The sequence below is a fragment of the Pseudoneobacillus rhizolycopersici genome (genome assembly GCF_054786815.1).
In genome coordinates, this window is the sequence record NZ_JBTOOE010000023.1 from 1 (window position 1) to 57,255 (window position 57,255).

The window sequence follows — 57,255 nt, forward strand, 5'->3', positions numbered from 1 at the left end:
AAGACTCTCTCTTGGCGACCGATTCCTCTACTCAAACCCAATATCGGGCGACAAGACTCTCTCTTGGCGACCGATTCCTCTACTCAAACCCAATATCGGGCGACAAGACTCTCTCTTGGCGACCGATTCCTCGGCTCAAATCGATAATCAGACTCCAAGAATAGCCTTATTAGTTTTAACCACCAACGCGGCAGTCTCCCCTTTTTACATTCTGCGGTTTTTACCTAATATAAATATTGGCTCAAGTTCCCCGTTCTCGTATGCGAAGGATAATGCTGTAATTGGCACCTTACCGCTTGCAAAAAAGGACATGGCCATTTGAGCCATTACATCGTAACCGGTATTGTTTTGGATATCGGCTATAATTAAGACATCCTGATGGGGGACTGCTAACACCATATCACCTGTAATCTGACTCTGCATTTGTTTTAAGAACGAATCATTCAAAATTCGACTGGCATCATAACCATCATTTGTCGATAAAAAATAAAACGTATTACCCGCAACTACATCCTTTTTTACATTCGTAGACAAGGATCGCATATTAAACAAGGCCGCTTCTTTAATTTGTGTCGCCTGTAATCCATCGTCTGTTAACATTTTTTCATCGATTAATCGATACGACTGACCTAAATCTAATGCATAATAAATGCGGGTTTCTGCGGTATGATCTTCTGTTAAAAAACGGACACCTTCCCCCGTTTCTTTAGGGAATGAGGTTGAGCGAATCACCGGAAAAATTTTTCGATCATTGCCTGCCAAACTGTTTTCTGTACCCATTACTTTGAGACCTTCCTCAATGTAATAAACAACTTCATCAATGGCCTTTTCCTTTTGTTGATGCCACTTTGCGACGATACCTGCAACAGAAATCGTAATTCCTTTTCCAGTGCGAACATTAATAATTTTTAGCTCATCTTTTTTTCGATCATATGTGATAGACCGATTCGGTCCTTTTAAGCGGGCTTCTAACTCTCTTTTCATTTTTAGACTATCCATTTTCATTTCGAATTCCTCCTTACTAAGGATTTTACATGAAAAATCCCCCGTCTCAAAGAAAGACGAAGGGATGTTAGGCATTATGATTTTAATCCTGACATGAACTGCTCGATTTCCTCTTGTGTTTTACGATCTTTGCTGACAAAACGACCTAGTTCATTGCCGTTTTCATACGCAATAAAGCTTGGTATACCGAATACATCTAGCCCAATGCAAAGGTCAATAAATTGGTCGCGGTCTATGTAAACCCATGTATATTCAGAAAATTTCGCTTCGATTTCTGGTAAAACCGGCTCAATGACACGACAATCCGGACACCAGTTAGCGGAAAATAAAAACACATGACTCCCGTTGTTGCGTAATTCCTCAAATTGTTCAGTTGACTCTAACTTTTTCAATATAGACGCCTCCCATGCTACTTCTTAGATGATTTTACCTTAACAGAATGAACGATTTCCATCATTTGAGCTGCCTCTGTTGGAAGACTGCTTGATTTTACTTCTGAGGTTAGTTTGACTCCACCTATTCCAACGATTAACTCGTTTAAATCATCTTTTTCTAGACTATCGACTAATAGGTAGCCTAAATAATCATTGTTGTTGTACTTTTTATCTATTTCAAATTTTTCGTGTTGGTTTAATGTCGATTGATAAACGACATCACTTTTCGCATTTTCATGTTGATTATAGAATAAAATATATGTCTTTGTGCCATTTTTCAAAATGAGATTATTCGGTGATTTTTCGTTAATTTCAAAACCAAATGGCAAGTAAAAGGAAATGTCTTCTACATCCTGGTTTGACTTTTTTGGTTTTTCTTTTAATTTATCTTGAACGGTTTTGATTGTATCGTCTTTTTGATCTTCCAAAGATGCCTGGCAGCCCACTAATAAGCCGATTGATAATAGAAATAATATCGCAAGTCTCATTCGTTTTCCCACCTTAAAGGAAATTATTCACCATTTCTATCATACCGTGTATATCACTGGACAGGCAACTATTAAATAACGTTTATTTCACATAATGGTATTCGTACTGGCCAACCAACAGCTTTGTTACATGAGTAAACATTTCAACGCGGTTAATTTGGCCGTTGGTAAATACCCCAACTGCCCCTTCCTTTTTTCGGATGTTTTGTTTTTTCGTGTAGTCGTCCATGACAGGTCCTAACTCTTCACCATTACGAAGTCGGTCAGCTATTTCTCTTGGTAAAATTATTCTTGCCCCACCTGCAATGATTGGTGGATGATTATTAATGGCTAATGCCCCCCAATTGCTTAAAAATAGACCGTAGGAAGTCTCTTGTACGCCACCCTCTAGTCCAATTCCGATATCCCCTTCCGCCATTTTCAGAGCATTTTGAGCACGATTAATCGCTCCCTGAATCGTTTCTTCATCGGAAAATGGCATGCTGCTTACTCCAGATGGAGCATCAACGGGGAAAAATTCTTGGGTAGCTTCAAAGGCTGCTTTGACAGCCTTAATTTTTGCAGGATTATTGGAACCAATGATGATTTTCATCTGTGCAATTCACCTCGGGTCAAATTTCAAAAGGCATAGGTTTCCCTATGCCTATAGATATTAACTATTTTGTTTAATGGTTTCAACCGTTGTTTTGTCACATGATTTCACTAACTTAACAAGTAGTTCTTTTGCTGCAGCGTAGTCATCAACATGAATGATGGAAGCTGCTGTGTGAATGTAGCGTGAGCAAATACCGATGACCGCACTTGGTACCCCATTATTAGAAATATGAACACGACCTGCATCCGTACCACCTTGAGAAATGAAGTATTGATATGGAATATTATTAGATTCAGCTGTATCTAGAACAAATTCACGCATACCGCGATGTGTAACCATGGATCTGTCAAGAATGCGAAGTAACGTTCCTTTGCCCAATTGGCCAAATTCCTTTTTATCGCCTGACATGTCGTTTGCTGGACTTGCATCTAAAGCAAAGAAAAGATCAGGATTGATCATATTAGCAGCTGTTTGGGCACCACGCAAACCAACTTCTTCTTGAACTGTTGCTCCAGAATAAAGGATATTTGGCAGCTGCTCATCCTTCAACTCTTTTAGTAGTTCAATGGAAAGTCCACAACCATAACGATTGTCCCATGCTTTTGCTAAAATTTTCTTCGGATTCGCCATCGGAGTGAATGGACAAATTGGCACAATTTGTTGGCCTGGACGGATACCGATTTTTTGGGCATCTTCACGGTCATCTGCGCCAATATCAATTAACATGTTGGAAATTTCCATAGGCTTAGCGCGCTTTGCTTCATCTAGTAAGTGCGGTGGAATAGAACCAATAACCCCAACCACAGGTCCATTGTCAGTCATAATTTGCACGCGTTGTGCTAAAAGAACTTGATTCCACCATCCACCTAATGTTTGGAACCGAATCATTCCATTGTCGGTGATGCTTGTTACCATAAAGCCAACTTCATCCATATGACCAGCTACCATAATGGTTGGCCCGTTTGCATCGCCCTTTTTCAAACCGAAAATACTACCTAATTTGTCTTGAACGATTTCATCTGAATATAATGATAATTGTTCCTTCATAAATTTTCGGACAAGGTGCTCGTTCCCTGGTGCCCCTTGAAGTTCGGTTAGTGTTTTAAAAAGTTCTAATGTTTGCTCGTTCATTCCACTCGCTCCCTTTGGATTGTTTTGAAACTCGAAATATGTATAATCTGATTTTACAAAAAGTTTGAAGATTGTACCACTATTTTCTCTCTAATTTATTATTACCTTTGTATTGATTTCGCATCAAGCTTGTCTGTAGGTTATAATAGTAACATTAAATTCCTTTTAAGGAGGAGTGGTGTTATGCGCTGGAGTTCGTTTCTATTAGGTGTAGTGGTTGGAGCCGTTAGCGGTTATGCTGCCAATAAATATATTACAGAAGAAAAGTTTATGTCCGCCGAAAAGGTATTAGAAAATGCCAAGAAACGGTTTAAAGAACAAGGGCCCATAAGCGGTTCATGGATACAAATGAAGGTCGAATCGTATGATAAAAACACATTTGTTTATCAGGTGTATCGTGGTGGCATTTCTCGAGGACGGGAACAAATAGAATTTATTGCTGATGCGAAGACTGGGGCTTTGTTAGATGTATATTCTCTGTAGCGGAAATAGAAGGGCAACAATGCCCTTCACTTATTTTTCCCGATTGATAGCCTCGATGACTTTCCCCTTTTCATCGAACTTTACCGCCCGAAAAACGGAGTCGTGGTAAAAAGTGAACCATGCATTTTGATTAATACCGTACGGAATCCATTTTTGTTTAGCTTCGATCGACGTCATCGGATAATCATCGTAGGCCATCACCCAAAGTGGGTTAAAATGGGCATGGGTCGGCATGAGGTCAGCCATGTGAACGATTGTTTGGCCACCAACTTCAATGACTAAAATAGAATGACCATCGCTGTGCCCTCCAGTATGGAACATTTTAATCGGACCAAGTTCCCACTGTTGATCAAATGTTTCTACCTGAGCATGGATTGCTTGCCAATTTTCCTTCCAATAGGTATTGGCAGAACGAACATTTGGATTTTGCATTTCATCCCATTCGATAGACGAAGTCATTATTTTTGCATTAGGAAAAGTGGAAACGTATTCATCTCCTCTAAGCTTCGTTAAGCCACAGACATGATCGAAATGAAGATGCGTCATTAAGACATAGTCAATATCCTGAGGATGAAGTCCTAACGTAAGTAAATTTTCTTCTAGCTGCGATTCCTCGGTTACCCCATAATTCCGTTTTTGCTTGTCGGTAAGTTTGCCTTTTCCTATTCCTGATTCAACGAGTAAATTCTTACCTTCCCATTGTATGAGAATCGGGTCAGTCCGCAATTCAATTTGATTTCTTTCATTCGGCGTATAGCGTTTTTCCCAAAGTGGCTTCGGCACAACCCCAAACATGGCCCCACCATCTAAATTTGTTACTCCCCCAGATAACCAGGTGAGTGTTAATTGACCTAATTGAAGTGTCTCCACAGATATTCCCCTCCCTTTTTGTTCATTCTAGCATAAAATAAAAAGCCAACCCTAAGGAGTTGGCATTATTTTTTCCGATATTGAACCTCACAGCGGTAGATGCGATTGCCAATGCTAGCGAATTTCTCTTCGTATTCAGTCATGATGTTTCCTTCAAAGTCGCTACGATGCAAGTCTAAGCTTACATAGTTTAACAACATCCCGTACTTAGAAAAGCTCGTTAATGAATATTCAAACAACCCTTGGTTATCCGTTTTAAAATGGATTTCGCCCTCGTCTACGAGAATATTTTCGTAAATGCGAAGGAAACTATCAAAGGTTAGTCTGCGTTTTTCGTGGCGTTTTTTCGGCCATGGATCCGAGAAATTTAAATAAACACGGTTGACTTCACCTTTATTAAAATATTTTTCTAAGTCTTCTGCATTCACGTTCATAAGCTTTAAGTTCGGTAACTCTGCTTCAATAAGCTTGTCCAAGGCGGTTACAAGCACGTTGTTCTGAAGCTCAATGCCGATATAATTGATATCCGGATTCGCTTTTGCCATTCCTGTAATAAAGCGACCCTTCCCGGTCCCGACTTCAATGTGAAGCGGTTGTTTATTAGAAAAGATCCCGTCCCAATTGCCTTTATTTTGCTCAGGATCTGCGATTACGTATTCCGGGTATTGATTCATTTTATCTTTAGCCCAAGGCTTATTTCTTTGTCTCATTTTGACACTCCTAAATAATTCTTTTCGTTCAAACGATATCAAACATGAAAATGACTTGCAAGTGTAAATTCACTACTTTTACCGTATAAACAAGAAAAGAACTCACAACCTAAGTGTGAATTCTTATTTACCCGAGAGGTGGTAGCAAACAATGCCTTTAAATCATCAAGATCAAGTAAACCTGTTAAAAGACATCCTTAATAACCATCAAACCGATTGCTGCGGATCCGTTGCTGAATGTGAACAGCTTGAACGGCTAGTAAAATCATTAATGGTGAATCAGAACATTCATGATAATGTTAAGAACGTACTGCAAGAGGTCTATACCTACAGTCAAGCTGGAGTTTATACCAGTGACCTTGATAGTCATATCACGAATAATCAAGATCAACTAGCCCAGTGGGTTAACGATATTGACCAATTTTCCTAAAAAATAACGTCTAAGTAATTAATCCACTTATTCATTTCATCAAAACGGTCTTTACTTTTGTACCACTGAATCGAGTTTAAGGTTTGTGCGTAAAGATACCAGCGCATTCTCAGCTTTAGTTGATCGGTCAGTTTGATCCCATATAAATCAAGCCAATTAGTCCATTCTTCCTTTGGAATATACCAATATAGAAGTTGGCCTAAGTCAATGGCTGGGTCGGCAATCATTGCTTCGTCCCAATCAATTAGGTAAAGTTGGTTTTGTTCCGTCAATAACCAATTATTATGGTTTACGTCGCTATGACAAACCACGGCTTCCTCATAGTGAACTTGTTCAACATGTTTATTTAAAAATTCCAATGCCCGTATGACGGCTGGAATCGTTAATAAATCAATATCGAGCCCTTCTTCAATGTTGTGAAGGAGGGTTTCCGGTTGTAAAGGTGATTTTCCCAGGCGCTTCAGCATCCCAAGGAGCGGCTTGGACCGATGAATTTTTCGTAAAAGCTTCGCCACTTGCACACCGTTCATATCTGACGGCTTTAATTCCCTTCCGTCCATCCATTGTTGGGCGGTAATGACGTCGCCATTTTCTAATCTTTTTGTCCAAACGAGCTTCGGAACAATGCCTTCTGCTGATAATACGGCTAAGAATGGCGATGAATTTCTTTTTAAAAATAGCTTTTGCTCTTCAAATTGAGCAAAAAAAGCTTCACCCGTTGCGCCGCCGGCAGGAACAATTGCCCACTCAGTCCCCAGTAAATAATCCAAGATGGTTCACCTTCAATTTAAGCTTTTTCCTAATAATAAGGTCAAAAAAGAAAAAAAGACAGCTACCAAAAGACAATTACACCAATAGCCATCTTATAAATTTTATCTTGAACTGACAAAATTCGTCAAGACCCAAATGAGGACATTATTTCCCAAATACTAAAATACTAACTGGTTCAACATGGATTTCATTCAATTGAAGTCGGGATATTGGTCTACTACCTGCCTGTTGATGATTGGCCAACACGAACCAGTCCCCCTTTATGTCTAAGTTTATTGTTTGCCTTATTTCCAATGGATTAAACACAACAATGAGCTCTGACCATTCGCCGTAACCCTTTACGTTTTTTAAGCGGTAGCCTAACAGTGGCTCCTGAATGGGGAGCCATTCAAAATGGGTTTGAATTTGGCGGTTTGTACGTAGACGAAATGCTTGATGTGACTTGCGTAATTCGATGATTCCTTTAATATAAGAGACATCCGTGTCGTAGGCTTGTTTTCGATTCCAATCTAACCAATTGATGGAGTCGGGGGCATTATAGCTATTGCCGTTTCCTTGTTTAGTTCGAAAAAATTCTTGACCACTATGCAAAAACGGAATTCCTTGAGAGAGTAACAGAATTGACGTCGCTAATCGATGGTAACGGCGAATGAGTTCCTCTTGATCAGTACCGAAGATTTTAACAAATTTATCCCACATTGTATGATTATCATGAGATTCCAAATAGTTTACTGTTTGACTTGGCTCTAAAAATAATCCATCAGAAACGCTTCCTGAAATCACTTGTTTCGCTTGAACGAGCTTCCCCTGATTCCCCAAAACGTATCCCTTATCGTAGAGGTTAAAGGTACTTCCTTTAATGACATCCCGGAATAAATCGTTAAATTGAGCAATTCTAGGTAACTTGGCTTGATTTCTTAAATTCGCTTTTTGGTTTTGTGGAAGAGGTGTATTTAGATCCCAGCCTTCTCCGATAATGAGTAAGCTTGGATCTAGTCTGTCGGCCAGCTCTCTTACAGCATTCATTGTATGAATATCCAAAATCCCCATTAAATCAAATCTCAAGCCATCGATATCATATTCCTCCAGCCAAAATTGGACGGAATCATGAATAAACTTCCGGACCATTTTCCGCTCCGAGGCAATATCATTTCCAACCCCCGTTCCATTTGACGCCATTCCATATTCATCATGGCGAAAATAGTAGCCTGGGACAATTTTTTCAAACGAGGAGGTTTCACGATCGTAGACATGATTATAGACGACATCTAAGATGACGCGAATCCCTTGTTTTTGAATGGTATGGATTAACTGCTTCAACTCGATAATCCTTTTATATGGGTCCGAAGGGTCGGTCGAATAACTTCCATCGGGGGCATTGAAATGAAGTGGGTTATAGCCCCAGTTATAGTCCTTGTTTGGTTTGGATTCATTTACACCGGCAAAATCATTTACTGGCATTAATTCTAAATGAGTAATCCCTAATTCCTTTAAATAGGCTAATCCCGTTGCGCCGAGACACGATGAATTTATTTCTGCCGCTCCAAGATAGGTTCCTTTTTGTTTGGTACCGCTTTCAGGGTGAATGGTGAAATCTCTTATATGTGTTTCATATATGATTGCATCTACTGGATGTTCAAATGGTGGAAGTGGCGGCTTTTGTGTTCGAGTTTTTTCCAGATTAATAATAACGCCCTTTTCACCGTTAGCCGTTAGAGCTTTGGCATAAGGGTCTACCGCTTCCCGCCATCTTAAATTAACACAGATTAAATAAGTATAGTGATAGCCATCGAGGTCTGCTTCTTTTGTCACCGCCCAGACTCCGTTTGACTCACGGACCATTTCGATCATGTCTCGAGTTCCATCTGGTGAACTAATTTTCAGACGGACATCAGTGGCTGTAGGTGCCCAAATTTTAAATATAGTATGGTTTGTTTCGTATGTTACCCCTAAATCATGACCTTCGTAATAGAAAATCTGATCAAATTGTGGTGTTCGAATCACTGCCCCGATTTGTAAATCGGTTCTTCCATTATGTTCATCGTTAATCCAATATGTCTGTCCGAAAACCAACGACTCATTCAACGTACAAACATATTTTATTGAATCTTTCAGTTCAACCATATCCTTTATAAAAAGCGGCTTTTGCTGATTACCATCGATAAGGTAAAAGGAATTGGACCGCCCCTTATGATACGAAAAAGGTAGCAAAATGGTAACAAGGCTTAGTTCATCTAGGTAAGCAAAAAAATCCCGCTTAATCGAAATCACTTCGGTTCATCTCCTTTATTAGCCTTTTTGCGTTAAGATTGAAATCGGCTTAGATTTGACTGTGATTTGAAGCGGTGTCGTACCGATGTGTTCACCATCTGAATGCACAAAAATCGGATGGTTTGACTGGATCGACACCGATTTGGCTAAAAATGTTTGTACCTCTTTAAACCTTATATGCGCTCCCCAAAAAACGCTTATAAAAACAAATAATAGCTTTATTTTCGATAATTGATGCACTACCGTGATATCTAATAATTGGTCATTTGGTTGTGCACTTGGAGCAATTTTCATGCCTCCTCCGTAAAATGGCTGATTGGAAACGGTAACAAACCAGGTATCAATAAAGGTATGTTTCTTCCCATCGATGGTTAATTCAATGGTCGTACATCTATAAGTAAACAAATGTTTAAGTAATATAATCACATAAACGAGATGTCCCAACTTAATGCGATTTAATAGCGCTTTCCATTTTGATTTATTGGCATCAAAGGAGATTAAAGCATCAAACCCCGCTCCGGTACTATTGATAAAAAAATGCTCTCGATCAACTAGATTAATTTGCCCAAAATCAAATTGCGGTATCGGTCCATCTTGAAGTATTAGGATAGACTGCAGTGCCTGTGCGGGATCAAGGGGCGTTCCAAACCCTCGGGAAAAATCATTGCCAGATCCACATGGGATTAAACCAAGTCTAATTCTCTCGGAGTGATGGCTAATGCCATTGACAACTTCGTTCATTGTCCCGTCTCCCCCTACGACGATGACAGTAATTGGTCCTACGGTAGCAGAATCAAGCAGTTGTTTGGCTAATTCCTTAGCATGCCCACGTTTTTTTGTAAACGAAGCTTCATAAGATTGCTTGCGTATTGAAAGTTTTTCCTCAATCATTCTCCAAGTTGTCTTGGCTTTTCCATTCCCTGCTTTTGGGTTCACAATAAAGTGTAGTTTTGTCATCTCTTTGTTCCCATTCTCCTCTTATTTAAAGCTGTCTATGTGTATGTATCATTAATTTATTACAAATGAAGTGAAAAGGTAATCAAATTTTCATATTTTGGTGTTTGTAAAAGATTGGTTTTATATAAAACGACTTCTTTAACTTGAAAGTTTATCGGCGATTCGATAAAAATATTGTTTTGTTCTAGTGCCTTTTGATGGAACGGTCGCTCATTAGACCATTTTCTTGCAAGGGTAATATGGGGATGGAAAGGTCGCTTTTCTAATTGAAAGCCTGCTCTTTCACAAGCTAAATATACCTGATTTCGAAGGCTTTGTAGCTCCCCACTTTCATTTAATCCTGCCCAAAATATCCGTGGTTCCTCCTTTCTCCCAAAGGTTCCTAGATGGGAAATGGTTAAAGAAAATGACCTTTCATTTTCAATGAATTTTGGGACGGAATTTTGGACGGCTACAAGGTCGCTTTCATTGGCAAAACCTAAAAAAGCAAGTGTAATGTGAAGATCTTCTGGATGAACCCAACGACCAAAGGAAAGTGTTTTTTGGAAGCTTTCACTTGCCTTTTTTAATAAAACTTTTGTAGCATCTGGCAACCGAACTGCTAGAAAATAATGTGTTTTATCAGTCATACAAATCACCTCTCTTGATGATAAAAGGCTCTATAAAAAAAGTAGTGCATATAAACTTGCACTACTTTTATTGATAAAATGGACTCGGTATTTTGCCAAATTTTCGTTTATGATAAAGAAGTGGCTCTTTGTTAACATTTTGAATTTCGATGACTTCCCCTATTAAGATGGTATGGTCTCCAGCATCTATTGCTTGATAGGTTTTGCATTGAAGGACACCAATAGTTCCAGAGAGAATAGGAAGTTTGTGTGGAGATAACTCCCATTCACAGTTATTAAACCGGTCTGTCCCTTTTGTAGCAAACAGGATGCAAATGTCTCCTTGATCCGCGGCAAGTATGTTTACTGCGAATTTCCCACTATTTACAAATGGTTCATATGATGAGACATTTTTATCAATCGACCAAAGAATTAATAATGGATTAATCGAAACAGAAGCAAAGGAGTTAACCGTTAATCCAAGCGGCGTGCCTTTTTCGTCTGTCGTTGTAACAACGGTTACCCCAGTTGGATAATTCCCCAACAATTCTTTATACTTCGATACATTATCCATTCTATTACACACCTTTCACAGTAAAATGCCCACCTAATATATCTTACTTTGGCGAATCCATTTTGTTGCTACCCATTTCTCCCCTTGTCTAACTGGTACACTACTATGCATTGACAATCGATCTAATTGGCCGTTTTCATTACCATAATGAAAGTAAACTGCAGAACCTTTTTTGGGAACCACCGAAAGTCCAATTTTCGGAAAAACAGTTTCACCACCATCAACCACCTCGTTTAAATAGATTAAAAAGGTGGCAATTCGTTGCCCACCATGACTGGGGTTGACCATGTTGTTTGAAAAAAAATCAAAATGTAATTTATACTCTTCCCCGTTTCCATAATTTAAAACCTGTAAACCCTCACCATTTTCAATTGGAAAGCTTGTTAATTCTACAATTCTATTTTCTATTTTTTCAACAAGTTGATTTTCTCTAATTCTATAGTACATCCCTTTACTAGTTCTTCCTCGTGCCTGCCGTTTCTCCCCTGTGACAGGGTCAATTATTCGTGAAGGCTCCAAACGGTTTCTAGATAACTCAATAAGTTCGTCACATTCTTCATGACTAAGCACATTATCTAAATGGATGACAAATGGTCTTTCCATTCGGGATAGCACTTTGATTTCGCGGTCATTGGTATAAAGAATATTTCCCTTGTGCCCGATAGCTGGAATGTAGGTATCGTAGGTGTCTTGTTCAAACTCCGTAGTTTTAATCGATTCATTGCCCACAATTTTAAAAAGAGTTTCATAGGCATATCGAGCTTCAAACCCCTTATTCACCAATGAATTAGCAAGTACAACCGGGCTAACCCCACTTTTTAAAGTCGCTAATAGCCAATCCTGCAGTTCCTTCGATATTTGCTGAGTCATCATTAGGTAACCTCCAAAAATAGCTTACTCCTTCATTATAGTAAAATTATTTAAAAATTTCACACAAACTGGCTGAGGTACCTTACTATTTGATTGTAAAAGAGTTAGCCTGCCAGTCTCCCCATCTCTAGAGAAGAGCACAAGATTCCCAGACTCTTGATTGGCAACAATAAGAAATTTTTCAGTTGGATCTAAACTAAAATCCCTTGGCCAATCACCTTCAGATGAAGTAAATTCGATGAATGTCAATTCTCCGGATACCTCGTTAACACGGAAGGATGCAATGCTATTGTGACCTCGGTTCGATACATAAACAAAACGGCCATCAGAAGTAATATGAATCGCACTCCCCTGGTTGTTTCCGTTATATTCGGTTGGGATAGTTGTTATGTATTGAATCTCAGAGAAATGACCATTTTCTTTGTTATAGGCTAGCGTAACGACTTCAGAACTCAGCTCGGTCATTACATAAGCGAATTTTCCATTTGGGTGGAATACTAGATGCCTTGGGCCACTCCCCGGTTTGAATGTCAAACTAGTTATCTTCTTTAATTCTCGGTTGTTTATTACATAGGTAATCAGTTGATCAGTACCGAGGTCGATTGCCACTACATACTTTTCATCTGGAGTAAATCCGGCATAATGGGCATGTGGCTTTTCTTGTCTATCTTTATTTGGACCTGAACCATGGTGTACGGCAGATGATAATTTTTCAAGAATGGCACCATTTTTTAATTCGAATAATTCAATCATGCCTTTATGATAATTGGCAGAGACAATGTATTGATTATCTTGGTTAACAGTGACATGACATGGGGGAGCCCCTTCAGTTACTTGGCTATTAAGAAGAAACAATTCGTTCGTCTGATTATGGATGGAATATGCCGCTACACCACCTGATTCCCCCTCTTTAATGACTGAGTATAAGATTTGATTTTTCTGATCGATGGATACGTATGTCGGATTTCCTAATTCCGCGGCAACATTTATATCAATGATTTTTTGGGTTTCTATATCAAGGATAAAGGTATAGATCCCCTGGCTGCCTTCCTTTGTATAGGTTCCGATATAGCCTGTATAATGACTCATTTCATAACTCCTTTCAACAAAATGAGGGATGACCTCTGCCACCCCCATTATCTTCTATTTTAATGTAATAAAATTAAAAAGAATACCCTTATTTACTGGTGAAAGCCTTTACCGCTTCAAGCACCTCATTCGTTGTTCTCATTTGCATAGACCGCTTTGCCAAAGATTGCATTTCTGATTGGGAAAGTCGCAGGATTTGGGAGCGCGCTTTCAAAATAGAAGTCGCACTCATTGAAAACTCATCGAGACCGAGCCCTAATAAAAGTGGAATTGCCGTTTCGTCCCCAGCCATCTCTCCGCACATACCGGCCCATTTTCCTTCTTTATGGGCGGCATCGATGACCATTTTTACCAATCGTAAAATGGCTGGAGAATACGGTTGATATAAATAGGAAACTCTTTCATTCATTCGGTCTGCTGCCATCGTATACTGGATCAAATCATTTGTCCCGATACTAAAGAAATCCACTTCTTTCGCAAAAAGATCAGCCATAATGGCGGTTGATGGAATCTCTACCATAATTCCAAGTTCAATGTTTTCTGCTACAACCAAACCTTCAGCTATAAGTTTCGATTTTTCTTCTTCTAAAATGGCCTTCGCCTCTCGGAATTCATCTAAGGTCGCTATCATAGGGAACATGATTTTTAAATTTCCATAGGTACTTGCTCGTAACAATGCACGCAGTTGAGTGCGGAATATCCCTTGTTCCTCTAGACAGAGGCGTATAGCCCGGAATCCTAGAAACGGATTCATTTCTTTTGGAAGGTCTAGATACGGTAACTCTTTGTCTCCACCTATATCAAGTGTTCGTACCACTACGGGTCTTCCCTTCATTCCTTCTAAGACGGCTTTATATGATTCGAATTGCTCCTGTTCAGATGGAAGCTCATTTCGCCCCATGTATAGAAACTCCGTTCGGTATAGGCCAATACCTTCACCACCGTTAGTAATAACACCTTCTAAATCATTGGGAGTTCCTATATTAGCAGCTAATTCAACATGATGACCATCGGCCGAAACCGTTTTTTCATGGATTAATTTTGCCCACTCAGCTTTTTGCTCCTCATACCGAAGTTGTTCTTGCTTATAATGATTGAGAATAGCATCAGTCGGATTCACATGGACTTCACCATTCAAACCATCAATGATAATATAATCGCCATTTTTTATTTCTAGAGTTGCTTTTTTTGTGCCAACAACTGCTGGAATTTCCAAAGAGCGTGCCATAATCGCCGAATGAGAAGTGCGCCCACCGATATTTGTCGTGAACCCTTTCACATATTGACGGTTTAATTGGGCGGTATCGGAAGGAGTTAAATCTTCCGCCACAATGATGACTTCTTCTGAGATCATGCTTGGAGAAACCAATTGAACACCGAGAAGATGGGAAAGGATACGTTTTGCTACATCACGAATGTCTGCTGCACGCTCCTTCATATACTCATTATCCATTTGTTCGAACATGTTAATAAACATATCAGCAACTTCTTTTAAGGCTAACTCTGCATTCACTTTTTCTGTGTTAATTTTGTCTTCAATTGGTGAGAGAAGTTCTGGATCACTTAAAACCAAGAGATGGGCTTCGAATATTGCCGCTTTATCTCCACCAAGGTCAAGTCTTGCTTGATCTCGAATAGACTCAAGTTCCTTTTTGGAGGTTTCAAGAGCTAACTTAAAACGCTCTACTTCTTGCTTAGGACTACCTATCGTCTTCCTTTCAAAAGACAAATTTGGTTCGGTTAGATGAAAGGCTTTAGCAATTGCAATGCCACTAGATGCAGCTATTCCTTTTAGTAACGTCATTATTGCGCCAGCCCTTCCTTCGTGAAAGTATCCTGTAAAGCATGAATGGCCTCCTGTTCATCAGAACCTTCGGCAATAATTTTTATTTCTGCTCCTTTACCGATCCCTAACGACATAACTCCCATGATGGATTTTAAGTTAACGGTTTTCCCATTATAGATTAATTGGATTTCCGCATTAAATTTGCTGGCTGTTTGTACTAAAATGGTTGCTGGTCTGGCATGAATTCCTGTTGAGTCAATGACCGTAAACGTTTTTTCTACCATTTTTTATCAAACTCCTTTTTCACTTTTATTCTCCATTGTATTATTTGATTTTGCTAGTAAAAGTATCCTTATCATAAATAACCCCTCAACAAGAATGATTCTTGTTAGGGGTTTAGTTTCTTAGCCTTTTGTCAGTTCATAAATGGCTTGGGCATAAATTGCCGTTGCCTTCAGTAAATCCTCAATGTACATATACTCATCCTTTTGATGGGCGATGTCCTCACGTCCCGGAAAAAGTGGTCCGAATGCCACACCAGATTTAAGGGAACGTGCATAAGTTCCACCACCGATTGAAAGTAGTTCAGCCTTTTCACCTGTTTGTTCCTCATATACCTTCTTAAGCGTTTGAATCAGTACATCATTTTCATCGACATGATGCGGTTTTAAGTCTGAGAAGTTTTCAAGTGTAAAGCCTTTTTCCTGCAGGACTTTTTCAAGCTTTCCTTTGGTTTGGTCCATATCATTTGTTACTGGGTAACGAAGGTTGATTCCTAATCGACCACCCTCATGAATTTTGTAACCGAGCTTCCCGACATTAATCGTTAATTCGCCGGTAATATCGTCGCAGTAGTTAATCCCCAGACTTTGGCCTCTAGAATCTTCAAATAAATATTCTGATATAAATTCGAAAAATGGCTTTGCCGCAACATCAACCTCCTGATTTGCTAAGAACCTAGCTAGATAGAGCCCAGCATTTTTGCCGCTTTTTGGTTCCATTCCATGCGCCGATATTCCTTCTACTTCTATAACAAAAATGCCATTTTCAACGTATGATTGGCCTTTTAATCTGTGCTCCTGTAAAAAGCTATTAAAATCTTGAACTATTTTTGTCTGTTCTTCGTCGATGTGTAATTCTGCTTGGGCAAAATCTGGTACCATATTATACCTTCTGCCCGATTGGAACCTTATGACTCTAATGACAGCATCTGATGAGGACGTTTGAGATTCATTTTTTTGTACAATGTCAAAACCAGAAATTCCCTTTTCAGCAAAAATAATCGGAAAATCTGCATCTGGCGCAAAGCCTAATGTCGGCATTTCTTCATGCTTAAAATAGTGGTCCACGCAGCGCCAATTACTTTCCTCATCCGTTCCAATAATCATTCGGATACGCTTGGTAACCGGTAAATTTAACTCCTTCACAATCTTCATGGCATAGTAGGCAGCCATCGTTGGCCCCTTATCGTCTAGAGCCCCTCGCGCATAAATTTTACCATCGCGGATTTCAGCAGCAAACGGGTCGCTTGACCAGCCATCTCCTTCCGGAACAACGTCGACATGGCAAAGGATACCGAGAAGTTCATCCCCTTGACCAAATTCTAGATGCCCTGCTAAATTGCCAACGTTTTTACTTACGAAACCGTCCTTATCTCCTAATTGTAGCATGAATTCCAGAGCATCCTTTACCCCCTGGCCAAGCGGAGCATCAACGGTCGCATTCTCATCGTCTAAAATACTTTTTATATGTAATAGCTCCTGGGTGTCTTTGATTAGCTCATCTTTTCGTTTTTCCACTTCATTCATCCAATTAATCATTTTGCTACCTCCTTCATCTCTTAAAAGTTATTTTCACATTAATGGATTCCTTCGTGCAAGTTTATAGGTACAAGGTTTTATTTTTTTAAAATTCAAACAAATCGGCATATCGGTATTGTCCACTGCCATATGTATAGGTAACAAGGGTACCGAAGGGAGGTTTACATATTTTTTACAAAGTTTAGTGGAAATGTTCTGATAATATGGTTACAATAGTAATAAAGGTATAACTTCCTTGAATGTAAATTTAGTAAAGGGGTTGTCTGGAAAAAAGAAAACTACATATTGTTGAATATCCGGTCGCAGGAATTTGCCTATGGTTTGAATAAAGGATAGGGAGTGGTTTTTTGAAGCCTTCAACTAACCGAATGTTAAACCGCATCAAATCCATCTACATGTTTATTCATCAAAGGGGACAAGTGTCAACACAGGAGCTTGTAGAGGAATTTGCGATTACTCCTCGCACCATTCAACGTGATCTCAATGTCTTGGCTTATAATGATCTAGTCGAAAGCCCAAGTCGAGGAATGTGGACAACAACAGAGAAAAAAGTGAAGATTTCGTCTTAAAATAGAAGAAATCGCCTTGGAGGCGATTTCTTTTTTTGATTTATACTTGATATTCTAACAATTGCTCGATTTCCTCGTCTGTTAGTTCGCGGTATTCCCCGAGTTCGAGGGTTTCGTCTAATTTTAATGGGCCCATCGATAGTCTTTTTAAATAGACGACTCTCTTTCCTACCGCCTGGAACATTCTTTTTACTTGATGAAATTTTCCTTCAGTAATTGTTAGTTCAATATCGGACATTAAACCAGCTTTTAAAATGACCAGCTCCCCTGGTTTGGTGAAATAACCATCATCCAACGTAACCCCTTTTCGGAAGGCTTCAATATCCGTTTCCGTTACTTCCCCTTCAATAACAGCAAAATAGGTTTTAGGAACATGCTTTTTTGGCGAGAGCAGACGATGCGACAGCTGACCGTCATTGGTGATTAAAAGCAAACCCTCTGTATCCTTGTCGAGTCGACCAACCGGAAAGGGTTCGTAAATCTGATCTTCCATTTCTAATAAGTCTACAACCGTTTTATCACGGGTGTCTTCGGTTGCTGAGATGACCCCTTGAGGCTTGTTCATCATTAGGTAAATGAATTCTTTATAAATGATTTCTTCCCCATTAATCGTTACGATGTCCATATTTGGGTCAAGATGTTCCTTGGCATCCTTAACAACCGTCCCATTAATGCGAACAGATCCGTCCTTTAAAAGTTTCTTCACTTCTTTTCGGCTTCCAAAGCCAAGATTGGCCAGCATTTTATCAATTCTCATGATCTTCCTCCATTAGTAATTGGTATTTATAGGCAAATGTCTAGGCATTATTTTAACAGGAACATAGACTGATATCGTTAGCCTGAAATATATAAAGAGGAGCGAATGCTATGTATTATCATTCTAATCATCAAGGTTACTATCCAAATCAACAAGGTTACTATTTTAATCAAGAATTGCCAATGAGCGAAATTCAAGACTACAGACAATTTCCTGGTGGTGGCCACCAGGGCGGATTTCCAGGGGGTGGAGTACCCGGAGGCGGAGTACCTGGCAGCGGTTTCCCTGGGGGTGGCGGTCAAACTGAGCGACGTTTAGAGCGTCTCGAAAGAGAAGTTAACCGCCTTGACCGCCGACTTGATCGGATTGAAAGACGACTAGGAATTAGAGACGACTATTAACAAAGAAGGGTGGCTCACATTTACTGAGTCACCCTTTTAATCTAAGTTTTCCCATTAGGCGATCGACCTTTTCCCCAAATAAGAAATGCACGAGCCTAGAACGGAACCCTAGGTAAAAATAAACCGCGGCTCCTACTAGAGCACATATAGTAATGATTACTAGTGATTGAAACTTCGATTCAGGAGATAAAAATAATGTTAGCAACCAATAAGTCCCACCCGCTGCCAGTAACATTAAGCATGAAAAAATGACAATTAACAGGCTTCTTCTCCAGACAAGTCGAAGGGGATAACGGGCATACTTCCGAATCACAAAAAGATTAATGCAAATGGCGGCAAAGTAGCCAAGGGCAGTTGACAGAACGGCACCTTGTGTTTCCATTAGTTTTATCAAAGGAATGTTTAAGCTCAATTTAATTAGCAAACCGACCAATAAACTTAGAATCGTAAACCTTTGTTCATTAATACCTTGTAAAATGGCAGCCGTCACAGAAAATAAGGCAAACAGAATCGCCACAGGTGCATAAGTCCGCAAAACCTCTGTTCCAAGTGGTACATGCTCATAAAAAACGGTATAAAACGGCTCCGCTAAGAGCGACAAGCCCATGACCGCTGGTAATGTTAAAAATAACATTACCTGAAACGTTTGGTTAAGTTGGCGATTTAAAATTTTCCGATTGTTCTCCGTAAATGCAGCCGTTACGCTAGGTACAAGCGTTAGCGAAAAAGCCGTTGCAAGTGAGACAGGGATAATAACGAGCTTGTGCGATTGGAAATTAAGGATTGAAAAAGCATTATCTGCATTCTCCCCCAGGCCAATTGCATCCATTGCCCGCTCAAAGGTAAATTGATCAATAAACTGAAACAACGGGTTGGCAATCCCAACAAAAACAAACGGGGCTGCATAAAGGACGATTTCCTTATACATTTCTTTTATCGAGATATCGACCGTGCCTTTGTCTTGAAGCAATAGATCATCTAGATACGGCTTTCTTTTCATCCAGTACCAGAAAAGAACAATCAGTCCACCAATAGCACCGACAAAAGCAGCGAAAGTAGCGACACTGACCGCTTTCACAAGGCTACCATTCATGACATTTAAAACAACATACGCACCAATTAGTAAAAATAAAATCCGGACAATTTGCTCAACAACTTGAGAAACGGCGGACGGTCCCATTGATTGATGTCCTTGGAAAAAGCCACGAATTAAGCTCATAAAGGGAACAATTATGAGAGCAAAGCTAACCGCACGAATAACGGTTGTAATATTATCCACATTGCCGCTGTGACTCATTTTTGCAATAACAGGGGCAAAGCTATACATGATAAGAAATGCGGCAATCCCGCTGAGTAGCATGATAACTAATCCTGATTTAAACAACCTTCGCCCAACCGCATATTCTTCTAGAGCGTTATATTTTGAAATAAACTTAGAGACAGCAAGAGGGATTCCCGCTGTGGCAATACTGATAAAAATCGTATAGGGGATATAGCTAAAATTATAAAGAGCAGTCCCTTCCTCTCCGACAATATGATAAAACGGAATGACATAAAATAAACCTAACACCTTTGAGATCAGGGTTCCTAAAGATAAGATAAACGTTCCGCGTAAAAGCTTAGATGACATATAATCCCTTCCTATTTAAGGCCTTCATAAACACTATTAGTAGTGTACAACTTCTTTTCGTCTTGTGCTACTTTTTTCACAATTACTTTCATAGTTTCCGAAAAGTCGTTATAATTTATGGGTATGGGATGGTGAATATTATGCAATATGATGTAATTGTGATTGGCGGTGGGCCTTCCGGTTTGATGGCAGCGATAGCAGCTGGTGAACAAGGCGGAAAAGTTCTTTTAATCGATAAGGGTGACAAGCTTGGACGTAAGCTGGCAATTTCAGGTGGTGGGCGTTGCAATGTTACGAATCGTTTACCCGTTGAAGAAATTATTAAACATATTCCGGGTAACGGAAGATTTTTATATAGTGCCTTTTCTCTTTTTAATAATGAAGATATTATTCATTTCTTTGAAAATTTGGGTATCCAACTTAAAGAAGAGGATCATGGACGGATGTTTCCGATGACTGATAAAGCAAAATCGGTTGTCGATTCCTTAATTTCACGTCTTGCTGCTCTAAATGTAAAAGTTGTTACGAACACCCCAGTGGAAACAGTAGATTATGTGGATGGGCATGTGGATTCCGTCTTACTCCGAAATGGTGAACGCTTTTCAGCACGGTCGGTTGTCATTGCGGTCGGGGGAAAATCGGTTCCCCATACCGGTTCAACTGGTGATGGGTATGCCTGGGCTGAAAAAGCCGGTCATACTATTACTGAGTTGTTCCCGACTGAAGTCCCAGTAACATCTAATGAACCGTTTATTAAGGAAAAGACGTTGCAAGGGCTTTCCTTACAAAACGTTGCTTTGAGCGTGTTAAATCCAAAAGGCAAACCATTAATTACTCATAGAATGGATATGATTTTTACTCATTTTGGTGTCAGCGGTCCTGCTGTGTTACGCTGCAGCCAATTTGTCGTCAAGGCGATGAAAAAGTGGAAGCTCCATGAGGTGATGATGAGTTTGGATGTGTTCCCTGAGATGTCTGAGGAAGCTGTTTTCCAAGAAATTCACAAGCTTTTAAAAGCTGACCCAAAAAAAGCGGTAAAAAATAGTTTAAAAGGGTTTTTACCTGAACGGTATATGACGTTTTTATTCGATGTGAATGGAATTGATGCCTCAGGGCAAGGGGCAAACCTAGCACATGAAAAAATTCGAGCTTTGGCGAAAAGCTGTAAAGGATTCACGTTTTCGGTAAACGGGACCCTTCCGCTTGAAAAAGCGTTTGTCACAGGCGGTGGTGTGTCGGTAAAAGAAATCGATCCAAAAACAATGGAATCAAAGCTAATGAACGGTTTGTTTTTTTGCGGAGAGATTCTTGATATTCACGGTTATACCGGTGGCTATAATATTACCTCGGCACTAGTGACAGGAAGATTAGCGGGGTTAAATGCCGGGAGATAGGTAGAGTATTTTTCACTTAATCAGAAAATCGGTCACTAAGATTATTTCTTAGTGACCTTTTTATGTCCGATAGATGACCATTGCCGAAAAACAATAAATTTGTTCATCCTCATCTTCTTCTTGGATAGCAGCAACGTTGTACTTGATATCTATTAATCTGGTTTCATCAAGCTTTTTTAAAAAAGAATTCATGTCTTTCTCTAAATCCTTCTCATGCTCATGATCAAATACTTTTACTTGAATCAAAGCGATTCCCCTCTCACCTGTTTTGGTAAAAGTATGACCATTTTCTGAATATTTTATACTAATTACTCTTAACCACTTTTCGCAAATGATGCTCAATTAACTGGTCCAGTCTTCTTAACTGAAAAGCGTATTCAAAGATCGATGATCCAATTACGACAAGTCGTAGCTTTTGTCCACGATCCTCACGATAGATGTCCATGATATTTTCTAAAAATAAGCCACTTTCACTAATAATATTTTCAGTGAGTTGATCCTCATTTTTAATTTTTTGGTCATATTTTAATAGAATTAATTCATGAAATTTAATCAATCCCTCAAGCTGGTGGTCAAACAGACTATCTTCGTTTTCATCATTGGCACTTTGGAAATAATGCTCTTCGATAACCTGAAGGACTTCTGCGCCTTGTTGGGCAGCTTTCAACATTTGCTTAAATACCACAAGCTCACGAATGTCCTGAGGGTTAAGTTTCGACATCTTCTCGCGCTCTTCGTCCAATATCTTAAAAATTTCTTCTAGCTTTTTAATTTCATCACGGAGTTTTTCCGATTCCTCTTGAAACGACCTCTCTTTCATTTCATTCGATATTGCTGTTCGCATAAGAATCGATAAATTTTGAAAGATAGATTGAACTTTCTCTCTGTAGGTAATCTTATATTTAGGCGGTAAAATGAATAGATTGACTAAAAATGCCGATGCCATCCCAACTAAAATAATCCCGAAACGGTTGGCGGCGTAAAACAAATCCTCATGACCTGGTGCACCCATGATCGCGAGCACCGTCACTAGCGTTAAGGAAATCGAACTTTCCATCTTCATTTTCATGCATATCATTATGACAACAATCATGACAAGCCCAATAATTAACGGGTCTCGACCGACAAAATAAATGGTTAAAAGGGCAATAATAGCACCAAGTGTATTGGTTTTTAATTGGTCAAGAACCTGTTTCCATGAACGATAAATGGATGGTTGTATCGTAAAAATCGCAGCCACACCGGCAAAAACAGCTGGCTCCAAATCAAAAATTGTACAAATAAAAAGTGCTAAGGTAACTGCAATACCCGTTTTTAATATGCGTGGACCTAACGTCAAGGCAAAATGCCTCCTTCTAATGATGGTAACAATATTTTACTTTATATTGAGTGGGTTTTCATTTACTATTTAAAAAACCGAGTCCAGATTGGAATCGGTTTGACATACATGATGGGTTTTAAAAAATGTGATTAGTTATATGCCCGACTTTTACAACATATGCCCAAATTAAAACTTCTATGTCAAAGTTGTAGTCATTTTAAAACTGTTTTTCCCCAGTCCATTCGAGCATTCCGCCGACCATATTGCGGACCTTGTAGCCTTGGTCTCTCATATAATAGCAGACATTGGCACTTCGGCCGCCCGAGCGACAAATAATGATGTATTCGGTATCTTTGTCAAATAGATGTAGGTTCTCTGGAATGGTGCCCATACGAATATGGCGCGCACCTGGAATTATTCCTTGAGCTACCTCTTCATCTTCACGAACATCGACAAGCTCAAGCTTTTCACCTGCTTCAAGCTTTTGCTCTAATTCCTCAGGAGTAATGATTTGAATTGGTTCCATATATAACACCCCTTTCCTTCCTAGTAAAAGGGGCGAGACTTTAAAGAGTCTGCCCCATCATATATCATATTTCTCAGTTTGCCACAATATTTACGAGTTTTCCAGGAACAGCAATGACTTTGCGAACGGTTTTACCTTCTAATTGATCGCGAATTTCATCCAGCGCTATTTGCTCGAGTGCTTCTTTAGAAGCAGTGGTAGGGACCATCAACTTAGTCTTCACCTTACCGTTCACTTGAACAACGACTTCAACCTCGTCGTCGAATAGTTTGGCTTCATCATAAGTTGGCCAAGCTTCATAAGTGATTGTGCTAGTGTGGCCTAATTTCCCCCAAAGTTCTTCGGAAATATGAGGAGCTATTGGTGCTAAAAGCTTCACGAATCCTTCCATAAACGGTTTCGGAAGAACAGTCGCCTTGTAAGATTCGTTAATAAACACCATTAGTTGCGATATCGCTGTATTAAAACGGATTCCTTCATAGTCCTCCGTTACCTTTTTAACAGTTTGGTGATAAACCTTTTCTAGACTTGAAGCTTCTTCACCGTCTTGGATTTTTGGATTTAACCCGCCATTTTCCTCAACAAACAGGCGCCAAACACGGTCAAGGAATCGTCTTGATCCGTCAAGACCAGTTGTTGACCAAGCGATGGAAGCTTCTAATGGTCCCATAAACATTTCGTATAGGCGAAGTGTGTCAGCCCCATGGCTGTCAATAATATCATCTGGGTTAACGACATTGCCCTTGGACTTACTCATTTTTTCATTACCTTCACCCAAAATCATTCCTTGGTTGAAAAGCTTTTGGAAAGGCTCTTTTGTTGGTACAGCCCCTAAGTCGTATAACACTTTATGCCAGAAGCGCGCATAAAGAAGGTGAAGAACGGCGTGCTCGGCACCACCAATATAAATATCAACCGGAAGCCATTCTTTCAGCTTATCAGGGTCGGCTAGTCTTTCTTCATTATGTGGGTCAATGTAGCGTAAGAAATACCAAGAGCTGCCTGCCCATTGTGGCATCGTGTTCGTTTCACGGCGACCTTTTTTACCTGTAGAAGGGTCTTCAACATTTAACCAATCTTCTATATTAGCAAGAGGTGATTCGCCCGTTCCAGATGGCTTGATTTCTTTTGTCACCGGAAGTACTAGTGGAAGCTCCTCGTCAGGAACGGCTGTCATTGTACCATCTTCCCAATGGATGATTGGAATCGGTTCACCCCAATAACGTTGGCGGCTGAATAGCCAGTCGCGAAGACGGTAGGTGATTTTTTTCGTACCAATACCCTTTTCTTCTAACCAAGTAATCATGCTAGAAATTCCATCTTCCTTATTAAGACCGTTTAGGAAGTCGGAGTTAATATGCTCACCATCACCTGTATAAGCTTCTTTTTCAATATTTCCACCGGCGACAACCGCTTTGATTGGCAATTCGAATTTCTTCGCAAATTCATAGTCGCGTTCGTCATGCGCTGGTACAGCCATAATTGCACCTGTACCATAGCTCATTAGGACATAATCGGCAATCCAGATTGGCATTTTTTCACCATTTACTGGATTGATGGCATATGCACCTGTGAAAACGCCAGTCTTGTCTTTCGCAAGGTCGGTGCGTTCAAGGTCACTTTTACTCTTGATTTGCTCTAGATAAGCATTAACAACAGCCTGTTGATCACTTGTTGTGATTTTTCCAACAAAAGGATGCTCCGGAGCAAGAACGGCGTAAGTTGCACCAAATAAAGTGTCCGGGCGAGTTGTAAAAACAGTGAAACTTTCGTCATGACCATCGATTTGGAATGTTACTTCAGCCCCTTCAGAGCGGCCAATCCAATTACGCTGCATTTCTTTTAGGCTTTCCGGCCAATCAAGTTCTTCAAGATCCTCTATTAAGCGCTCTGCGTATGCAGTAATTTTTAGGATCCATTGCTTCATCGGACGGCGTTCGACCGGATGGCCGCCGCGCTCACTTTTACCATCGATGACTTCTTCATTGGCTAGTACTGTACCAAGCGCTGGGCACCAGTTAACGGCAACTTCGTCGATATAGGCTAAGCCTTTTTTATAAAGCTGAAGGAAAATCCATTGTGTCCACTTGTAATAGCCAGGGTCCGTCGTATTGATTTCACGGTCCCAATCATAGGAAAAGCCGAGTGCCTTGATTTGGCGTTTAAATGTCGCGATGTTTAGTGCAGTAAATTCTGCTGGATCGTTGCCAGTATCAATGGCGTACTGTTCAGCTGGTAGACCGAAAGCATCCCAGCCCATAGGATGAAGTACGTTATAGCCTTGCATTCTTTTCATTCGTGACAGAATATCAGTTGCCGTATAACCTTCAGGATGACCAACGTGTAGCCCAGCCCCCGATGGATATGGGAACATATCTAATGCGTAAAATTTAGGCTTACCGGATTCTTCTGTTGTTTTAAATGTTTTGTTTTCTTCCCAATATTTTTGCCATTTCTTTTCAATTTCTTGATGGTTAAAACTCATTATTGTCCCTCCTATAAAGCTTTTTTGACAAATAAAAAACCCCTCATCCCTATAAAAAGGGACGAGAGGATTATGTATCTTCCCGCGGTACCACCCAAATTAGTGCAAATGCACCCGCTTCATTCAACCTTAACGCGGCAAACGGCAAGTATTACTGTGAATTCACACTTGCAACTCAGAGGCGAGTTCATGATGTGCTTGGTTGACTTGCACCGACCGTCAACTCTCTTGAAACAAGCTTTACCACCATTACTATTCCTCATCTTCGTTGATGGGATTATGGAACATATTGTAGACGATTTTAAAATGGAATGCAACTCTTTTAAAAGTTTAATATGCATTATATGCAAAATTTTGGTAGTTGATACACATGAAAAGGTTTATTTACCGCAACTAGCGAAAATGTAAAAAATTTGTATCAGATGAAGATAGTTGAAAATCATTGATGGATCGTACCTTTTGGAGTCAATATAATCATGAGTCGCGGTTTTCATCTTAAATCGGTCAATGAGAGCAATAATAAAAAACAGACCCATTACCTGAGTCTGTTTGTCGGTTTAAGTATTAGACTTTATGAACGTTTGTTGCTTGCGGACCGCGTTGGCCGTTTTCAATGTCAAACGTCACTTCTTGACCTTCATCAAGTGTTTTAAATCCTTCACCTTGAATCGCTGAGAAGTGAACGAATACATCTTCTCCACCTTCGCGCTCGATGAATCCAAAGCCTTTTTCACTATTAAACCATTTTACTTTACCACGTTCCATTTTGTTGCCTCCTAGCTATTTTACAAAAAAATTGCAATCTTACTTGCCTGCTTATTATGTCCGAACTGAACCAATTTTAATCATTGGAATAAAAATTATCGGACTGTTAAATAAATTCATACCCCTGGACTGTTGACCCTTTTAAAAAACCTGCACATTTGATGTGCAGGTTAACTATTAGGCTGATGCTGTCGAAATTTCTTTTACTGTTTTGATTTTTCGATCATAGGTTAGTGTCGTCACAATCGTAATAACAAACAGACCAATCATTACTGTAAATAGTACGGACATACCATATATATCGACTAGTAGGCCACCAAGAATAGGACCAATCATTCGTCCACCTGTTGCAGTGCTGTTAACAATTCCTTGATAAAAACCTGCCCTTCCTTTTGGTGCTAGTTGGTCGGCGATTGTTGGAACTGCTGGCCAAATTAACATTTCCCCGATAGTAAGGATTGCCATTGCTGCAATAAACCACATGAATTTTTCAGCGCTTGCTGCCACAGCAAAAGAGACGACAAATATAAAGGTTCCGATCAAAATTTGCGATTTGATTGACTTTATTGTCTTGATTAGTTGGTTCATTAACGGCTGACCTAATACAATAATGGCACCATTAATCGTCCATAGGATACTGTATTGTTCAATAGAGATATTAATTTCCTGAGTATAGGAAGCAATAGTAGTCTGCCACTGAACGTATGCGACCCAGCAGATTAAGTATCCGAAACATAAGATTAGTAAGGCTGTCATTCTAGTACGACTTTTAATTGCTTGTTTTTCCTTTTCCATTGTTGCTTTTCCGATATTCGGAGATATTTCTTTATATCCGAAAAACGCAATCATAAAGAAGATGACATACATGATCGTGTTTCCTAGAAAAATCAATTCAAATGAAAATGAGGCGACTAGGCCACCTAGTGCAGCACCAGCAGCAACCCCTACGTTTTGGGCCACATAAATCGCATTAAATGCTTTTCGACCGCCTTCCTTCCATACGGTTCCGGCCATCGCATACATTGACGGAAAGACAATTCCTGAACCGAATCCAGTTATCACTAAGAAGATGACGTATTGAGGCCAATCGTGCCAAATAGTTAGACATATCAATGCTGCTAAGGTAATGACAATCCCAGCCAGTATCGATTTATAGCCACCAATCTTATCGAAGAGTTTCCCACCTATTAAATTTCCTAAAACACTTGCTGCAGAATTCAACATTAATACAATACCAGCAACTGTAACTGATTTACCTAAATGGTCATGAATATATATCGTATTTAAAGGCCATAAAAAAGAAGAGCCCGTTACATTCACTGCCATCCCAATGATTAAAAGCCATAAGGCACGAGGCATGAAAAACGCTCCTTTATACATAACAATAAATTTTTTATTTACCAAACAAATTTTATTCCTTTTTCCTCCAATCTGCAATTTAATTGTTTATTTAGACAAATTGGACCATAGCAGAACCACTTTAACGCATTAAAGCATGTGGGGACTGTCCCCACATGCTTTAATGCGTTAAAGTATTTTATTTTGCTGGCGGTGGCTGTTGTCCAGGGAAGTAGCTGTTTATGGCATGTTCTTTTTTCTTGAAGTTGTCTTTTTCGTTATAGACAGCTTTCTTAGCCTTTTCGATTTCTTTCTTAAGTTGCTCTAGATTTACGCCTTTTTTCACTAATTCTTCGGTTGCGATACGAATCGCTTCATTTGACTCCTCTACAGAGGTCTTTAATGAACTCATGGCACCTTGTGGATTATGGAAACCAGCCGAGCTTTCTGCTGCTACGATGTCCCAGAACCATTGGCCTTTACGTACATGTTCTTGAACTACTTTCACTTTTTCCGCACTAACACCTGATGTAACCATTTTGTTTACATAGTAATGTGCTTCGATAGAGATATCCTCAGCTTTGTGTAATGCTTCCATATGAGTATCTTGGATTTCAGTAACACGTTCTTTTAGCTTATCTAGTTCACGATCTCTATGACATTGACCGCATGAAACATCCATTGTTTTAAGTGGAGATGTCCACCAGTGTGAGCTTATTTTCTTCTTGCTATCTGTTCTTTCATAAGGCATATGACAGTCAGCACAACTTACCCCAGCTTTTCCATGAGGTCCTTCCATATGGGTTTCAAAGTCCGGGTGTTGTGCTTTTAACATTGGCGTCCCGGAAACATTGTGAACCCAATCTTTGTCGAATCCACTATCTTTGGCAGTCGTTTCATAAAACTCATACATCTCTTCTGGCTTAAAACCGTTATTCCATGGAAAAGTTACCTCACCGTTTGCTGCAGCAAAGTGATACTCTACGTGACATTGTCCACAAACATAGCTTCGCATTTCGTTTCTAGAAGGGTTCGACATATCGACTCCTATAGCTTCCATTGCTTTAACAAAACTAGGTCTTGTGATGCGTAAGTCCATTGTTTGTGGATCGTGACAGTCGGAACATCCAATTGGTGAATGACCCATGCTCTCAGCTTTTGGCCAAATGTCTTTATTGAAGTTTCCTCCCCAATAACCATCGCCCATTTCTGCAATCATTTGTGGAACAGCGGTTGATTTACATGTTAAACAAGAACCGATTGATTTATCCGTAATACGGGCAACATTTCTTATGTCTTCATTTGCATAAATATGTCCGCGATCTTCATTATATTCTGTCGCGAACCCGTATCCATTAAATAGAATTGGTAAATATGGTTCTTTGTCATGATCGAATTTACTGCGTTTTACTGATCCGCTATATTTTGTATCTTCCGTATCTTTGCTATTCTTTTGGTAACTATTGTATTGAAGCGGGAATAAATCCTTAAACGCTTCATTACTAATTTCATCTTTTGAGAGGCCTGTTGTCTTATTCGCATTTGCTGGGGCAGCTTGATTATCATTACTGCATCCTGTGATAATCAGCACAAGTGCGAGAAAGAGCAGATAGGCGCCCATCTTTATCCTCGTCATCTTAATATCCTCCCTTATTTTCTAGTAAGTCTCCTGACTTTGGTGGCTTCATATAATTTTCATCTTTAAAGCCTTTCCCGTGTGGCACTTGGCGGTGGCAGGAAGAACAGCTATCCTTCGCTTCATGGTCGACATTTTCTAATGTTTTTTCATGACAAGAAATACAGTTGCCATTAATTACTTCCTTTGAACTATCCGTTGCGTGGAAGACATTCGGTATTTTTGATGAACCAAGCGTATTGTAATATACATGTCCCATTCCAGCTTTCCCTTTGAACACTAACTTTTTCGCCACATTTTCATGAGGTAAGTGACAGTCGTTACAAGATAATTTTGAATGCGTTGAATCGACAAATGACTCATACACCGGCGTCATAATGTGACAGTTTTTACAAAATCCTGCTGAATCCGTATAAGCCATTGTTTTTGCTGTCACAAGCGATAAAACAATCCCAGCAAACAAAGCTAAAATAATCAGTAATTTCTTGTCGATAGCTAATAATTTTTTTAACATACTTTCACCTCCTAGGTTTATGAGTTTAAATAATTTATCATTAAAGCTATAACGCTCTAATTTCAGCCATTTTCCAGGATTAACCGATCATATTCTTCTTTGGAAATCTCCCCTTGGATAAGCTTCGTACGAAGTTCTACCTTTTGCTCCTCCGCTTCCCCTTTTGAACTCGCCTGAATATCAGGTCTAATCGGTTGTGTGTTTTTCTTTTGAAAAAATAAAATAAGTAACAGTGCAGAAACGAAAATAAATCCTCCAACTCCGGCAATTATCATAAATAATTCTCCGGTCTTGACTTCTTTGGGCTCAGGTTTCTTTTCGTCACGATTAGGTGCGATTCTGTTCATTAATTCAACCGTCGTATATTCCGAGGAACGTTTGTAATTTACTTGGTACGACTTCACTTCACCTTTTTTAACCCCTTGCAATTGATACAAAAACAAGTTCATACCGTAAGGGTTTTGCTGGTGATTTTCAGGTGCTGGTTCTATTCTTGTGTTTTCGGTCTTTAGAGGTTCTAAAAATGTAATATTAACAAGGCTGATATCAGCAAAACTTTTAAAGGTGTAGGTGAAGTTCTTCACGTCTAACTTTTGTGTGATTTCATTGCAATAAAACTCAACCACAAACTTGTATAGGTCATCCGGCTGAATCTCATAGGAGGTTTCCCATGAAATAGTCCGGCTGTTTTTATCGTAGGTGTATTCAATTTCATACATTTCCGATAGGTTGCTAGAATAATCAGCCACAAAACCGATACGAAGATCCTTCAAATCATCAGGAAGCGGGATTTCAATCTTTCCTTTTTGTGCTTGAGAGGATTGATTTATAAAAGTGCCTTGATAGCCAATTAAGAGTGGCGGATGATTTTTCTTTGTATCCTCTGGATGGTATGAATATTCAGGCATCACCTGAATGGCAAGTTCCTTCATCTTTAAAGGTGATTCAGCAATTTCAGCCAGTGGATGAAGAGTAGGGACAAAAAATAATATTAAAATAACGCTTATGAACCTTTTCATTCTGTTTCCCCCTGGAAGATGGTTTCAGGACTGTGGCGAATTTGTGAACGCGTTCACAAATTTACCGTAATTAAAAATCATGACTGTTTTTTACACATTCATGATTTTTATACTTTATTTATCCCATTTATAGGGGGCATATTCTGTGACTAAACTCACAAGAAAAAATCCTAATTATTGCCGATTTGTGAACACAAAAAAAGGGACAAGATAACTTGTCCCACTTCCCATATTAATGTCGCGTTCTTCCAACTTGTTCTGGTTCCTGATGCATTTTCGATTTAACAGGCTGCCCTCCAGAGTTTTCATAGGCTTTTTTCGATTGTTTTATGATATCGTAATCAGTTCCCAACTCTAAGTCCTGATTGTTGATGCCATTTCTTGTTTTTTGTTCGGGATTATTTTGCTTTGAACGCTTTTTCAAAGTGTATTCCTCCCTTTAATGACGTAATAATATCATGTTATTTTGTGCCTGTTGGAGCTGTAAACGCATGCGGTGTAACTGGTCGCGTTGTTGGCCATTTGCGCTTTGTGCCATTTTTGCTAAATCATTATAAGCCTCTTCCATTTGTTGAAGCGATGAGGTATATTGGTCGTCATTATAATGTTCTTGCATATTTGCCTCAAGATACTGATCTTGAGCATTTCTTAACACGTCCTCACATCTTTGCAATAAATCATCCACGGATTGACGGGTTGCCATCAGATAGCCCTCCCTAAAGGTCAATAATAGTTGAAGCAATTTGCCTCATAGGTTAGTTTGTTCATCTCATGGCTTCCTAACACATAACTTGGAAGTGAATTGTTTCCAACCGTGATACATTTCATTGGATAACCCCTTTTTTCATGCTAAAATATGATATCACTTAAAATTATAGGAGTTTTTTACTTATGAATCCTTTTTCATATGCAACAGATGATAAACGATACCACACGTGGAATTATCACCTACGTAAGGTTTTTGGACATAAAGTCTTTAAGGTCGCTTTAGATGGTGGTTTCGATTGCCCTAATCGTGATGGTACCGTCGCCTTTGGTGGCTGTACGTTTTGTAGTGCCTCCGGTTCAGGAGATTTCGCCGGCAATCGGGTCGATGACCTCGAAACACAATTTAATGAAATTAAAGGGAAAATGCACAGTAAGTGGAAGGATGGTAAATACATGGCCTACTTCCAAGCGTTTACAAATACACATGCTCCCGTCGAGGTTCTTCGAGAGAAATTCGAATCTGTCTTGAACCAAGATGGGGTTGTTGGCCTCTCGATCGCCACTCGTCCCGATTGTCTTCCGGATGATGTAGTGGAGTATTTAGCTGAACTAAACGAACGTACCTATTTATGGGTTGAGCTTGGCTTGCAAACTGTTCATGAACGAACAGCCATGTTAATTAATCGAGCTCATGACTTCCAATGTTACGTTGATGGAGTTGAGAAACTACGCAAGCATGGTATTCAGATTTGTTCCCATATTATTAATGGTCTCCCACTTGAAACGCCTGAGATGATGATGAAAACTGCAGAAGAAGTGGCGAAACTTGATGTCCAAGGAATTAAAATCCACTTATTGCATCTATTAAAAGGAACCCCCATGGTCAAACAGTTTGAAAAAGGCATGCTTGAGTTTTTGACCTTTGACGAATATGTAAAATTAGTATGCGACCAATTAGAAATTCTACCACCCGAAATGATTGTTCATCGTATTACCGGAGACGGCCCGATTGACTTAATGATTGGACCTATGTGGAGTGTCAATAAATGGGAAGTTTTAAATACGATTGATGCAGAATTAAAACGTCGCGACAGCTGGCAGGGAAAATATTATCAAACGGTGAAAACTCTATGATGAAACTTGAACGAGTCCTTCAATTTGCGAAAACCTTATTGGAAAAGTCAGTGGGTTTAGGAGATATTGCCGTTGATGCAACTTTGGGAAACGGACATGATACCGTTTTTCTAGCAAAGTTAGTTGGAGCAAACGGTAAAGTGTTTGGCTTTGATGTTCAGGAACAAGCGATAGAAAATAGCAAAGTACGGCTTGGTGACCACGGTTTTCTAGAGCGGGTTGTTCTCATACCTAACGGCCATGAAACGATAAAAAAATCGATACCAGCTGAATTTCATGGACAGGTAAAAGCGGCCATCTTCAATCTTGGCTATTTGCCGGGCAGTGATAAATCGATAGTAACAAAACCCGACACAACCATTGCTGCGATTGAACAGCTCCTTGATATCCTTGCCTCGGGCGGAATGATTGTACTGGTGATTTATCACGGACATCCAGAAGGAGCCGTGGAACGAGACGAACTGATGCAATATGTTCAAGGGATTGACCAAAAGCAGGCACGTGTCTTATTGTATCAATTTCTAAATCAGAAAAATGACCCGCCATTTATTGTGGCAATTGAAAAAGCCTGACGAGTAAGTTGTCAGGCTTTTTCGTTTTGAATAAGGGCAGCTGGTGCTTTAAATAGGCCGTTTTGGAAACGACGATAAGCTCTTCCATTCCAGTAAAAAAACGCAGAAATAGGTCCAGCTCTCTTAACCAATTCTTTAGCTAATTGGCGAACCTCTGGCTGCAGCTTAACTTTTTCATCTGATAAATAGATCCCAATTAAGCCACGATTAATTAACTGGTGAAACTTACGATGCGGCAAGTCTTCCGTAAAGCGATCTGCTTCTTTTAGAAAATGGGTCAACCGCTTGAATAATTGTTCATTATTCTCGTAGTAAAAACAGAAATTTAAATCCCCGCCAATACGGTCCTCCTCCTGGTCGATAAAATAATCTAGCAGGATATGTAATCCTTGGATATATGGAAAATACCCGTTTAACAGTTTATCGGCAGCTTCCTTTCGAAAGTCATGTCGCATGGCATAGGAAATTAGGCAAAAAATCGCCAAAGTCGAACCAGAACAAGCGGAAAATTCATACCATTTCATCGGGGGAAGTTCCTGTTCATATTGCTTGAACCACTGAGATAACCTTTGAACCCGTTCGTGAACGATGACATGTTTGTGGATTTGTAATTTCCTGTAATAATCGCATAAGGTTAATAAATCATTCTGAATTGTTTTATAGGCTGGGATTTGAGCAAGTACCTTCTGACAAGTTTCGACTAAATCCAATAAATAACCGCCGTCGTTTTGCTCTTCTCTTAAGTGGTAATAGTTGGTCGTTTTGGCCCCCGGTGTTAGGGCATGGCACATTGAGTCATGCAATGCAGCAAAGTCATCAGGGTCTAGCGATGTACTTCGGTCACAAAGGTTATCTAAATAATCACTAATCGTTTGGTAGGCGACAATAAATTTGATCGCTTTCTTGTAGTCCTTTTCTGCAAGTAAAGCTAAGATGGCCCCGCCCTCACAATGGAAAGTTTTATACTCGATACTTGCTACTGCTTGTTTCCGTAATTCATGGTTCGGTATTGCTTCGGCTCTTTTTTTCCAATAGTCTAATTCTTCGTGCGCTGCTGGAATTATTTTCCCATATACTTGAGCCATTAAGCCCACCGGAGTTGTTGGTACTTTCAAAGTGTCAAACCCTTTCTAAATAGCTGTTCTTTTCGTACAATAGATACAGATTACATACGAAGGAGAGCTAATCATGATTTATCCTTATAATGGTAAGAGTCCAAAAATTTCGCCAAATGCCTTTATCGCTGATTATGTTACGATTACTGGTGATGTCACGATTGGAGATGAATCAGGAATATGGTTTAATACATCCATCCGTGGAGATGTTGCGCCAACTGTTATTGGTAATCGTGTCAACATTCAAGATAATTGTGTGTTGCACCAAAGCCCGAATAATCCATTAATCATTGAAGATGAAGTGTCGGTTGGCCATCAAGTAATTCTGCATAGTGCAATCATACGGAAACGCGCTCTAATTGGCATGGGTTCGATTATTCTTGACGGCGCAGAAATAGGCGAAGGTGCCTTTATCGGGGCCGGCAGTCTCGTTCCTCAGGGTAAAAAAATACCACCTGGAACACTTGCATTTGGCCGACCAGCAAAGGTCATCCGCGAGCTAACAGAGGAAGACATCCTCGATATGCAACGCATCTCTCGTGAGTACGCCGAGAAAGCGCAATACTATAAATCCCTTCAGGGGAAATAGGTTATTTTCTTATTATATACCTTTTAGGGTAGGTAATATTAGTGATTTGCTTTAGGAAGTTGCGGCAAGCAAAGACAGGACCAAGGCAAAAGAGCACACGATTTCCTCGTGTGCTCTAACAACTACTACATCGACTGTAATACTTTTTCTCCCATTACTGAAGATTCGAAGTCGTAAACCTTTTCGACATAAACCTGATGCCAAACCATAAACATCAAGACAGTCCAGATTTTGCGGCTGTTATCTGCCTTACCGGCACAATGGTCATCCAATAGTTTCAACAAGAAAGACTTGTTAATTAAATGATCTGTTGCGCTATCACGGATAATTTTCTTTGCCCAATCGTTCATTTCAGCTTTTAGCCAGTGGCGAATTGGGACTGGGAAACCTAACTTTTTCCGATTCAACACATGGTCAGGAACGATTCCTTCAGCCGCTTTTCGTAAAATATACTTCGTCGTGCCGTTTGCCGTTTTTAAACTTGTTGGAATTTTAGATGCAACATCAAACACTACTTTATCCAAGAAAGGTACGCGCAATTCCAACGAATGTGCCATCGTCATTTTGTCGGCCTTCAAAAGGATATCACCACGCATCCAAGTATGGATGTCGATGAACTGCATGCGGTCAACCGGGTCATAGCCACGGCTCTCCTCATATAACAGCTTCGTAATATTGGTATAGTGAAGCCCCTCCTGATAATTTCTCAGTAATTGGCGCTTTTCTGATTCAGTAAACATTTTGGCATTCCCAATATATCGCTGTTCCATTGGGGTTACACCGCGTTCAATGAAGCTTTTTCCCTTAACCCCTTCAGGAAGGCAACAAGCAACTCCTTTTAAAATCGCTTTACCGACGCGTGGAATTTTATTAAAAACCTCTAGAGATTGCGGCTCACGATAGATGTTATAGCCACCAAACAACTCATCTGCACCTTCGCCTGATAGAACAACGGTAACATGCTTGCGAGCTTCGCGAGAAACGAAATACAATGGCACGCAGGCTGGGTCCGCAAGAGGGTCATCCATATGCCACATGATTTTCGGAATCTCGTTCATGTACTCCTCAGGGGAAATTACATAGCTTATGTTTTCAACGCCAAGCTTTTCGGCCGTTTCCTTAGCCACGTCAATTTCGCTAAAGCCGTTATGGTCAAAGCCGACGGAAAAAGTTTTGATCGCCGGATGGAATTCTTTCGCAATCGATGCAATGATAGACGAATCAATACCGCCTGATAAAAATGAGCCAACCGGCACGTCCGAACGCATATGCTTTTCCACACTGTCAAATAAACATTCGCGAATTTCTTTAACAAAATCATCCTCGGATTTTGCCACCGGATGGAAAGAAGCACGCCAATACTTTTTAATATCCAACTTTCCGCCAATTTTTTTCGTAAAATAATGGCCAGGTTCAAGCTTTTGGATGCCTTCAGTCATCGAATATGGCTCTGGAACAAATTGATAAGTTAAATAATGCTGTAATGCTTCCCTGTTAAGTTCAGTACCTTCCAAAGCCATCAGGATGCTTTTTTTCTCAGAACCGAAGAAGGTGCGCACACCGTCTGAATAATAGAATAACGGCTTAATCCCAAACGGGTCACGGGCTCCCATCAATTTTTGCTCTACCTTATCCCAAATTAAAAAAGCAAACATTCCACGCAACTTCTCGACTGCTTTTTCACCGTAATGACTATATAAGGCAATGATCACTTCCGTGTCCGATTGAGTGGCAAAACTTAATCCTGCCTTAACTAGATCCTCACGTAGCTCTAAGTAATTGTAAATTTCCCCGTTAAAAATAATCCAATAGCGCTCATTTTCATAAGTAAGAGGTTGATGGCCGCTTTCAATATCAATAATGCTTAGGCGGCGAAAACCAAATTGGATATGTTCATCAAAGAAGTACCCATCATCATCAGGACCACGATGGGTAATCACATCGTTCATCATTTTAAAAAGTTGTTTATCATCATCGCGATATTCTTGCGCTTGATCATGCATACAACCGATAAATCCACACATATGTAAGTCACCTACTTCTAAAATTCGTTCAAAACGTACCTTCTAATACTATCACAATATACCCACTTTGATATACCCTCAATCAGAATTGACGAGCAAATAAAAACGAGAGTTACATATAAATGCAACTCTCATTGAATAATCTTATTTTATTTTCCAGCTTGTGCCTTAAGTGCTTCAGCCTTGTCTGTTCTCTCCCATGGAAGATCAACATCAGTGCGGCCGAAATGTCCGTAAGCAGCTGTTTGCTTGTAAATTGGGCGACGAAGGTCTAGCATTTTGATAATTCCTGCTGGGCGAAGGTCGAAGTTATTACGAACTAAGTCGACTAAAACATCTTCCCCAACAACACCTGTTCCAAATGTATCAACAGAAATCGATACAGGATGCGCAACACCAATAGCGTAAGCTAATTGAACTTCTACTTTTTCAGCTAATCCAGCTGCCACGAGGTTTTTAGCCACATAACGCGCAGCGTAAGCAGCAGAGCGGTCAACCTTTGTAGGATCTTTACCAGAGAATGCACCACCGCCATGACGAGCATATCCACCATATGTGTCAACGATGATTTTACGTCCAGTTAGACCAGCATCCCCTTGTGGCCCACCGATTACGAAACGCCCTGTTGGGTTAATAAAGTATTTTGTATTTTCATCAATTAGTTCCTGAGGAACAACCGGGTTAATCACATGTTCTTTAAGATTTCGTTGAATTTGCTCTAAAGAGATTTCTGGGTGATGTTGTGTTGAAATAACGATTGTATCTATGCGGACTGGCTTGTCGTTTTCATCGTATTCAACGGTAACTTGCGTTTTTCCATCTGGTCGTAAGTAAGGAAGAATTTCTTCTTTACGAACATATGTTAAGCGACGTGCTAACTTGTGAGCTAATGAAATAGGAAGCGGCATAAGCTCTTTTGTTTCATTACATGCAAAACCAAACATTAACCCTTGGTCTCCGGCACCAATTGCATCAATTTCCGCTTCAGTCATAGAGCCTTCGCGTGCTTCAAGCGCTTGGTCGACACCCATCGCGATATCAGGAGATTGTTCATCGATGGAAGTTAAAACGGCACATGTCTCTGAGTCAAAACCGTATTTTGCACGAGTATAGCCGATTTCTTTTACTGTTTCACGAACAATTTTTGGGATATCTACATATGTAGAAGTGGTAATTTCACCTGCTACTAATACTAAACCAGTTGTCACACTTGTTTCAGCAGCAACACGAGCATTTGGGTCTTTTTCTAAAATCGCATCTAAAATTGAATCAGAGATTTGGTCACAAATTTTATCTGGATGACCTTCGGTTACTGATTCAGAAGTGAACAAACGACGTTTCGTTGACATCCGAATTCCTCCTATATTAGAAAACCTAATGATACGGTACTCATTCCCTAGTAGTATGAATAAAACAGCTTACTTTTATGATGATAAGCAGTTTGCTATTTTTAAAGGTAGCTTTTTAAACAATAAAAAAACCTTCCCCTGTAATCGTGAGGAAAGGTTGTTGCTCTCGTCAGAAGCGCCTTTCACTCTTATCGTTCAAGGTCGTTACCTTGCGCTGGTTTAGCACCTTTTCCAAAAAAAAAGACCTTTAAAGATCCTTCGATTCATGGTTAGGTTGCTGGGTTTCATTGGGCCAGTCCCTCCACCAGCTCGGGATAAGAGAGTATCCGTTCAAGGAAATATCTTAACCTAGACTATTGATAAATGTCAATATGTTTTCCTTATTAATGAAAAAAATATATAATATTGCAAGAAAAAATAAATTTTCCTGTTCCAGCTGAATAGTATAGACTAATTACGTTAATGTGTTATACTATTCAACGAGGTATAACCACTTTTTACAAATTTTATTCATTTTAACTATCGTAAAGGAAGGTATATGAGTAATGAATTCTGTTAGCATCCCAAACGAGTTACATGTGTTATTACAAGGCAACAATGTGCATACGCAACTTTCCGTTCCTCAATTAGTTGAAAAAGTTCTAACTCGCCAAGAAGGTGTTTTAACATCTACCGGTGCTGTTCGTGCTACAACTGGTAAATATACTGGACGTTCTCCTAAAGATAAATACATCGTTCAAGAAGCTTCTGTAATAAATAAGATTGATTGGGGTTCTGTTAACCAACCCATTTCAGAAGAAGCATTCTCCAATCTATATTCTAAAATGCTTGAATATTTGAAAATTCAAGAAGAAGTTTTTGTTTTCAAGGGATTCGCCGGCGCTGATAAAAGATATCGCTTTCCAATTCAAGTCATTAATGAATATGCTTGGCATAATCTTTTTGCCCATCAATTATTCATCCGTCCAACAGACGAAGAATTATTAGAACACCAATCACAATTTTCTGTCATTGCAGCTCCTAACTTTAAAGCAGACCCTGCTGTGGATGGGACCATGTCAGAAACTTTTATCATTATATCATTTGAAAAGCGTGTTGTCTTAATCGGTGGAACTGAATATGCTGGTGAAATGAAAAAGTCCATCTTCTCGATTATGAACTACCTGTTGCCTGAGCAAGATATTTTTCCAATGCATTGCTCGGCAAATGTTGGCCGTGAAGGCGATGTTGCCTTGTTTTTCGGTTTATCAGGTACGGGGAAAACAACACTTTCAGCAGATGCTAATCGCCGCTTAATTGGTGACGACGAGCACGGTTGGTCAGCAAATGGTGTCTTCAATGTTGAAGGTGGCTGCTATGCAAAATGTATCGGCCTATCGCGGGAAAAAGAGCCACAAATTTTCGACGCAATCCGTTTTGGAACTGTTCTTGAGAATGTTGTGTTAAACACGGAAACTCGTGTTGCAGATTATGATGATAATTCTCTAACTGAAAATACACGTGCGGCTTACCCATTACAAGCGATTGATAATATCGTAGATCCTAGTGTAGCTGGCCATCCTAATACGATTGTCTTCCTAACTGCTGACGCATTTGGGGTATTACCTCCAATCTCTAAGTTAACAAAGGAACAAGCGATGTATCACTTCTTAAGTGGTTACACTTCTAAGTTAGCTGGAACTGAGCGTGGAGTTACTTCGCCGGAAGCTACATTCTCTACTTGTTTCGGTTCACCATTTTTACCACTTCCTGCAACCGTTTATGCAGAAATGTTAGGTCAAAAAATCTCTGAGCACAATTCACAAGTATTCCTAGTGAATACCGGTTGGACCGGTGGTGAGTATGGCGTTGGTAGCCGGATGAAGTTAGCTTATACCCGTGCAATGGTGCAAGCTGCTCTTGAAGGTGAGCTTAATAATGTAGAAACCGTGAAAGATGCGATTTTTGGATTAGATATTCCTTTACATGTTGCAGGTGTTCCTGATGAGGTATTACAGCCAAGCAAAACCTGGGCAGATCAAGAAACCTATGAAGCAAAAGCGAAGGAATTAGCAACAAAGTTCCGTGAAAACTTTAAAAAATTTGCAAACGTCCCAGCTGATATTGAAGAAAAGGGCGGACCAATTGCATAACATGAAAAAAACCGGGCAAATATGGCCCGGTTTTCTGTTTCTAATTTGTCGAGTTTAACGAAACGAGTTGGTAGGTAATTCTCGTTTGTTTGTTTTCCCATTCGACTTTTTTAATCACACATGTTCCGCTCGAGTCACTATCTAAAGTTTTTCGAACTTCTAGTGGAATATCGATTGGATATAGACGATAGTCCTCTTTTACTAATTGGAATAAATTCTCTTCCAGCCTTACCTCTCGTCCTTTCGTGACAACAAGAGTATTAAGTTCTAGTGGCATTCCCATCTCCACAATCGCTCCTTTGCTAATATACGTATCCCTATCATAACTTAATCTGCTTGTTTTTTCATCCAACTAGCTAAATCGGAAACGACCTTTCGATTGGTTGCTGGTGGAAAATAATGCGTATATTCGCTAAAATACCACGCCTCCACCTGCTTTCCACAATGTCTCAACCCCTTCTCTAAAGCATATGCATGCTCCACGGAAACATTCGTATCCTTTACCCCATGAATAATCAGAACGGGTAGCTCTAATTTTTCTAGCTGAAATAAGGGGGTTCGCCATTCATAACGCTCTGGGTACTTTGAAGGCGTTCCGCCAATAACCCGCTTCATCATTTTTCGCATATCCAATCTTTCTTCATAGGTCAGAAACATATCCGTTACTCCAGCCCATGTCACCATCGACGCAGCGGACGGAAATTCGATAGCTGTTAAAAGCGCCATCACTCCACCACGGGAGAAACCAAATATATGAACCCGCCGGACTCTCCTGTGTTCTCTTAGTAATCGAAATGCTGCAAACGCATCTTCACGGTCATGTCCTCCAAAATCTTCGTTCCCTTCCCCACCTTGGTTTCCGCGGTAAAAAGGAGCAAAGACAATAAACCCCTCGGAAGCAAATTGGGCAATTCTAGCCGGTCGTACCATCCCAACATTTTTTATTCCACCACGAAGATAGAGAAACCCATCAATTGGGGCATCTCCGCCCTTTGGTTCTGCTAACAATCCCTTTACCTTAAGCCCGTCCGAGACATATGTAATGACAAAAAGTTCCACCTGCGGATTTGGGGAGGGAAATCTTTGAACTGAGACAATATTTGGACCTAGAAGCATACCACCCATCCTTTCATTTTTTGTTCCTAGGCATTCACACATTTTTCTCTCCTTCATACGATAACATAGATTCAAAAATCGCCCAATTATTAGAAAAGCGGAAGTGCCCGTTTAGCGGCGTATGGACTGGAGCATTCATTCCTGAGATAAAGGAAACACGAATCGCGTTATTTGCGATTCGATGTTGACTTATCGTAGGGAATGAAAGTGGAAGTCCACTAGACGCTGGGCACTGGAGCTGGACATTTTTCTTTGTTAATTATTAATATTTCAAAACTATTAAAAAGGAGGCACAATGAATGAAGAAGTGGGTCAAAATCAGTTTTTCTGTTTTAGTTATGATGATTTTTATGTTTTCTCTGGTAGCCTGCGGCAAGGACGAAGTACAAAAGGTGAAGGTTGCCGAAGTAACGCATTCTATTTTCTATGCTCCCCAATATGTTGCCCTCGAAAAAGGATTTTTTGAAGAAGAAGGTTTGGATGTGGAAATTACCACTGTCCCGGGCGGAGATAAAACAATGACAGCATTACTTTCAGGAGGAGCGGATATCGCCTTAGTTGGCTCAGAAACCTCCATTTATGTATCTGCTCAGGAAGCGAATGATCCGGTGATTAACTTTGCAGCACTCACTCAAACAGATGGTACTTTCTTAGTTTCCCGCACAAAAATTGACAATTTCAAATGGGAGCAATTAAAGGGTAGTACCTTCCTTGGTCAACGCAAAGGCGGAATGCCGCAAATGGTCGGCGAATTTGTCTTGAAAAAGCACGGCATTGATCCTCATTCCGATTTAGAATTGATTCAAAATGTTGACTTTGCGAACATTGCCCCAGCATTTACTTCAGGCACAGGTGACTTTGTTCAACTATTCGAACCAACCGCTAGTATGATGGAGCAAGAAGGGAAAGGGTATATCGTCGCTTCCTTCGGAGAAGAATCAGGTCAAGTACCTTACACTTCCTTTATGACAAAAGAGAGCTTTTTAAAAGAGAAAAAAGACACAATCGAAAAGTTTACTCGAGCCATTTATAAGGCACAGCAATGGGTAGAATCCCACTCTGCAGAGGACATTGCTGAAGCCATCAAGCCACAGTTCCCTGATACAGATGTGAAATTAATCGCAACCGTAGTAGACCGATATAAAAGCCAAGGTTCCTATGCAACGGATCCGATTTTAACAGAAGGGGCATGGGATAACCTGCAAAACATTATGGATGAAGCCGGCGAGCTTCCTGCAAGGGTTGACTACAGTAAATTAGTCCATACAAAAATTGCCGACGATGTTATGAAATAAGTAATAAAATGGGAGGCCGGGATAATGAGCTTTTTGACGATTGAAAACGTGAATCATACGTATTTTACCCAAACATCGGCTACAACGGCTCTCTCCGATGTTTCGATTGAAATCAAGGAAGGGGAGTTTATTTCCTTCCTGGGCCCCAGCGGCTGCGGCAAAACGACTCTGTTGTCCATTATTGCCGGATTAATTAAACCAACAGAAGGCAAAGTGCTATTAGAAAGAAATCCAATCAATCCTTCTGCTAATGAAATTGGCTATATGCTGCAACAGGATTATTTGTTCCCGTGGAAATCGATTGAAGAAAATATTTTGTTAGGCTTGAAAATATCTAATCGCTTAACGGAGGAATCGCGAAAATCTGCTCTCGACTTGTTGAAAAAAATGGAACTCGGACCTGTTGAAAAGCAAGCACCGAAGCAATTATCAGGGGGAATGCGGCAGCGAGTGGCCTTAGTTCGAACTTTGGCGACGGAGCCGAAAATTTTAATGTTAGATGAACCCTTTTCAGCATTGGATTATCAAACGAAGCTGAAGCTTGAGGATCTTGTATCGCAGACATTAAAGGCTTTTGGTAAAACGGCGATTCTCGTCACTCATGATATTGGTGAGGCGATTGCAATGAGTGACCGGATTTATTTATTTGGAGCAAAGCCTGGTCGTGTCCATAAAATTTTCCACATTCCTGAAGAATTAAGAAATTTATCACCATTTAATGCACGTAGTCATGAACAATATTCCCCTATTTTCCAGATGATATGGAAGGAGTTGGAATCTCTTGAATCATAAATCTAAAACCGAACTCCTCCACCAAAAATATACCGATTCCTTAAAACTCGAAAAGAAATGGGTCCGCTTTTACCAACTGCTAATTTTTATCCTGTTCTTTTCCTTATGGGAAATTGCCAGTGTACGAAATTGGGTTGACCCATTAATTTTCAGTTCACCATCGAAAATATGGGGGCTATTTATAGATAAAATTCAAGACGGAACTCTGTTGTCCAATCTTGGTGTTACCTTAACAGAAACAGTATTTGGCTTTATTTTAGGTACGTTTTTAGGAACTTTATTAGCTGCGATTTTGTGGTGGTCGCCATTTCTATCAAAGGTACTAGACCCTTATTTAGTCGTATTGAATTCGATGCCAAAGGTGGCTTTAGGTCCCATTTTGATTGTAGCCCTCGGCCCTGGTTTTTCCTCGATTATTGCGATGGGGGCCATTATTTCAATCATTATTACAACCATTGTCGTCTATACCTCTTTTAAGGAAGTGGATCCGAATTATTTAAAGGTCCTGCAGACGTTTGGGGCATCACGGATGCAATGCTTTAAGGAGGCCATTTTACCAGCATCTTTCCCTACAATTATCTCAACCTTGAAAGTGAATGTCGGTTTATCTTGGGTTGGTGTCATTGTCGGTGAATTCCTAGTTGCTTCAAAAGGCTTAGGCTATATGATTATTTACGGATTCCAAGTGTTTAATTTTACGCTTGTGCTATTGGCATTGCTTGTTATTGCCGTGTTTGCAACGATTATGTACCAGGTTGTTGATTTTATTGAAAGAAAGCTAATTAAAGATTAAAAGGATGCGCCTTAAGAAAGTTGCATCCTTTATTTTTTATCCGTTTCAGCAAGGGCAATTCTGACGATCTCATCCTTCATAATAAAGCTATATTGCTCATTAAATCTTTCTTTTAATAAAAGCTCTTTATCAACTAGGACCGGCCCATTGGTTTCATGGTAATCTTGTTTCCACTCCAATTTGTCGATAGTGGCATAGAAGATTTTTTTGATAAAAAAACTGTTAGGCTCATTTACTTTGTAGGTGCCAAGAGGAGCTAAGTCTCTTATATATGCACCGGTTTCTTCTAGCACCTCTCGTCTGGCTGCTTCCTCAAGTGATTCATTTAGTTCTACTTTTCCACCGGGAAATTCCCAACCTCTCTTTTTATGGTTCGTTAGTAACCATTGTGAACCATATTGGCAAATTACCAGAACATGATTCGGTTGTACCGAAAATCCATGCGGTTCAGCAAGAAACTGTACTTTATTTCCATTGGAATCAAGAAATTCTTTCATCATTAACTCCTTGTTTTTCTTTATATTATAACAAGAAAAAATCCTATGAGGTGACTCATAGGATTCCCATACTTTCAATATGCTTTTTGGCTTCATCATCACCAAGATTGTATAGCATCGAATAAACCTCTTTCAAAATCCGATCATATGCATCATTTTGCCGATCATAATGATATTCCACATAAGGAACATGGGCACGCAAAAAGGCTTGCACATCGGTGGAGTAATTTTGGTCAAAATACTCGCGCAGTCTAATGATTTCGTCATCAGTTGCTTCAATTTTGTATTCCCAAGAAGAACTTGTAGCACTTTGTGAGATTTCCGCTGTGCCAACTGAAACATAATATGTTTTTTTTTGCGCCATACGTATCATCTTCCTTTTCATCACTTAGTCACAATTCGACAGAAAAAGTCGAGATTTTTCTAACAAAAAAATAACTTTTACACTATTATTCGTTTCCCACATTGGTATATAATTTATGCAAGTTTTAAAAATTACAAAAGGATTATATACAATCCCGTCAGGAATATTTTTTATTTATTTGGGTATTCAATATATAAGGGGATTTTCATTTTAGGAGGGGTGAAATATGAAATTGGTTGACGAACTTTTTGAACTCTATCGTGACAAACTTTCAGGTGATGAAGAAGACATAGATATGTTGGCTTTCGCCTTTTTAGAAGAAATGGAGTACGAGGATTTATTGCACATCATTCAAGAAATGGACAAACAGGAATTATATAATCTAATGGGAGTTTATTTAATTGAAAGCTTGAAGGGGAAATTTGCACAACAGGAATATGGTCAAAGACGTGCTCCCATTTATCCACATAGAAATATTCACTAATACATACCAAGCTGCCTACAAAAAAAGTAGGCTTTTTTAATTGACCTTAAAGATAAATGGGGTTATGGTAAACTTGTGAAATGAGGAGGAAACTAGATGCTAACTACGATAATGATTGTTTCTATTATAATTGTGTTTGTTGTCTTATTACTCGCTGTAGTAACTACTTCAAAGGCCTACCAATATAAGCATACGGTTGATTCGGTATCAAAGGATCAGGCAAGTGAACAAAACAGGGACTCAGATAAAACCGAGTCCTAAAAAACTAGGACTCAGTACAAGACTGAGTCCTTTGTTATTTTTATGCAAATACTTGGAGTAACTCTTCTTTACTTTGCTCTAGCCAATAACGCATGAGTCGTTTTGCCCCTTCTAGATCATGGAGCTTCGCTTGACCGCATTGAGTTTCATTCGCTGCTGGAATTTCGACAGTCTCAATTCCCTCTGTCATCGTATCGTTAAGCAAGTCAATAACTTCTTCAACGGTTGGTGTACCACTTACAACTAAGTAATAGCCAGTTTGGCAGCCCATTGGGGAAATATCAATAATGTCAAAATGATTGTATTTTTCTGAGTGCTTGCGAATATTAATTGCTAATAAATGCTCTAATGTATGAATCGCATCAGGTTTCATTGCTTGTTTGTTTGGTTGACAAAAACGTATATCATATTTATTAACAATACCATCACTACCCACTTTATGGACACCACAATGTCTTACATACGGAGCTTTAACAGCATTATGATCTAATTCAAAGCTTTCTACTGAAGGCATTTTCTTCACTCCTTTTAACAATAACCTACCAGTTTATTATACATGATATTCCGAGTAAATTCATCAACTTTATAAGATTTTTTCGAAAATGCATTTTTGGTTTAATTGTGATATGGTGAAGGTACTTTTAGGACGAAGCTGGTGCAAGATCATGTTAAAAAATCTTTTTATTAGTATCATTCGTTTTTATCAAATCGTCATCTCACCACTTAAACCACCGACTTGTCGGTTTTACCCTACCTGCTCCCATTATGGACTCGAGGCTATTAAGCGCTATGGGCCACTAAAAGGCGGTTGGCTAACCGTTAAACGTATCGGAAAATGTCACCCTTTGCATCCGGGTGGTGTTGACCTTGTCCCAGATGAATGGCCTGGATTAGTGAAAAATAAAAAACGTCTTGAGAAATAATTTCTTATTCTCAAGACGCTTTTTTTATTTGTTCTGATATCCATTAATAACTAAATCTAACTTTCCTGTATGCGGGTCTATGACCAGACCATGTACCGGAATATCCTTTGGCATTAACGGGTGTTGATTTATCACTTCCACACTGTGGGAGACACTTTCAGTGACGGAATCAAATCCATGTAGCCACTCAGAGACATTTACTCCAGAGTAAGAAAGCGTTTGTAGTGTTTCCTCTGTGATTCCATTTGCCTTCATTTTTTCAAGCATTGGGGCAGCTTTCATGCCACTCATCCCACAATCATAATGGCCAATCACGAGCACCTCCTGGGCTTTTAATTCATAAACGGCCACGAGAATACTGCGCATAATACTTCCAAATGGATGCGCAATGAGGGCGCCAGCATTTTTAACAATTTTAACATCACCGTTGGACACGTTGATTGCCTTCGGTAATAATTCCAATAGTCTTGTGTCCATACACGTTAAAATAACCATCTTCTTATTAGGAAATTTGGTTGTTTCGTACTCCTTATATCTTTCTTCTAGAACGAATTTTTCATTAAATTCTAACATTTCACCAAGTATTGTATGCTTTTCCATTAATGTTCCCCTTTACGAATTATTCCTTTTTTGCTAAAAAAATTTATTCTTGCCATTTCCTAAAATTTTATGTATGATACAAAAGGAAATCGGAATCATTCCGTATTAATATTTTATTAAATATTTGATGAAAGCACAAATATTTATTTTTTTGAGTTCTAAATCGTAATAAGTACGATTTAGATAATTGGAGGTTATTTTGTAATGAAAAAACTAAAGACTTTCTTGGTCTTAATGGTCATATTGAACGTCCTATTAGTAGGATGTTCGAATAATAATAATCAACCAAAAGATAATGATAAACTCATTATTTATACGACAGTATATCCACTGCAATATTTTACGGAAAAATTGGCTGGCGATTTTGTCTCGGTTCACTCGATATATCCCCCTGGAGCTGATGAGCATACATTTGAACCATCACAAAGGGATATGATGAACGTTGCCGATGCCCAAGTCTTTTTCTATATCGGATTGGGACTTGAAGGGTTTGTTGAAAAGGCGAAAAAGACATTAAAAAATGAGGGCGTTGAATTTTTTGCGCTCGGAGAACAAGTTCATGTTGAAGAGGCCGAGGTCCATGATGATGATGAACACGAAGACGATGGCCATCATCATGGGGATATTGACCCTCATATATGGTTGGACCCTGTTTACGCAAAGGAGCTTGCACTGGGAATAAAAGAACAACTAGAGAATAGGTTACCAGAAAACAAGGAACAAATTGAAGCAAATTATAAGAGTCTTGAGAAAGATTTAGATGAGTTACACTTAGCTTTTGAGGATGTAATGAATAATAGAGTTCATAAAGAAATGATCGTTTCCCATGCAGCCTTTGGGTACTGGGAGAAACGTTATGGAGTAAAACAAATTAGTATTTCAGGAATTTCATCTACTTCTGAGCCAACACAAAAACAATTGAGAAAAATAGTTGATATTGCGAGAAAAAAGAACATTCAGTACATTTTATTTGAGCAAAATGTCAGCTCAAAACTTGGTGATATCATTAAGGATGAAATCGGAGCAAAACCACTACCTTTGCACAACCTATCCACGCTAACAGAAGAAAATATCAAAAACAAAGAAACCTACATCACCTTAATGTACCAAAACCTCAACTCTATAAAAACTGCACTAAGCAAGTAAAAACCACTTTAACGCTTTAAAGCGTTAAAGTGGTTTGTTTTGTTATTTTGTTTGTTCGTTCCACCATTTTTTTAGTTTATGCCGCATTAGTTTTTTGGCAGCATTTCTTGGTAGCTCTTCGACAAATACGAACCTTTTCGGGATTTTAAATTTGGCTAATCTTTCTTGGCAATAGGACTGTAGTTCTTGCTCGATAATCTGAGCATTTGCTTTTTTTACAACTAACGCTAACGGAACTTGGCCCCAAGAATCGTCTGCAACCCCAATAACTCCTGCATCCTCCACTAGCTTATGAGACTGGAGAACCCCTTCAATTTCAGCAGGATAAATATTTTCCCCCCCTGAAATAATCAAATCAGACCTGCGATCCAGTACATACAAAAATCCTTCTTGATCCACATAGCCGATATCACCAGTGGAGAACCAGTCATTTTGTATTTTTAGACTAGTTTCATCTGGTCGATTTAAATAGCCAATGGTTACATTAGGGGCCTTAACTAATATCTCACCTGATTCTGTCGCATTAACCTCCGCACCCTCTTCATTGACAATTTTAAGCTGAACAGGAAATAATGGTTTTCCCGCAGACCCCAGCTTTCTAAGACTGTCTTCCGGCGATAAAGTGACTACTTGTGAGGATGTTTCAGTCATTCCGTATGTCTGGTAAACTGGTATATTTCTTTTCACACATTCCTCTAGCAATGGTTTTGGAACCGGTCCTCCCCCTACCAACATACATCGAAATTCCTTCGGTATAGTCGTAGTACTAAGCTGCTCTAGTATTCTCTTCACCATTGTCGTTACGACTGAAATAATGGTTACACGATTTTCAACTATTTCACGAATAACACAAACTTCATTAAATCCATCATGGAGAATGACAGTCATTCCATAAATGATGCCCCTCATTAGGATCGAATATCCGCTGATATGAAATAAGGGAACAGTACATAGCCACCGATCATCTTCATGAAGTCCTAAATTTAGCGCCGATCCTGTCGCACTCCACCAATGGTTTCCATATGTTTGAAGAACCCCTTTCGGTCTGCCTGTTGTTCCAGAAGTGTACATAATACTGCAAATGTCTCGTAAATCAATCTCCTCTTGGATGAAAAACGCTGTGCCTTCAATTTTCTGTAATTCTTCTTTGTCAATCAACTTGCCCTTCAATTGCGTGTAAATAGTAGCGAATTTTTTCTCGGTAATCAAAAGCTCTACCTGTGAGTCTGTTAACTGCCACTCGATTTCATTTACAGTAAGTCGATTATTAATAAAAACAGCTCGACAGCCAAGGAGCTGTAGCCCAAACAGAATGTAAACCGTATCAATATGATTTCCTAACATCACCGCAATATTTTGTCCCGCTTTAACACCATGGGATGTTAATTTTTCTGCAATGGCAAAAGCTTGATCATAAAGCTCTTGGAAAGTTATCTCTTGATTATCAAAAATAATGGCAACTCGATTTGGCGAGAGATGGGCACGTTTCTTTACTAAATTTGGAATGATTTGACCAACCATGTTTTGTATCTCCTTTAAATATGAAATAGAAAATACAGCCTGATGGATGTCCATCAGGCTGCAATAAATTTTTCATATCGAATCAAGGGAAACGTGGGAATTGCCCAAAATCAGGCTTGCGTTTTTCCTTGAAGGCATCGCGGCCTTCTTTGGCTTCATCGGAAGTATAATATAATAGTGTTGCATCACCAGCTAATTGCTGTAATCCAGCTAAACCATCTGTATCCGCATTCATCGCTGCTTTTAAGAAACGAAGGGCTGTAGGGCTCTTTTCTAAAATCTCCTCACACCACTTAATGGTTTCTTCTTCAACTTGATCTAAAGGAACAACCGTATTAACTAATCCCATATCTAACGCTTGTTGTGCATCGTATTGACGGCATAGATACCAGATTTCACGCGCCTTTTTGTGACCGATGATTCTTGCTAAATATCCAGAACCATAACCCGCATCAAAACTTCCTACCTTCGGACCAGTTTGGCCGAACACAGCATTGTCTGCTGCAATTGTTAGGTCACATACAACATGAAGGACGTGACCGCCACCGATTGCATAACCTTTTACCATGGCGATTACTGGTTTTGGAATTACACGGATAAGGCGTTGAAGGTCAAGTACATTTAAACGAGGAATTTTGTCCTCTCCTACATATCCACCGTGTCCTCTTACAGATTGGTCTCCACCCGAACAGAACGCCTTGTCGCCAGCTCCCGTTAAAATGATGACGCCAACATTTTCATCGTCTCTTGCATAAGCAAATGCATCAATTAATTCCATCACAGTTTTTGGAGTAAAAGCATTATGTACCTGTGGTCGATTAATCGTAATTTTTGCGATACCATTATACGTTTCGTAAATGATTTCTTCATATTGATGTCCGGCAATCCATTCTACTACTGCCATAACGGATTCCTCCTTTAATTATGTATTGGACAAAAAGTCCCTTACTATTGTACCAAATTTTTCAGGTTGTTCCACATGAATTGTGTGTCCTGCGCCATGTACTTTATAAATTTGCCCATTTTTAATATCTTTTTGCATTTCTTCGGCAATTAAACAAAATTTTATATCCTGTTCTCCAACAATCATAAGGGTATTTGCCGTAAGATTTTGAAGATGATTCCAAAAAGATGGTTGAGCCCCCGTTCCCATTCCTAATAAGCTTTTTGCCAAGCCCAGTGAATCATTTCTTAATCGTTGGTTCCTGACTGATAATCTAATTTCCTCCGGAAGGGATTTTTGAGAATCAAACAGGGGGATATTCTCCCATCGTGAGACAAATGGTTCGATCCCATTTTTGATGATAGATTCAGCTAAGTTGGAATCGGATTTCCTTCTTTCTTCTCTTTCTATTTCAGTTTTTAAACCAGGAGAAGAGCTTTCTAATACTAATTTTCGGACCCGATTTGGATAACTAAGGGCAAACCCCAATGCCAATCTTCCACCCATGGAGTAGCCCAAGACATCAACCTTTTCAAAACCTAACTTGTCCAATAATATGGTTAAATCTTTTGCTACAGATGGTAGTGAAAAGTTTGCCTCTTCGTAGTTATGTACTTCCGTTAAACCATGCCCAACAATATCAGGCATGATCATTTTCGAATTTTTTCCAAGGGATGTACAAAAAGGTAGCCAATTGGACCCTCTTCCTGTAAAACCATGCAACATAAGTAACGGGAATCCCTCGCCACAAACCTCAACATGATATGAAATTTCCTCAACTTCTATCTTCATCACAAGAACCTTCAATGAACTTATCTATTTCCTGGGAAACAGATTTCCACAAATTTCGATGTTCCACAACATTTTTTTCACGATTAGTCGGAATTTCAATGACCTTTAAGCCTTTCGTCTTTCGACTTTGATTCATCACTAAGTAAAAATCATCCCAATTTTCCGCTTTTGTGTAGGATCCGTTATACATATGGACTACATGTTGAAAATTTAAATCTAGAGGTGTTCCAAACAATAACTCAAAATGTTTCGGATGGTTAGCTTGTGGTAAAAAAGAAAAAATTCCGCCACCATTGTTGTTCACAACAATAATAGTAATGTCAATATCTAACAATTTCGAAGAAAGAAGTCCATTTAGGTCATGGTAAAAAGTTAAGTCGCCAACAACTAAATATAGTGGTTGCGAGTGTTTAGCTGCTCCCATGGCCGTTGATGTAATGCCATCAATTCCATTGGCTCCTCTGTTTGCCATTACTCGAATCGATTTTTGATTCGAAAAGAAAAAAGAATCCAAATCACGTATCGGCATGCTGTTTCCAACAAATAATGTTGCATGATCCGGTAGGATATCTGCTAATAAAGCAAAGAGTTTGCCTTCATCCATCTCAACTATATCTCTTGCCGATTGCATTTGTTCTTTTGCCAGTCTATTAATGGTTAGCCATGATGATAATTGTTTGTTTTCGAGCACCTTTTGGACTAATTTTTCCATTGTTCTGCTAAAAACAAGTTCGTCACAATAAACCATTTCGGTTGCGAGTGCAGATGGATCACGCCATCCGCTTCCTCCATCCACGACAATATGCTCTGCATGATGATTTTCTTTTAGAAAAATGGATAAAGACTTGGAAACAGGCATCGCGCCAAAGCGTAAAATCAAGTCTGGTTTTAAAAATGCCCTGGCCGCTTCATGACGCAGAAAATTATCATAACAATCAATGATAAGCGAGGTATCATGATTGCCACTTCGAAGCTGGGAAAGTGGATCAGCTAAAATGGGATAGCCCAATTTTTCGGCTAATTCTGTAATCGATTTAGAAAATCCTTCTTCAGCCATCTGACCACAAATAATGATTCCATTCCGTGCTTGTCTGAAAAGTTCTTCTAATCTTTCGAAATGTTCAGTTGCTAATGACCAGGAACCGATGTCAGATTGCACATATCGGTTCTCCCTCTCGCCACTTTCAAATAAATTTTCACTATCCAACTGAGGGATTAAAGGTTCACGAAATGGGAAATTGAGATGAACCGGACCAGTAGGATTACAGCGAGCAGTGCTTACTGCACGAGCGCAGGTCATTCTAGCAAAGCGAATAACTGATTTCTCTTTTTCCGGAATCGGCATTTCAAAAAATGCTTTCACATGTTTTCCATATAAATGAATTTGGTCAATTGCTTGAGGGGCCCCGACCTCTCTTAGTTCATGGGGACGGTCTGCCGTTAAAACGATTAACGGAATCCGCGAATAGCTCGCTTCAATAATTGCTGGGTAATAATTCGCAGCCGCAGTCCCTGATGTACATAAAAGGGCAACTGGCTTCCTTATTGCTTTCGCCATTCCTAGTGCAAAAAACCCAGCAGAACGTTCATCAATTTGAATATGAACGGTTAACAGGGGATGTTCTGCCATCATCATCGCCATGGGCGTAGACCTTGAACCGGGACTGACAACCACATTTGTTACCCCCGATTGAACAAGCTCATTGACAAATGCTGCTGTAAAGGCCGTTAAGGCATCCATATCATTCATGTATCTTTTCCTCCAAGTGCATATAACATCGGGCGGAATTTAATTCTTGTTTCAATAAATTCGCTTTCCGCATCTGAATTCTCGACAATTCCGCAACCTGCAAAAAGGGATGCCTCTTTTCCTTGAATGAGCCCCGAACGAATAGCAACGGCAAATTCACCATCCCCATTTGCATCCAACCAACCTATTGGCGCTGCATAAAAACCACGGTCTAGCTCTTCCACTTGGCGAATTTTTTCCACGGCTAACTCCTTAGGCATTCCGCCAAGTGCAGGTGTGGGATGTAAGTCATTAACAAGTTGCAGAAGAGATGTTGTTTTTTTAGCCACTCCTGATACAGGAGTATAGAGATGCTGAATATCCCGCATTTTCATTAGTCCAGGTTGATTAGGAATATCGATTTCCAGACAATGCTCTTTTAGAGCATCTTTAATCATGTCGACTACATACTGGTGCTCAATGCGATTTTTTTGATCAGCGAGTAGTTCTTCCCCAAGGTTTTCGTCCTCTTTTTCAGATTTTCCTCGAGCAATCGAGCCTGCCAAACAAGTAGAGAGGATATCGTTCCCAGTCTTTTTCACTAATCGTTCAGGTGAAGCACCGATAAAGCAATCCCCGTTTACCTCAAAAGCAAACACAAAGCTTTCTGCTTGTGCATTTATCAAATGGTTTAGAACGGGTTCAATGAGAACTCTTTCGGTGAAAGTAAGCCTTAGCTCTCGGGCTAATACTACTTTCTTTAAGGAACCCGTCTTAAGGTCTGAAACTGCTCGTTCCACTGAGTTTTTCCAGTCAACTGCACCTCGTTCATCTATTCTGATAGGTGCTTGATTATTTGTGGGAATCATTTGTTGCTGCAAATTTAATAATCTTGTTCTTTCTTGGATTGTTTTCTCTGCCAAAGTTTCATTATCATGTTTGTTACAAATGATATTTGTAGTGATAAAGGTTTCCCCATTAATAACAGTGAGCATATATTTAGGTACATAAAATAATGATTCGTTGAATTTTGACCATAGGTCAGTTTTTGGTTTCAGCGGATCAAAGGAAAAACCACCAAATAAAGTAGGTCCTATACCTGGGACCGCTATATTCCCTTCGATAAGGGCATCCTCTAATATCTTTTTCCATTCCGCCTCAACATGAAAAAAGCGGTCAGTTGACTGATCCGACTGAATTTGCGTAATTTTTCCAATTCCAACAACAATCGTTTGATCAGTAGGATCTTTCCAGAAAAAACGTTCTCCCTGAAAAAGCTCACTACCGCTATAAAAAAAGGAAAGTGGATTAATTTTGTCTATTTTGTGGATTTCACTAATTAAGACCGGTTTGTTTAAGAATTTTGATTTTGTAATAGCCAAACGAACCGTGTCTTTCATATCCGTTTCTTGGATGGTAACCACATTAATCCCTCCGAAATCAAAGTGCGTAAGCGCCTTGATTAGCACCCACAAGCATAAAGACAACCCCTGGAAGAAGGCATTTTTGACCTTCATTCAGCGATTGGCTTATGACCTAGAGGGGCTATGCGCCTTAGCTGGATTACACTCATTTTACTACATTCATACCTGTTTAGTTTACTTTAAGATACTACTCATACCTTTAGAATGTCAACCAAACATATCTCTTCATACCATGTATTTTCCTTAATATATGGAAATGATGATTGGTTTAGCTTTCCATTATTACGTATAATAAATCATTGACACTGTGATGATCTTTTTCTAAACTAAACATTGTATGTCCAATTTCAAATTATTTACCTTATAAATAGAAAAAATAAGTAAGGGAGAGAAGATTATGCAACCACAATTAAAGACGAACAACGCTAGTTCAGTTGTCCAAGCCAATCGTGGATTCCGCAAATGGTGGCAGCTAACTCGCCCCCATACTTTAACAGCCGCATTTGTTCCGGTTCTTTTAGGAACTGCCTTAGCAATTCAAGATCATACGATCCATTTTGGCTTATTTGCGGCAATGCTGATAGCCAGCCTGCTAATCCAAGCCGCAACGAATATGTTTAATGAGTATTTTGATTTTAAACGTGGGCTAGATAACGAAAATTCGGTTGGAATCGGGGGAGCGATTGTACGCGATGGAATATCCCCAAAAACCGTTATCAACTTAGCGTTTAGCTTTTATGGAATAGCTCTTTTATTAGGTATCTATATTTGTGCTAATTCCAGCTGGTGGCTTGCTGCTGTTGGTTTAGTTTGTATGGCTACAGGGTATTTCTATACAGGTGGACCACGGCCAATTGCCTATACTCCTTTTGGGGAATTAGTTTCGGGGGTATTTATGGGAGGAATTATTATTTTGATTTCCTTCTTTATCCAAACCGGAACAATCGATAGTACAAGTATTTTAGTATCCATTCCGATTACGATTTTAGTTGGCGCCATTATGATGTCCAATAATATTCGTGATTTAGATGGCGATAAGGAAAATGGTCGGAAAACGCTTGCGATTCTTTTAGGTCAGAAGAAAGCCATTACGTTTTTGGCAGCAATGTTTATCGTTTCTTACATTTGGGTGTTTTTATTGATTGCACTAAAAATCACTTCACCATGGTTAGCGATTGTTCTATTAAGTGCACCTAAACCAATCAGAGCAACAAAAGGCTTTATTGGAAAAAAACTACCTATCGAAATGATGCCAGCGATGAAAGCAACAGCCCAAACCAACACCATCTTTGGATTCCTACTATCTATCGGTCTATTCTTGGGCTACTATTTATAATCATACATTAAAGCGGTGAAGGGAATCCTTCACCGCTTTAATGTATTAACGCAAGTGGGGACTGTCCCCATATGCTTTAACGCGTTAATGTGTTTGAGTGGATTTTCCATATTTCGGTGGCGTATTCTTGGATGGTGCGGTCGCTGGCGAAGTGGCCGGATTGGGCGATGTTGATTAAGCTTTTGCGGCGCCAATTGTGGTGATTGGTGAATTCCGCACCAATTTTATTTTGAATATCAACATAAGATCCAAAATCACGTAAGACAAAATACTGATCATTTTGGGCGATTAAGGAATCAAAAATGACTTCGAATTCATCCCGTTCTTCTTTAAAGAATCCATTTACTAGCTGATCCAATACCTGTCTAA

The 57,255-nt window shown here is 39.6% G+C and carries 62 protein-coding genes, 1 riboswitch and 1 other annotated feature (1 of these 64 only partly in view); of the genes, 17 read left to right on the forward strand and 45 right to left on the reverse strand.

From position 1 onward, the window contains the following. Positions 1-204: 204 nt before the first annotated feature. The 5 genes from ACX9YW_RS18470 to ACX9YW_RS18490 form a co-directional block, all read right to left on the reverse strand. Entirely contained in the window at positions 205-1,005 is an 801-nt protein-coding gene (locus ACX9YW_RS18470; protein ID WP_460349218.1) for a DUF1444 domain-containing protein, read from the reverse strand. Between the two features lie 74 nt (positions 1,006-1,079). Further along, on the reverse strand, positions 1,080-1,397 hold the full coding sequence (locus tag ACX9YW_RS18475; RefSeq protein WP_460349220.1) for a thioredoxin family protein: 318 nt from the start codon (positions 1,395-1,397) through the stop codon (positions 1,080-1,082). A gap of 17 nt (positions 1,398-1,414) precedes the next feature. Then, on the reverse strand, positions 1,415-1,927 hold the full coding sequence (locus ACX9YW_RS18480) for a hypothetical protein (protein ID WP_460349222.1): 513 nt from the start codon (positions 1,925-1,927) through the stop codon (positions 1,415-1,417). A gap of 82 nt (positions 1,928-2,009) precedes the next feature. After that, complete coding sequence (locus tag ACX9YW_RS18485) at positions 2,010-2,519, reverse strand: DUF84 family protein (RefSeq protein ID WP_460349224.1); 510 nt, start codon at positions 2,517-2,519, stop codon at positions 2,010-2,012. A gap of 60 nt (positions 2,520-2,579) precedes the next feature. Continuing rightward, a complete protein-coding gene (locus ACX9YW_RS18490; protein WP_460349226.1) occupies positions 2,580-3,653 on the reverse strand; it encodes a M42 family metallopeptidase in 1,074 nt (357 codons plus the stop codon). 183 nt (positions 3,654-3,836) lie between these two features. Between ACX9YW_RS18490 and ACX9YW_RS18495 the strand changes: the two genes are divergently transcribed. Continuing rightward, on the forward strand, positions 3,837-4,136 hold the full coding sequence (locus ACX9YW_RS18495) for a PepSY domain-containing protein (RefSeq protein ID WP_460349228.1): 300 nt from the start codon (positions 3,837-3,839) through the stop codon (positions 4,134-4,136). A 30-nt stretch (positions 4,137-4,166) separates the two neighbouring features. Here ACX9YW_RS18495 and ACX9YW_RS18500 read toward each other — a convergent pair whose 3' ends face one another. Then, a complete protein-coding gene (locus ACX9YW_RS18500) occupies positions 4,167-5,006 on the reverse strand; it encodes a YtnP family quorum-quenching lactonase (protein WP_460349230.1) in 840 nt (279 codons plus the stop codon). A gap of 65 nt (positions 5,007-5,071) precedes the next feature. Then, positions 5,072-5,716, reverse strand: coding sequence for a tRNA (guanosine(46)-N7)-methyltransferase TrmB (gene trmB, locus ACX9YW_RS18505; RefSeq protein WP_460349232.1), 645 nt, complete (start codon positions 5,714-5,716; stop codon positions 5,072-5,074). A 151-nt stretch (positions 5,717-5,867) separates the two neighbouring features. Between trmB and ACX9YW_RS18510 the strand changes: the two genes are divergently transcribed. Beyond that, complete coding sequence (locus ACX9YW_RS18510; RefSeq protein ID WP_460349234.1) at positions 5,868-6,146, forward strand: YtzH-like family protein; 279 nt, start codon at positions 5,868-5,870, stop codon at positions 6,144-6,146. Here the strand turns inward: ACX9YW_RS18510 and ACX9YW_RS18515 are convergent. The 10 genes from ACX9YW_RS18515 to pepV all read right to left on the reverse strand — a co-directional run bounded on the left by ACX9YW_RS18515 (position 6,143) and on the right by pepV (position 16,892). Beyond that, complete coding sequence (locus tag ACX9YW_RS18515; protein ID WP_460349236.1) at positions 6,143-6,916, reverse strand: phosphotransferase; 774 nt, start codon at positions 6,914-6,916, stop codon at positions 6,143-6,145. The two genes, ACX9YW_RS18510 and ACX9YW_RS18515, sit on opposite strands and share 4 nt — an antisense overlap. A 145-nt stretch (positions 6,917-7,061) precedes the next feature. Next, positions 7,062-9,188, reverse strand: coding sequence for a type I pullulanase (pulA, locus tag ACX9YW_RS18520; protein ID WP_460349238.1), 2,127 nt, complete (start codon positions 9,186-9,188; stop codon positions 7,062-7,064). An 18-nt stretch (positions 9,189-9,206) separates the two neighbouring features. Then, positions 9,207-10,145 (reverse strand): diacylglycerol/lipid kinase family protein, encoded by a 939-nt coding sequence (locus ACX9YW_RS18525; RefSeq protein WP_460349241.1) that lies wholly within the window; start codon positions 10,143-10,145, stop codon positions 9,207-9,209. A 59-nt stretch (positions 10,146-10,204) separates the two neighbouring features. Next, positions 10,205-10,774, reverse strand: coding sequence for an RNA 2',3'-cyclic phosphodiesterase (gene thpR, locus ACX9YW_RS18530; protein WP_460349243.1), 570 nt, complete (start codon positions 10,772-10,774; stop codon positions 10,205-10,207). A 67-nt stretch (positions 10,775-10,841) separates the two neighbouring features. Further along, positions 10,842-11,327 carry a flavin reductase family protein gene (locus ACX9YW_RS18535; protein ID WP_460349245.1) on the reverse strand — a complete coding sequence of 162 codons (486 nt, stop codon included), beginning with the start codon at positions 11,325-11,327 and terminating at the stop codon, positions 10,842-10,844. A gap of 33 nt (positions 11,328-11,360) precedes the next feature. Next, positions 11,361-12,200 (reverse strand): 2OG-Fe(II) oxygenase, encoded by an 840-nt coding sequence (locus tag ACX9YW_RS18540; RefSeq protein ID WP_460349247.1) that lies wholly within the window; start codon positions 12,198-12,200, stop codon positions 11,361-11,363. A gap of 21 nt (positions 12,201-12,221) precedes the next feature. Then, on the reverse strand, positions 12,222-13,286 hold the full coding sequence (locus ACX9YW_RS18545; protein WP_460349249.1) for a lactonase family protein: 1,065 nt from the start codon (positions 13,284-13,286) through the stop codon (positions 12,222-12,224). Positions 13,287-13,374: 88 nt separating this feature from the next. Then, positions 13,375-15,090: a phosphoenolpyruvate--protein phosphotransferase gene (gene ptsP, locus ACX9YW_RS18550; RefSeq protein ID WP_460349251.1), complete on the reverse strand. Its 1,716-nt coding sequence runs from the start codon at positions 15,088-15,090 to the stop codon at positions 13,375-13,377. Beyond that, positions 15,090-15,356 (reverse strand): phosphocarrier protein HPr, encoded by a 267-nt coding sequence (locus ACX9YW_RS18555; RefSeq protein WP_460349253.1) that lies wholly within the window; start codon positions 15,354-15,356, stop codon positions 15,090-15,092. Before ACX9YW_RS18555 ends, ptsP begins: the two co-directional genes overlap by 1 nt. A gap of 120 nt (positions 15,357-15,476) precedes the next feature. Then, the gene (gene pepV / locus ACX9YW_RS18560; protein ID WP_460349255.1) at positions 15,477-16,892 is read right to left on the reverse strand and encodes a dipeptidase PepV; all 1,416 of its coding nucleotides are present in this window, start codon (positions 16,890-16,892) and stop codon (positions 15,477-15,479) included. Between the two features lie 347 nt (positions 16,893-17,239). Here pepV and ACX9YW_RS18565 point away from each other — a divergent pair, with 347 nt between their 5' ends. Next, a complete protein-coding gene (locus ACX9YW_RS18565; protein WP_460349257.1) occupies positions 17,240-17,461 on the forward strand; it encodes a DeoR family transcriptional regulator in 222 nt (73 codons plus the stop codon). A gap of 40 nt (positions 17,462-17,501) precedes the next feature. On the opposite strand, the gene ACX9YW_RS18570 is transcribed toward ACX9YW_RS18565, so the two are convergent. Beyond that, positions 17,502-18,218 (reverse strand): pseudouridine synthase, encoded by a 717-nt coding sequence (locus tag ACX9YW_RS18570; protein WP_460349260.1) that lies wholly within the window; start codon positions 18,216-18,218, stop codon positions 17,502-17,504. Between the two features lie 182 nt (positions 18,219-18,400). Between ACX9YW_RS18570 and ACX9YW_RS18575 the strand changes: the two genes are divergently transcribed. Next, the gene (locus ACX9YW_RS18575; RefSeq protein WP_460349351.1) at positions 18,401-18,619 is read left to right on the forward strand and encodes a hypothetical protein; all 219 of its coding nucleotides are present in this window, start codon (positions 18,401-18,403) and stop codon (positions 18,617-18,619) included. Positions 18,620-18,647: 28 nt separating this feature from the next. Here ACX9YW_RS18575 and ACX9YW_RS18580 read toward each other — a convergent pair whose 3' ends face one another. Then, positions 18,648-20,249 carry a putative polysaccharide biosynthesis protein gene (locus tag ACX9YW_RS18580; protein ID WP_460349262.1) on the reverse strand — a complete coding sequence of 534 codons (1,602 nt, stop codon included), beginning with the start codon at positions 20,247-20,249 and terminating at the stop codon, positions 18,648-18,650. A 140-nt stretch (positions 20,250-20,389) separates the two neighbouring features. Here ACX9YW_RS18580 and ACX9YW_RS18585 point away from each other — a divergent pair, with 140 nt between their 5' ends. After that, positions 20,390-21,643, forward strand: a complete 1,254-nt coding sequence (locus ACX9YW_RS18585; protein ID WP_460349264.1) for a BaiN/RdsA family NAD(P)/FAD-dependent oxidoreductase — start codon at positions 20,390-20,392, stop codon at positions 21,641-21,643. Between the two features lie 60 nt (positions 21,644-21,703). Here ACX9YW_RS18585 and ACX9YW_RS18590 read toward each other — a convergent pair whose 3' ends face one another. The 11 genes from ACX9YW_RS18590 to ACX9YW_RS18640 all read right to left on the reverse strand — a co-directional run bounded on the left by ACX9YW_RS18590 (position 21,704) and on the right by ACX9YW_RS18640 (position 31,950). After that, positions 21,704-21,889: a sporulation protein Cse60 gene (locus ACX9YW_RS18590; protein WP_460349266.1), complete on the reverse strand. Its 186-nt coding sequence runs from the start codon at positions 21,887-21,889 to the stop codon at positions 21,704-21,706. A gap of 58 nt (positions 21,890-21,947) precedes the next feature. After that, positions 21,948-22,982, reverse strand: coding sequence for an FUSC family protein (locus tag ACX9YW_RS18595; RefSeq protein WP_460349269.1), 1,035 nt, complete (start codon positions 22,980-22,982; stop codon positions 21,948-21,950). Positions 22,983-23,181: 199 nt separating this feature from the next. Further along, complete coding sequence (locus ACX9YW_RS18600) at positions 23,182-23,490, reverse strand: rhodanese-like domain-containing protein (protein ID WP_460349271.1); 309 nt, start codon at positions 23,488-23,490, stop codon at positions 23,182-23,184. 73 nt (positions 23,491-23,563) lie between these two features. Beyond that, positions 23,564-25,975, reverse strand: coding sequence for a leucine--tRNA ligase (leuS, locus tag ACX9YW_RS18605; RefSeq protein ID WP_460349273.1), 2,412 nt, complete (start codon positions 25,973-25,975; stop codon positions 23,564-23,566). Positions 25,976-26,029: 54 nt separating this feature from the next. Continuing rightward, positions 26,030-26,250, reverse strand: a binding site (T-box leader). A 289-nt stretch (positions 26,251-26,539) separates the two neighbouring features. Continuing rightward, a complete protein-coding gene (locus ACX9YW_RS18610) occupies positions 26,540-26,740 on the reverse strand; it encodes a cold-shock protein (protein ID WP_460349275.1) in 201 nt (66 codons plus the stop codon). 177 nt (positions 26,741-26,917) lie between these two features. Next, a complete protein-coding gene (locus tag ACX9YW_RS18615; RefSeq protein ID WP_460349277.1) occupies positions 26,918-28,099 on the reverse strand; it encodes an MDR family MFS transporter in 1,182 nt (393 codons plus the stop codon). Positions 28,100-28,277: 178 nt separating this feature from the next. After that, positions 28,278-29,714 (reverse strand): ammonia-forming cytochrome c nitrite reductase subunit c552, encoded by a 1,437-nt coding sequence (locus ACX9YW_RS18620; protein WP_460349279.1) that lies wholly within the window; start codon positions 29,712-29,714, stop codon positions 28,278-28,280. Position 29,715: 1 nt separating this feature from the next. Next, positions 29,716-30,228 carry a NapC/NirT family cytochrome c gene (locus tag ACX9YW_RS18625; RefSeq protein WP_460349281.1) on the reverse strand — a complete coding sequence of 171 codons (513 nt, stop codon included), beginning with the start codon at positions 30,226-30,228 and terminating at the stop codon, positions 29,716-29,718. Between the two features lie 62 nt (positions 30,229-30,290). Further along, positions 30,291-31,247, reverse strand: a complete 957-nt coding sequence (locus tag ACX9YW_RS18630) for an SHOCT domain-containing protein (RefSeq protein ID WP_460349283.1) — start codon at positions 31,245-31,247, stop codon at positions 30,291-30,293. Between the two features lie 232 nt (positions 31,248-31,479). After that, positions 31,480-31,671, reverse strand: coding sequence for a glycogen biosynthesis protein GlgD (locus tag ACX9YW_RS18635; protein WP_460349285.1), 192 nt, complete (start codon positions 31,669-31,671; stop codon positions 31,480-31,482). A gap of 15 nt (positions 31,672-31,686) precedes the next feature. After that, entirely contained in the window at positions 31,687-31,950 is a 264-nt protein-coding gene (locus ACX9YW_RS18640) for a YtzC family protein (protein ID WP_460349288.1), read from the reverse strand. Between the two features lie 188 nt (positions 31,951-32,138). Here ACX9YW_RS18640 and mnmL point away from each other — a divergent pair, with 188 nt between their 5' ends. Beyond that, positions 32,139-33,089: a tRNA modification radical SAM protein MnmL/YtqA gene (mnmL, locus tag ACX9YW_RS18645; protein WP_460349290.1), complete on the forward strand. Its 951-nt coding sequence runs from the start codon at positions 32,139-32,141 to the stop codon at positions 33,087-33,089. Next, a complete protein-coding gene (gene mnmM, locus ACX9YW_RS18650) occupies positions 33,089-33,661 on the forward strand; it encodes a tRNA 5-(aminomethyl)-2-thiouridylate-methyltransferase MnmM (protein ID WP_460349353.1) in 573 nt (190 codons plus the stop codon). Before mnmL ends, mnmM begins: the two co-directional genes overlap by 1 nt. Positions 33,662-33,672: 11 nt before the next feature. Here mnmM and ACX9YW_RS18655 read toward each other — a convergent pair whose 3' ends face one another. Then, entirely contained in the window at positions 33,673-34,776 is a 1,104-nt protein-coding gene (locus tag ACX9YW_RS18655; protein WP_460349292.1) for a tetraprenyl-beta-curcumene synthase, read from the reverse strand. Positions 34,777-34,849: 73 nt separating this feature from the next. On the opposite strand from ACX9YW_RS18655, the gene ACX9YW_RS18660 reads away from it, so the two are divergent. Then, a complete protein-coding gene (locus ACX9YW_RS18660) occupies positions 34,850-35,365 on the forward strand; it encodes a gamma carbonic anhydrase (RefSeq protein ID WP_460349294.1) in 516 nt (171 codons plus the stop codon). A 125-nt stretch (positions 35,366-35,490) separates the two neighbouring features. On the opposite strand, the gene asnB is transcribed toward ACX9YW_RS18660, so the two are convergent. After that, positions 35,491-37,389 carry an asparagine synthase (glutamine-hydrolyzing) gene (gene asnB, locus ACX9YW_RS18665; RefSeq protein ID WP_460349296.1) on the reverse strand — a complete coding sequence of 633 codons (1,899 nt, stop codon included), beginning with the start codon at positions 37,387-37,389 and terminating at the stop codon, positions 35,491-35,493. A gap of 149 nt (positions 37,390-37,538) precedes the next feature. Continuing rightward, positions 37,539-38,738, reverse strand: coding sequence for a methionine adenosyltransferase (gene metK / locus ACX9YW_RS18670; RefSeq protein WP_460349298.1), 1,200 nt, complete (start codon positions 38,736-38,738; stop codon positions 37,539-37,541). Positions 38,739-38,923: 185 nt separating this feature from the next. Further along, a riboswitch (SAM riboswitch) is annotated at positions 38,924-39,059 on the reverse strand. 224 nt (positions 39,060-39,283) lie between these two features. Between metK and pckA the strand changes: the two genes are divergently transcribed. Then, positions 39,284-40,870, forward strand: a complete 1,587-nt coding sequence (gene pckA / locus ACX9YW_RS18675; RefSeq protein WP_460349300.1) for a phosphoenolpyruvate carboxykinase (ATP) — start codon at positions 39,284-39,286, stop codon at positions 40,868-40,870. Between the two features lie 40 nt (positions 40,871-40,910). Here the strand turns inward: pckA and ACX9YW_RS18680 are convergent, their stop codons facing one another. Both ACX9YW_RS18680 and ACX9YW_RS18685 read right to left on the reverse strand, forming a co-directional pair. Beyond that, positions 40,911-41,153 (reverse strand): DUF2584 domain-containing protein, encoded by a 243-nt coding sequence (locus tag ACX9YW_RS18680; protein WP_460349355.1) that lies wholly within the window; start codon positions 41,151-41,153, stop codon positions 40,911-40,913. Positions 41,154-41,197: 44 nt separating this feature from the next. Further along, the gene (locus ACX9YW_RS18685; RefSeq protein WP_460349303.1) at positions 41,198-42,028 is read right to left on the reverse strand and encodes an alpha/beta hydrolase family protein; all 831 of its coding nucleotides are present in this window, start codon (positions 42,026-42,028) and stop codon (positions 41,198-41,200) included. 257 nt (positions 42,029-42,285) lie between these two features. Between ACX9YW_RS18685 and ACX9YW_RS18690 the strand changes: the two genes are divergently transcribed. From ACX9YW_RS18690 to ACX9YW_RS18700, 3 genes are read left to right on the forward strand one after another with little or no spacing between them, the layout of a single operon-like run. Further along, positions 42,286-43,281 carry an ABC transporter substrate-binding protein gene (locus ACX9YW_RS18690; protein WP_460349305.1) on the forward strand — a complete coding sequence of 332 codons (996 nt, stop codon included), beginning with the start codon at positions 42,286-42,288 and terminating at the stop codon, positions 43,279-43,281. A gap of 24 nt (positions 43,282-43,305) precedes the next feature. Then, on the forward strand, positions 43,306-44,073 hold the full coding sequence (locus ACX9YW_RS18695) for an ABC transporter ATP-binding protein (RefSeq protein ID WP_460349308.1): 768 nt from the start codon (positions 43,306-43,308) through the stop codon (positions 44,071-44,073). Continuing rightward, positions 44,063-44,866 carry an ABC transporter permease gene (locus tag ACX9YW_RS18700; RefSeq protein WP_460349310.1) on the forward strand — a complete coding sequence of 268 codons (804 nt, stop codon included), beginning with the start codon at positions 44,063-44,065 and terminating at the stop codon, positions 44,864-44,866. Before ACX9YW_RS18695 ends, ACX9YW_RS18700 begins: the two co-directional genes overlap by 11 nt. Before the next feature lie 29 nt (positions 44,867-44,895). Here ACX9YW_RS18700 and ytkD read toward each other — a convergent pair whose 3' ends face one another. Further along, positions 44,896-45,366 (reverse strand): RNA deprotection pyrophosphohydrolase, encoded by a 471-nt coding sequence (gene ytkD, locus ACX9YW_RS18705; RefSeq protein ID WP_460349312.1) that lies wholly within the window; start codon positions 45,364-45,366, stop codon positions 44,896-44,898. Positions 45,367-45,418: 52 nt separating this feature from the next. Beyond that, entirely contained in the window at positions 45,419-45,727 is a 309-nt protein-coding gene (locus tag ACX9YW_RS18710; protein ID WP_460349314.1) for a hydrolase, read from the reverse strand. Positions 45,728-45,953: 226 nt separating this feature from the next. Between ACX9YW_RS18710 and ACX9YW_RS18715 the strand changes: the two genes are divergently transcribed. Together ACX9YW_RS18715 and ytzI are read left to right on the forward strand one after the other, a co-directional pair. Then, complete coding sequence (locus ACX9YW_RS18715; RefSeq protein WP_460349316.1) at positions 45,954-46,211, forward strand: DUF6154 family protein; 258 nt, start codon at positions 45,954-45,956, stop codon at positions 46,209-46,211. 96 nt (positions 46,212-46,307) lie between these two features. Continuing rightward, on the forward strand, positions 46,308-46,472 hold the full coding sequence (gene ytzI / locus ACX9YW_RS18720) for a YtzI protein (RefSeq protein WP_460349318.1): 165 nt from the start codon (positions 46,308-46,310) through the stop codon (positions 46,470-46,472). 40 nt (positions 46,473-46,512) lie between these two features. Here ytzI and ACX9YW_RS18725 read toward each other — a convergent pair whose 3' ends face one another. Then, positions 46,513-46,986 carry an S-ribosylhomocysteine lyase gene (locus ACX9YW_RS18725; RefSeq protein WP_460349320.1) on the reverse strand — a complete coding sequence of 158 codons (474 nt, stop codon included), beginning with the start codon at positions 46,984-46,986 and terminating at the stop codon, positions 46,513-46,515. A 151-nt stretch (positions 46,987-47,137) separates the two neighbouring features. On the opposite strand from ACX9YW_RS18725, the gene yidD reads away from it, so the two are divergent. Then, positions 47,138-47,395, forward strand: a complete 258-nt coding sequence (yidD, locus tag ACX9YW_RS18730) for a membrane protein insertion efficiency factor YidD (protein ID WP_460349322.1) — start codon at positions 47,138-47,140, stop codon at positions 47,393-47,395. Positions 47,396-47,419: 24 nt separating this feature from the next. Here the strand turns inward: yidD and ACX9YW_RS18735 are convergent, their stop codons facing one another. After that, positions 47,420-47,995 carry a beta-class carbonic anhydrase gene (locus ACX9YW_RS18735; protein ID WP_460349323.1) on the reverse strand — a complete coding sequence of 192 codons (576 nt, stop codon included), beginning with the start codon at positions 47,993-47,995 and terminating at the stop codon, positions 47,420-47,422. A gap of 204 nt (positions 47,996-48,199) precedes the next feature. Here ACX9YW_RS18735 and ACX9YW_RS18740 point away from each other — a divergent pair, with 204 nt between their 5' ends. Next, complete coding sequence (locus ACX9YW_RS18740; RefSeq protein ID WP_460349325.1) at positions 48,200-49,141, forward strand: metal ABC transporter solute-binding protein, Zn/Mn family; 942 nt, start codon at positions 48,200-48,202, stop codon at positions 49,139-49,141. Positions 49,142-49,183: 42 nt separating this feature from the next. Here the strand turns inward: ACX9YW_RS18740 and ACX9YW_RS18745 are convergent, their stop codons facing one another. The 5 genes from ACX9YW_RS18745 to ACX9YW_RS18765 all read right to left on the reverse strand — a co-directional run bounded on the left by ACX9YW_RS18745 (position 49,184) and on the right by ACX9YW_RS18765 (position 55,550). After that, complete coding sequence (locus ACX9YW_RS18745) at positions 49,184-50,662, reverse strand: o-succinylbenzoate--CoA ligase (protein ID WP_460349327.1); 1,479 nt, start codon at positions 50,660-50,662, stop codon at positions 49,184-49,186. An 82-nt stretch (positions 50,663-50,744) separates the two neighbouring features. Further along, positions 50,745-51,566: a 1,4-dihydroxy-2-naphthoyl-CoA synthase gene (menB, locus tag ACX9YW_RS18750; protein ID WP_460349329.1), complete on the reverse strand. Its 822-nt coding sequence runs from the start codon at positions 51,564-51,566 to the stop codon at positions 50,745-50,747. A gap of 18 nt (positions 51,567-51,584) precedes the next feature. Beyond that, positions 51,585-52,397 carry a 2-succinyl-6-hydroxy-2,4-cyclohexadiene-1-carboxylate synthase gene (menH, locus tag ACX9YW_RS18755; RefSeq protein WP_460349331.1) on the reverse strand — a complete coding sequence of 271 codons (813 nt, stop codon included), beginning with the start codon at positions 52,395-52,397 and terminating at the stop codon, positions 51,585-51,587. Beyond that, complete coding sequence (menD, locus tag ACX9YW_RS18760; RefSeq protein ID WP_460349333.1) at positions 52,381-54,147, reverse strand: 2-succinyl-5-enolpyruvyl-6-hydroxy-3-cyclohexene-1-carboxylic-acid synthase; 1,767 nt, start codon at positions 54,145-54,147, stop codon at positions 52,381-52,383. The genes menH and menD overlap by 17 nt, the downstream gene beginning before the upstream one ends. Then, positions 54,144-55,550: an isochorismate synthase gene (locus ACX9YW_RS18765; protein WP_460349335.1), complete on the reverse strand. Its 1,407-nt coding sequence runs from the start codon at positions 55,548-55,550 to the stop codon at positions 54,144-54,146. The genes menD and ACX9YW_RS18765 overlap by 4 nt, the downstream gene beginning before the upstream one ends. A gap of 397 nt (positions 55,551-55,947) precedes the next feature. On the opposite strand from ACX9YW_RS18765, the gene ACX9YW_RS18770 reads away from it, so the two are divergent. After that, positions 55,948-56,886 (forward strand): 1,4-dihydroxy-2-naphthoate polyprenyltransferase, encoded by a 939-nt coding sequence (locus ACX9YW_RS18770; RefSeq protein ID WP_460349337.1) that lies wholly within the window; start codon positions 55,948-55,950, stop codon positions 56,884-56,886. Between the two features lie 76 nt (positions 56,887-56,962). Here the strand turns inward: ACX9YW_RS18770 and ACX9YW_RS18775 are convergent, their stop codons facing one another. Beyond that, positions 56,963-57,255, reverse strand: the final stretch of a protein-coding gene (locus ACX9YW_RS18775; protein WP_460349339.1) for a glycogen/starch/alpha-glucan phosphorylase. The gene runs 2,113 nt beyond the window's last position; the window shows 293 of its 2,406 coding nt (coding positions 2,114-2,406); its start codon lies beyond the right edge, outside the window; it ends in the stop codon at positions 56,963-56,965.

Bases quoted from the DNA above. Each gene is read 5' to 3' on its own strand.
- ACX9YW_RS18470 (WP_460349218.1), bottom strand. From the start codon at position 1,005: ATGAAAATGGATAGTCTAAAAATGAAAAGAGAGTTAGAAGCCCGCTTA.
- ACX9YW_RS18480 (WP_460349222.1), bottom strand. From the start codon at position 1,927: ATGAGACTTGCGATATTATTTCTATTATCAATCGGCTTATTAGTGGGC.
- ACX9YW_RS18485 (WP_460349224.1), bottom strand. From the start codon at position 2,519: ATGAAAATCATCATTGGTTCCAATAATCCTGCAAAAATTAAGGCTGTC.
- ACX9YW_RS18490 (WP_460349226.1), bottom strand. From the start codon at position 3,653: ATGAACGAGCAAACATTAGAACTTTTTAAAACACTAACCGAACTTCAA.
- ACX9YW_RS18495 (WP_460349228.1), top strand. From the start codon at position 3,837: ATGCGCTGGAGTTCGTTTCTATTAGGTGTAGTGGTTGGAGCCGTTAGC.
- trmB (WP_460349232.1), bottom strand. From the start codon at position 5,716: ATGAGACAAAGAAATAAGCCTTGGGCTAAAGATAAAATGAATCAATAC.
- ACX9YW_RS18510 (WP_460349234.1), top strand. From the start codon at position 5,868: ATGCCTTTAAATCATCAAGATCAAGTAAACCTGTTAAAAGACATCCTT.
- ACX9YW_RS18525 (WP_460349241.1), bottom strand. From the start codon at position 10,145: ATGACAAAACTACACTTTATTGTGAACCCAAAAGCAGGGAATGGAAAA.
- thpR (WP_460349243.1), bottom strand. From the start codon at position 10,774: ATGACTGATAAAACACATTATTTTCTAGCAGTTCGGTTGCCAGATGCT.
- ACX9YW_RS18535 (WP_460349245.1), bottom strand. From the start codon at position 11,327: ATGGATAATGTATCGAAGTATAAAGAATTGTTGGGGAATTATCCAACT.
- ACX9YW_RS18540 (WP_460349247.1), bottom strand. From the start codon at position 12,200: ATGATGACTCAGCAAATATCGAAGGAACTGCAGGATTGGCTATTAGCG.
- ACX9YW_RS18545 (WP_460349249.1), bottom strand. From the start codon at position 13,286: ATGAGTCATTATACAGGCTATATCGGAACCTATACAAAGGAAGGCAGC.
- ptsP (WP_460349251.1), bottom strand. From the start codon at position 15,090: ATGACGTTACTAAAAGGAATAGCTGCATCTAGTGGCATTGCAATTGCT.
- ACX9YW_RS18555 (WP_460349253.1), bottom strand. From the start codon at position 15,356: ATGGTAGAAAAAACGTTTACGGTCATTGACTCAACAGGAATTCATGCC.
- pepV (WP_460349255.1), bottom strand. From the start codon at position 16,892: ATGATTAATTGGATGAATGAAGTGGAAAAACGAAAAGATGAGCTAATC.
- ACX9YW_RS18570 (WP_460349260.1), bottom strand. From the start codon at position 18,218: ATGAGAATTGATAAAATGCTGGCCAATCTTGGCTTTGGAAGCCGAAAA.
- ACX9YW_RS18575 (WP_460349351.1), top strand. From the start codon at position 18,401: ATGAGCGAAATTCAAGACTACAGACAATTTCCTGGTGGTGGCCACCAG.
- ACX9YW_RS18580 (WP_460349262.1), bottom strand. From the start codon at position 20,249: ATGTCATCTAAGCTTTTACGCGGAACGTTTATCTTATCTTTAGGAACC.
- ACX9YW_RS18585 (WP_460349264.1), top strand. From the start codon at position 20,390: ATGCAATATGATGTAATTGTGATTGGCGGTGGGCCTTCCGGTTTGATG.
- ACX9YW_RS18600 (WP_460349271.1), bottom strand. From the start codon at position 23,490: ATGGAACCAATTCAAATCATTACTCCTGAGGAATTAGAGCAAAAGCTT.
- leuS (WP_460349273.1), bottom strand. From the start codon at position 25,975: ATGAGTTTTAACCATCAAGAAATTGAAAAGAAATGGCAAAAATATTGG.
- ACX9YW_RS18610 (WP_460349275.1), bottom strand. From the start codon at position 26,740: ATGGAACGTGGTAAAGTAAAATGGTTTAATAGTGAAAAAGGCTTTGGA.
- ACX9YW_RS18615 (WP_460349277.1), bottom strand. From the start codon at position 28,099: ATGCCTCGTGCCTTATGGCTTTTAATCATTGGGATGGCAGTGAATGTA.
- ACX9YW_RS18620 (WP_460349279.1), bottom strand. From the start codon at position 29,714: ATGACGAGGATAAAGATGGGCGCCTATCTGCTCTTTCTCGCACTTGTG.
- ACX9YW_RS18625 (WP_460349281.1), bottom strand. From the start codon at position 30,228: ATGTTAAAAAAATTATTAGCTATCGACAAGAAATTACTGATTATTTTA.
- ACX9YW_RS18630 (WP_460349283.1), bottom strand. From the start codon at position 31,247: ATGAAAAGGTTCATAAGCGTTATTTTAATATTATTTTTTGTCCCTACT.
- ACX9YW_RS18640 (WP_460349288.1), bottom strand. From the start codon at position 31,950: ATGGCAACCCGTCAATCCGTGGATGATTTATTGCAAAGATGTGAGGAC.
- mnmL (WP_460349290.1), top strand. From the start codon at position 32,139: ATGAATCCTTTTTCATATGCAACAGATGATAAACGATACCACACGTGG.
- mnmM (WP_460349353.1), top strand. From the start codon at position 33,089: ATGAAACTTGAACGAGTCCTTCAATTTGCGAAAACCTTATTGGAAAAG.
- ACX9YW_RS18660 (WP_460349294.1), top strand. From the start codon at position 34,850: ATGATTTATCCTTATAATGGTAAGAGTCCAAAAATTTCGCCAAATGCC.
- asnB (WP_460349296.1), bottom strand. From the start codon at position 37,389: ATGTGTGGATTTATCGGTTGTATGCATGATCAAGCGCAAGAATATCGC.
- metK (WP_460349298.1), bottom strand. From the start codon at position 38,738: ATGTCAACGAAACGTCGTTTGTTCACTTCTGAATCAGTAACCGAAGGT.
- pckA (WP_460349300.1), top strand. From the start codon at position 39,284: ATGAATTCTGTTAGCATCCCAAACGAGTTACATGTGTTATTACAAGGC.
- ACX9YW_RS18680 (WP_460349355.1), bottom strand. From the start codon at position 41,153: ATGGGAATGCCACTAGAACTTAATACTCTTGTTGTCACGAAAGGACGA.
- ACX9YW_RS18685 (WP_460349303.1), bottom strand. From the start codon at position 42,028: ATGTGTGAATGCCTAGGAACAAAAAATGAAAGGATGGGTGGTATGCTT.
- ACX9YW_RS18690 (WP_460349305.1), top strand. From the start codon at position 42,286: ATGAAGAAGTGGGTCAAAATCAGTTTTTCTGTTTTAGTTATGATGATT.
- ACX9YW_RS18695 (WP_460349308.1), top strand. From the start codon at position 43,306: ATGAGCTTTTTGACGATTGAAAACGTGAATCATACGTATTTTACCCAA.
- ytkD (WP_460349312.1), bottom strand. From the start codon at position 45,366: ATGATGAAAGAATTTCTTGATTCCAATGGAAATAAAGTACAGTTTCTT.
- ACX9YW_RS18710 (WP_460349314.1), bottom strand. From the start codon at position 45,727: ATGGCGCAAAAAAAAACATATTATGTTTCAGTTGGCACAGCGGAAATC.
- ACX9YW_RS18715 (WP_460349316.1), top strand. From the start codon at position 45,954: ATGAAATTGGTTGACGAACTTTTTGAACTCTATCGTGACAAACTTTCA.
- ytzI (WP_460349318.1), top strand. From the start codon at position 46,308: ATGCTAACTACGATAATGATTGTTTCTATTATAATTGTGTTTGTTGTC.
- ACX9YW_RS18725 (WP_460349320.1), bottom strand. From the start codon at position 46,986: ATGCCTTCAGTAGAAAGCTTTGAATTAGATCATAATGCTGTTAAAGCT.
- yidD (WP_460349322.1), top strand. From the start codon at position 47,138: ATGTTAAAAAATCTTTTTATTAGTATCATTCGTTTTTATCAAATCGTC.
- ACX9YW_RS18735 (WP_460349323.1), bottom strand. From the start codon at position 47,995: ATGGAAAAGCATACAATACTTGGTGAAATGTTAGAATTTAATGAAAAA.
- ACX9YW_RS18740 (WP_460349325.1), top strand. From the start codon at position 48,200: ATGAAAAAACTAAAGACTTTCTTGGTCTTAATGGTCATATTGAACGTC.
- ACX9YW_RS18745 (WP_460349327.1), bottom strand. From the start codon at position 50,662: ATGGTTGGTCAAATCATTCCAAATTTAGTAAAGAAACGTGCCCATCTC.
- menB (WP_460349329.1), bottom strand. From the start codon at position 51,566: ATGGCAGTAGTAGAATGGATTGCCGGACATCAATATGAAGAAATCATT.
- menH (WP_460349331.1), bottom strand. From the start codon at position 52,397: ATGAAGATAGAAGTTGAGGAAATTTCATATCATGTTGAGGTTTGTGGC.
- menD (WP_460349333.1), bottom strand. From the start codon at position 54,147: ATGAATGATATGGATGCCTTAACGGCCTTTACAGCAGCATTTGTCAAT.
- ACX9YW_RS18770 (WP_460349337.1), top strand. From the start codon at position 55,948: ATGCAACCACAATTAAAGACGAACAACGCTAGTTCAGTTGTCCAAGCC.